Annotated in this window: 52 protein-coding genes and 2 riboswitches (1 of these 54 running past the window's edge); of the genes, 27 read left to right on the forward strand and 25 right to left on the reverse strand. The window is 71.4% G+C overall.

The features are described 5' to 3' along the window. The first annotated feature begins 14 nt into the window (after positions 1 to 14). Both pyk and tesB read left to right on the forward strand, forming a co-directional pair. Positions 15 to 1,436: a pyruvate kinase gene (pyk, locus tag F1721_RS21000; RefSeq protein ID WP_150068574.1), complete on the forward strand. Its 1,422-nt coding sequence runs from the start codon at positions 15 to 17 to the stop codon at positions 1,434 to 1,436. 72 nt (positions 1,437 to 1,508) lie between these two features. Then, complete coding sequence (gene tesB / locus F1721_RS21005; RefSeq protein ID WP_150068435.1) at positions 1,509 to 2,447, forward strand: acyl-CoA thioesterase II; 939 nt, start codon at positions 1,509 to 1,511, stop codon at positions 2,445 to 2,447. A 6-nt stretch (positions 2,448 to 2,453) separates the two neighbouring features. On the opposite strand, the gene F1721_RS21010 is transcribed toward tesB, so the two are convergent. Together F1721_RS21010 and F1721_RS21015 are read right to left on the reverse strand one after the other, a co-directional pair. Then, positions 2,454 to 3,542: a 5,10-methylene-tetrahydrofolate dehydrogenase gene (locus F1721_RS21010; RefSeq protein WP_246155214.1), complete on the reverse strand. Its 1,089-nt coding sequence runs from the start codon at positions 3,540 to 3,542 to the stop codon at positions 2,454 to 2,456. A 44-nt stretch (positions 3,543 to 3,586) separates the two neighbouring features. Continuing rightward, positions 3,587 to 4,090: an Lrp/AsnC family transcriptional regulator gene (locus F1721_RS21015; protein WP_150068436.1), complete on the reverse strand. Its 504-nt coding sequence runs from the start codon at positions 4,088 to 4,090 to the stop codon at positions 3,587 to 3,589. A 91-nt stretch (positions 4,091 to 4,181) separates the two neighbouring features. Here F1721_RS21015 and F1721_RS21020 point away from each other — a divergent pair, with 91 nt between their 5' ends. From F1721_RS21020 to F1721_RS21030, 3 genes are all read left to right on the forward strand, one after another. After that, positions 4,182 to 4,793, forward strand: a complete 612-nt coding sequence (locus tag F1721_RS21020) for a LysE family translocator (RefSeq protein WP_150068437.1) — start codon at positions 4,182 to 4,184, stop codon at positions 4,791 to 4,793. A 377-nt stretch (positions 4,794 to 5,170) separates the two neighbouring features. Next, positions 5,171 to 6,751: a D-alanyl-D-alanine carboxypeptidase/D-alanyl-D-alanine endopeptidase gene (gene dacB, locus F1721_RS21025; RefSeq protein WP_150068438.1), complete on the forward strand. Its 1,581-nt coding sequence runs from the start codon at positions 5,171 to 5,173 to the stop codon at positions 6,749 to 6,751. Positions 6,752 to 7,032: 281 nt separating this feature from the next. After that, positions 7,033 to 7,698: a DedA family protein gene (locus F1721_RS21030; protein WP_150068439.1), complete on the forward strand. Its 666-nt coding sequence runs from the start codon at positions 7,033 to 7,035 to the stop codon at positions 7,696 to 7,698. Here F1721_RS21030 and F1721_RS21035 read toward each other — a convergent pair whose 3' ends face one another. The 3 genes from F1721_RS21035 to F1721_RS21045 all read right to left on the reverse strand — a co-directional run bounded on the left by F1721_RS21035 (position 7,699) and on the right by F1721_RS21045 (position 9,284). Further along, positions 7,699 to 7,968 carry a DUF6191 domain-containing protein gene (locus tag F1721_RS21035; protein ID WP_150068440.1) on the reverse strand — a complete coding sequence of 90 codons (270 nt, stop codon included), beginning with the start codon at positions 7,966 to 7,968 and terminating at the stop codon, positions 7,699 to 7,701. It abuts the gene before it with no gap. 58 nt (positions 7,969 to 8,026) lie between these two features. After that, positions 8,027 to 8,341, reverse strand: a complete 315-nt coding sequence (locus F1721_RS21040; protein ID WP_150068441.1) for a bifunctional 3-phenylpropionate/cinnamic acid dioxygenase ferredoxin subunit — start codon at positions 8,339 to 8,341, stop codon at positions 8,027 to 8,029. Positions 8,342 to 8,639: 298 nt separating this feature from the next. After that, a complete protein-coding gene (locus F1721_RS21045) occupies positions 8,640 to 9,284 on the reverse strand; it encodes a DedA family protein (protein WP_150068442.1) in 645 nt (214 codons plus the stop codon). A gap of 123 nt (positions 9,285 to 9,407) precedes the next feature. On the opposite strand from F1721_RS21045, the gene F1721_RS21050 reads away from it, so the two are divergent. After that, positions 9,408 to 10,535, forward strand: coding sequence for a sensor histidine kinase (locus F1721_RS21050; RefSeq protein WP_150068443.1), 1,128 nt, complete (start codon positions 9,408 to 9,410; stop codon positions 10,533 to 10,535). Then, a complete protein-coding gene (locus F1721_RS21055) occupies positions 10,526 to 11,179 on the forward strand; it encodes a response regulator (protein ID WP_150068444.1) in 654 nt (217 codons plus the stop codon). Before F1721_RS21050 ends, F1721_RS21055 begins: the two co-directional genes overlap by 10 nt. Positions 11,180 to 11,238: 59 nt before the next feature. On the opposite strand, the gene F1721_RS21060 is transcribed toward F1721_RS21055, so the two are convergent. From F1721_RS21060 to F1721_RS21075, 4 genes are all read right to left on the reverse strand, one after another. Beyond that, a complete protein-coding gene (locus F1721_RS21060) occupies positions 11,239 to 12,621 on the reverse strand; it encodes an amino acid permease (RefSeq protein WP_150068445.1) in 1,383 nt (460 codons plus the stop codon). 355 nt (positions 12,622 to 12,976) lie between these two features. Continuing rightward, positions 12,977 to 14,257 (reverse strand): serine hydroxymethyltransferase, encoded by a 1,281-nt coding sequence (gene glyA, locus F1721_RS21065; protein WP_150068446.1) that lies wholly within the window; start codon positions 14,255 to 14,257, stop codon positions 12,977 to 12,979. Between the two features lie 245 nt (positions 14,258 to 14,502). Then, on the reverse strand, positions 14,503 to 15,606 hold the full coding sequence (gcvT, locus tag F1721_RS21070) for a glycine cleavage system aminomethyltransferase GcvT (protein WP_150068447.1): 1,104 nt from the start codon (positions 15,604 to 15,606) through the stop codon (positions 14,503 to 14,505). A 117-nt stretch (positions 15,607 to 15,723) separates the two neighbouring features. Then, positions 15,724 to 15,823: riboswitch (glycine riboswitch) on the reverse strand. Beyond that, positions 15,824 to 15,921, reverse strand: a riboswitch (glycine riboswitch). It abuts the riboswitch before it with no gap. 207 nt (positions 15,922 to 16,128) lie between these two features. Continuing rightward, positions 16,129 to 16,788 carry a TetR/AcrR family transcriptional regulator gene (locus F1721_RS21075; RefSeq protein WP_150068448.1) on the reverse strand — a complete coding sequence of 220 codons (660 nt, stop codon included), beginning with the start codon at positions 16,786 to 16,788 and terminating at the stop codon, positions 16,129 to 16,131. 101 nt (positions 16,789 to 16,889) lie between these two features. Between F1721_RS21075 and F1721_RS21080 the strand changes: the two genes are divergently transcribed. From F1721_RS21080 to F1721_RS21085, 3 genes are all read left to right on the forward strand, one after another. Continuing rightward, entirely contained in the window at positions 16,890 to 18,068 is a 1,179-nt protein-coding gene (locus tag F1721_RS21080; protein ID WP_150068576.1) for an acyl-CoA dehydrogenase family protein, read from the forward strand. Between the two features lie 57 nt (positions 18,069 to 18,125). Continuing rightward, the gene (locus F1721_RS34500) at positions 18,126 to 18,284 is read left to right on the forward strand and encodes a hypothetical protein (RefSeq protein ID WP_170301551.1); all 159 of its coding nucleotides are present in this window, start codon (positions 18,126 to 18,128) and stop codon (positions 18,282 to 18,284) included. Positions 18,285 to 18,603: 319 nt separating this feature from the next. Further along, positions 18,604 to 19,044, forward strand: a complete 441-nt coding sequence (locus tag F1721_RS21085) for a hypothetical protein (protein ID WP_170301552.1) — start codon at positions 18,604 to 18,606, stop codon at positions 19,042 to 19,044. 21 nt (positions 19,045 to 19,065) lie between these two features. Here F1721_RS21085 and F1721_RS21090 read toward each other — a convergent pair whose 3' ends face one another. Next, the gene (locus F1721_RS21090; protein ID WP_150068450.1) at positions 19,066 to 19,515 is read right to left on the reverse strand and encodes a GtrA family protein; all 450 of its coding nucleotides are present in this window, start codon (positions 19,513 to 19,515) and stop codon (positions 19,066 to 19,068) included. A gap of 426 nt (positions 19,516 to 19,941) precedes the next feature. Further along, a complete protein-coding gene (locus tag F1721_RS21095; protein ID WP_150068451.1) occupies positions 19,942 to 20,847 on the reverse strand; it encodes a sulfite exporter TauE/SafE family protein in 906 nt (301 codons plus the stop codon). Positions 20,848 to 21,593: 746 nt separating this feature from the next. Here F1721_RS21095 and F1721_RS21100 point away from each other — a divergent pair. The 3 genes from F1721_RS21100 to F1721_RS21110 all read left to right on the forward strand — a co-directional run bounded on the left by F1721_RS21100 (position 21,594) and on the right by F1721_RS21110 (position 26,008). Further along, positions 21,594 to 22,385 (forward strand): M23 family metallopeptidase, encoded by a 792-nt coding sequence (locus F1721_RS21100; RefSeq protein ID WP_150068452.1) that lies wholly within the window; start codon positions 21,594 to 21,596, stop codon positions 22,383 to 22,385. Between the two features lie 113 nt (positions 22,386 to 22,498). After that, entirely contained in the window at positions 22,499 to 24,421 is a 1,923-nt protein-coding gene (locus F1721_RS21105) for a WD40 repeat domain-containing protein (protein WP_150068453.1), read from the forward strand. 291 nt (positions 24,422 to 24,712) lie between these two features. Next, positions 24,713 to 26,008: a phytase gene (locus F1721_RS21110; protein WP_150068454.1), complete on the forward strand. Its 1,296-nt coding sequence runs from the start codon at positions 24,713 to 24,715 to the stop codon at positions 26,006 to 26,008. Positions 26,009 to 26,042: 34 nt separating this feature from the next. Here F1721_RS21110 and F1721_RS21115 read toward each other — a convergent pair whose 3' ends face one another. The 4 genes from F1721_RS21115 to F1721_RS21130 all read right to left on the reverse strand — a co-directional run bounded on the left by F1721_RS21115 (position 26,043) and on the right by F1721_RS21130 (position 28,776). After that, a complete protein-coding gene (locus F1721_RS21115) occupies positions 26,043 to 26,861 on the reverse strand; it encodes an RNA polymerase sigma factor SigF (RefSeq protein WP_150068455.1) in 819 nt (272 codons plus the stop codon). Further along, on the reverse strand, positions 26,858 to 27,301 hold the full coding sequence (locus F1721_RS21120) for an ATP-binding protein (RefSeq protein WP_150068456.1): 444 nt from the start codon (positions 27,299 to 27,301) through the stop codon (positions 26,858 to 26,860). The genes F1721_RS21115 and F1721_RS21120 overlap by 4 nt, the downstream gene beginning before the upstream one ends. A gap of 93 nt (positions 27,302 to 27,394) precedes the next feature. Further along, positions 27,395 to 28,024 carry a vitamin K epoxide reductase family protein gene (locus F1721_RS21125; protein ID WP_150068457.1) on the reverse strand — a complete coding sequence of 210 codons (630 nt, stop codon included), beginning with the start codon at positions 28,022 to 28,024 and terminating at the stop codon, positions 27,395 to 27,397. Further along, positions 28,021 to 28,776 (reverse strand): DsbA family protein, encoded by a 756-nt coding sequence (locus F1721_RS21130; RefSeq protein WP_150068458.1) that lies wholly within the window; start codon positions 28,774 to 28,776, stop codon positions 28,021 to 28,023. The genes F1721_RS21125 and F1721_RS21130 overlap by 4 nt, the downstream gene beginning before the upstream one ends. A gap of 159 nt (positions 28,777 to 28,935) precedes the next feature. On the opposite strand from F1721_RS21130, the gene ligD reads away from it, so the two are divergent. Then, positions 28,936 to 29,931, forward strand: coding sequence for a non-homologous end-joining DNA ligase (ligD, locus tag F1721_RS21135; protein WP_150068459.1), 996 nt, complete (start codon positions 28,936 to 28,938; stop codon positions 29,929 to 29,931). A gap of 98 nt (positions 29,932 to 30,029) precedes the next feature. On the opposite strand, the gene F1721_RS34505 is transcribed toward ligD, so the two are convergent. Beyond that, positions 30,030 to 30,185, reverse strand: a complete 156-nt coding sequence (locus F1721_RS34505) for a hypothetical protein (protein ID WP_170301553.1) — start codon at positions 30,183 to 30,185, stop codon at positions 30,030 to 30,032. A gap of 100 nt (positions 30,186 to 30,285) precedes the next feature. Next, entirely contained in the window at positions 30,286 to 31,005 is a 720-nt protein-coding gene (locus F1721_RS21140) for a GntR family transcriptional regulator (RefSeq protein WP_150068460.1), read from the reverse strand. A 110-nt stretch (positions 31,006 to 31,115) separates the two neighbouring features. Here F1721_RS21140 and F1721_RS21145 point away from each other — a divergent pair, with 110 nt between their 5' ends. Both F1721_RS21145 and F1721_RS21150 read left to right on the forward strand, forming a co-directional pair. Then, positions 31,116 to 31,964, forward strand: a complete 849-nt coding sequence (locus tag F1721_RS21145) for an acyl-CoA thioesterase (RefSeq protein ID WP_150068461.1) — start codon at positions 31,116 to 31,118, stop codon at positions 31,962 to 31,964. 178 nt (positions 31,965 to 32,142) lie between these two features. Next, the gene (locus F1721_RS21150) at positions 32,143 to 33,351 is read left to right on the forward strand and encodes a PucR family transcriptional regulator (RefSeq protein ID WP_150068462.1); all 1,209 of its coding nucleotides are present in this window, start codon (positions 32,143 to 32,145) and stop codon (positions 33,349 to 33,351) included. 21 nt (positions 33,352 to 33,372) lie between these two features. Here F1721_RS21150 and F1721_RS21155 read toward each other — a convergent pair whose 3' ends face one another. After that, positions 33,373 to 34,374, reverse strand: a complete 1,002-nt coding sequence (locus F1721_RS21155; protein ID WP_170301554.1) for an Lrp/AsnC family transcriptional regulator — start codon at positions 34,372 to 34,374, stop codon at positions 33,373 to 33,375. 130 nt (positions 34,375 to 34,504) lie between these two features. Here F1721_RS21155 and F1721_RS21160 point away from each other — a divergent pair, with 130 nt between their 5' ends. The 6 genes from F1721_RS21160 to F1721_RS21185 all read left to right on the forward strand — a co-directional run bounded on the left by F1721_RS21160 (position 34,505) and on the right by F1721_RS21185 (position 42,625). Then, entirely contained in the window at positions 34,505 to 35,773 is a 1,269-nt protein-coding gene (locus tag F1721_RS21160; RefSeq protein ID WP_150068464.1) for an MFS transporter, read from the forward strand. A gap of 19 nt (positions 35,774 to 35,792) precedes the next feature. Then, entirely contained in the window at positions 35,793 to 36,989 is a 1,197-nt protein-coding gene (locus tag F1721_RS21165; protein WP_150068465.1) for a M20 metallopeptidase family protein, read from the forward strand. A 414-nt stretch (positions 36,990 to 37,403) separates the two neighbouring features. Then, on the forward strand, positions 37,404 to 38,864 hold the full coding sequence (lpdA, locus tag F1721_RS21170; RefSeq protein ID WP_150068466.1) for a dihydrolipoyl dehydrogenase: 1,461 nt from the start codon (positions 37,404 to 37,406) through the stop codon (positions 38,862 to 38,864). Positions 38,865 to 38,895: 31 nt separating this feature from the next. Continuing rightward, the gene (pdhA, locus tag F1721_RS21175) at positions 38,896 to 40,002 is read left to right on the forward strand and encodes a pyruvate dehydrogenase (acetyl-transferring) E1 component subunit alpha (protein ID WP_150068467.1); all 1,107 of its coding nucleotides are present in this window, start codon (positions 38,896 to 38,898) and stop codon (positions 40,000 to 40,002) included. A gap of 131 nt (positions 40,003 to 40,133) precedes the next feature. Then, positions 40,134 to 41,129: an alpha-ketoacid dehydrogenase subunit beta gene (locus F1721_RS21180; protein WP_150068468.1), complete on the forward strand. Its 996-nt coding sequence runs from the start codon at positions 40,134 to 40,136 to the stop codon at positions 41,127 to 41,129. 248 nt (positions 41,130 to 41,377) lie between these two features. After that, positions 41,378 to 42,625, forward strand: coding sequence for a dihydrolipoamide acetyltransferase family protein (locus tag F1721_RS21185; protein WP_246155215.1), 1,248 nt, complete (start codon positions 41,378 to 41,380; stop codon positions 42,623 to 42,625). A 69-nt stretch (positions 42,626 to 42,694) separates the two neighbouring features. Here F1721_RS21185 and F1721_RS21190 read toward each other — a convergent pair whose 3' ends face one another. Next, positions 42,695 to 43,525, reverse strand: coding sequence for a hypothetical protein (locus tag F1721_RS21190; protein ID WP_150068469.1), 831 nt, complete (start codon positions 43,523 to 43,525; stop codon positions 42,695 to 42,697). A 60-nt stretch (positions 43,526 to 43,585) separates the two neighbouring features. Here F1721_RS21190 and F1721_RS21195 point away from each other — a divergent pair, with 60 nt between their 5' ends. After that, positions 43,586 to 44,782, forward strand: coding sequence for a class I SAM-dependent methyltransferase (locus F1721_RS21195; RefSeq protein WP_246155216.1), 1,197 nt, complete (start codon positions 43,586 to 43,588; stop codon positions 44,780 to 44,782). A 134-nt stretch (positions 44,783 to 44,916) separates the two neighbouring features. On the opposite strand, the gene F1721_RS21200 is transcribed toward F1721_RS21195, so the two are convergent. Continuing rightward, on the reverse strand, positions 44,917 to 45,936 hold the full coding sequence (locus tag F1721_RS21200; RefSeq protein ID WP_150068470.1) for an iron-siderophore ABC transporter substrate-binding protein: 1,020 nt from the start codon (positions 45,934 to 45,936) through the stop codon (positions 44,917 to 44,919). A 170-nt stretch (positions 45,937 to 46,106) separates the two neighbouring features. On the opposite strand from F1721_RS21200, the gene F1721_RS21205 reads away from it, so the two are divergent. From F1721_RS21205 to F1721_RS21215, 3 genes are all read left to right on the forward strand, one after another. Continuing rightward, a complete protein-coding gene (locus F1721_RS21205; protein WP_150068471.1) occupies positions 46,107 to 46,316 on the forward strand; it encodes a hypothetical protein in 210 nt (69 codons plus the stop codon). Positions 46,317 to 46,394: 78 nt separating this feature from the next. Continuing rightward, on the forward strand, positions 46,395 to 47,156 hold the full coding sequence (locus tag F1721_RS21210) for an EI24 domain-containing protein (RefSeq protein ID WP_150068472.1): 762 nt from the start codon (positions 46,395 to 46,397) through the stop codon (positions 47,154 to 47,156). Positions 47,157 to 47,309: 153 nt separating this feature from the next. Next, positions 47,310 to 48,611, forward strand: a complete 1,302-nt coding sequence (locus F1721_RS21215; RefSeq protein ID WP_150068579.1) for a M20 family metallopeptidase — start codon at positions 47,310 to 47,312, stop codon at positions 48,609 to 48,611. Here the strand turns inward: F1721_RS21215 and F1721_RS21220 are convergent. The 5 genes from F1721_RS21220 to F1721_RS21240 form a co-directional block, all read right to left on the reverse strand. Continuing rightward, complete coding sequence (locus F1721_RS21220) at positions 48,599 to 49,267, reverse strand: response regulator (RefSeq protein ID WP_150068473.1); 669 nt, start codon at positions 49,265 to 49,267, stop codon at positions 48,599 to 48,601. The genes F1721_RS21215 and F1721_RS21220 overlap by 13 nt on opposite strands. After that, the gene (locus tag F1721_RS21225; RefSeq protein WP_150068474.1) at positions 49,264 to 50,400 is read right to left on the reverse strand and encodes a sensor histidine kinase; all 1,137 of its coding nucleotides are present in this window, start codon (positions 50,398 to 50,400) and stop codon (positions 49,264 to 49,266) included. The genes F1721_RS21220 and F1721_RS21225 overlap by 4 nt, the downstream gene beginning before the upstream one ends. Positions 50,401 to 50,412: 12 nt before the next feature. Beyond that, positions 50,413 to 52,263: a serine hydrolase domain-containing protein gene (locus tag F1721_RS21230; RefSeq protein ID WP_150068475.1), complete on the reverse strand. Its 1,851-nt coding sequence runs from the start codon at positions 52,261 to 52,263 to the stop codon at positions 50,413 to 50,415. 84 nt (positions 52,264 to 52,347) lie between these two features. Further along, positions 52,348 to 54,288 carry an ABC transporter permease/substrate-binding protein gene (locus tag F1721_RS35525; protein ID WP_150068476.1) on the reverse strand — a complete coding sequence of 647 codons (1,941 nt, stop codon included), beginning with the start codon at positions 54,286 to 54,288 and terminating at the stop codon, positions 52,348 to 52,350. Beyond that, positions 54,281 to 55,792, reverse strand: a complete 1,512-nt coding sequence (locus F1721_RS21240) for a sugar ABC transporter ATP-binding protein (protein WP_150068477.1) — start codon at positions 55,790 to 55,792, stop codon at positions 54,281 to 54,283. Before F1721_RS21240 ends, F1721_RS35525 begins: the two co-directional genes overlap by 8 nt. A gap of 172 nt (positions 55,793 to 55,964) precedes the next feature. Between F1721_RS21240 and F1721_RS21245 the strand changes: the two genes are divergently transcribed. After that, on the forward strand, positions 55,965 to 56,517 hold the 5' portion of the coding sequence (locus F1721_RS21245) for a LacI family DNA-binding transcriptional regulator (RefSeq protein ID WP_150068478.1). Its footprint extends 425 nt past the window's final position; the window shows 553 of its 978 coding nt (coding positions 1-553); the start codon lies at positions 55,965 to 55,967; its stop codon lies beyond the right edge, outside the window.

Here is a 56,517-nt window from a genome sequence, read left to right on the forward strand (position 1 = left end):
TACGCTGGCATGATGTGAGTCGACGAGCCAAGATCGTTTGTACCATGGGCCCTGCCACTGCCACACCGGAGAAGATGGCAGAGCTCGTCAGCAGCGGAATGGACGTCGCCCGGCTGAACTTCAGCCACGGCAGCCACGCCGATCACCAGCAGGTCTACGACATGGTCCGGGCCGCGGCCAAGGAATCCGGTCGCGCCGTGGGCATCCTCGGCGACCTGCAGGGACCGAAGATCCGACTCGGCAAGTTCGCCGCCGGGCCGGTCGAGTGGCGGACCGGCGACATCGTGCGCATCACGGTCGACGACGTCCAGGGCACCCACGACCGGGTGTCCACCACCTACAAGGGCCTCGCCAACGACGCCAAGGTCGGCGACCGACTCCTGGTCGACGACGGCAAGGTGGGGCTGACCGTCACCGGCGTCGAGGACAACGACGTCGTGTGCGAGGTGACCGAAGGCGGTCCGGTTTCGGACCACAAGGGAATCTCGTTGCCGGGCATGGATGTTTCGGTGCCCGCACTGTCCGAGAAGGACGTCGAGGACCTGGAGTTCGCGCTCGAGCTCGGCGTGGACTTCATCGCGCTGTCCTTCGTCCGCAGCCCGGCCGACATCGACCTGGTGCACCAGGTCATGGACCGGGTCGGCCGCCGCGTCCCGGTGATCGCCAAGCTGGAGAAGCCGGAAGCGGTGGACAACCTGGAGGCCATCGTGCTGGCCTTCGACGGCGTCATGGTCGCCCGCGGCGACCTCGGCGTCGAACTCCCGTTGGAGCACGTGCCGCTGGTGCAGAAGAAGGCGATCCGGATCGCGCGCGAGAACGCCAAGCCGGTCATCGTCGCCACCCAGATGCTCGACTCCATGATCAACAACTCGCGCCCGACGCGCGCGGAGACCTCCGACGTCGCCAACGCGGTGCTCGACGGCACCGACGCGGTGATGCTCTCCGGGGAGACCAGCGTCGGCCGCTACCCGGTGGAGACCGTGCAGACGATGGCGCGCATCGTCGAAGCGGTCGAGGCCGGATCGACGGCGCCGCCGCCGCTGAGCCACGTCCCGCGCACCAAGCGCGGCGTGATCTCCTACGCGGCGCGTGACATCGGCGAACGCCTCAACGCCAAGGCCCTGGTGGCCTTCACGCAGTCCGGCGACACCGTGCGCCGGTTGGCCCGGTTGCACACCAGGCTGCCGCTGCTGGCGTTCACCCCCGAGGAGTCGGTGCGGAGTCAGCTGGCTCTCACTTGGGGGACCGAGACGTTCTTGGTGCCTAAAGTCGACACCACGGACCAGATGGTGCGGCAGGTGGACCAGGCGATGCTGTCCCTGGGCCGCTCGCAGCGCGGCGACATGGTCGTCGTGGTGGCGGGGTCACCGCCCGGCACGGTCGGTTCCACCAACCTCATCCGCGTGCACCGGTTGGGCGAGGAAGACCACGTCTGATCCGTTCTCTCGGACGGGAGCCACCCGGCGCTCCCGTCCGGCCGATCCGGCGTACGACCTGAGGAGCGCGCAGTGACCGAAGCGGCCCGAGCCGCCGCCGCAGACCCGGCGGGAACCCGCTTGCCGGGAGACGTCCCGCTGGACGTCAACGGCATGCCGCACGGCCAGCCGGTGCTGGACAGCCTGGTGGCCCTGCTGGACCTGGAGCGCATCGAGGAGAACATCTTCCGCGGGGTCAGCCCCGCGTCCTCGCCGGTGCGCGTGTTCGGCGGTCAGGTCGCCGGTCAGGCGCTCGTCGCGGCCGGTCGCACGGTTCCGCCGGAGCGGCGGGTGCACTCGCTGCACGCCTACTTCATCCGGCCCGGGGACCCGAGCATCCCGATCGTCTACGAGGTCGACCGCACCCGCGACGGGCGCTCGTTCACCACCCGCCGCGTCGTGGCGGTGCAGCGCGGCAAGGCGATCTTCTCGCTGTCGGCGTCGTTCCAGGTGGACGAGGGCGGCATCGACCACGCCGAGCCGATGCCGGAGGTGCCGGACCCCGAGACGCTGCCGACCTTCGGCGAGCAGATCGGCCCGCTGATCGACAAGCTCGGGCGCGCGCAGCCCCGCCCGATCGACGTGCGCTACGTGACCGAGCCGCCGTGGGTGAGCCGGGAGAACGGGCCGCGCGAAGCCCGCAGCCAGGTGTGGATGCGCGCGGACGGCGTGCTGCCGGACGACGACCTGCTGCACGTGTGCATCGCGGCGTTCGCCTCGGACATGACGCTGCTGGACGCGGTGCTCGCCCGGCACGGCGTGTACTGGGGCCTGGACAACGTCAACGGCGCGAGCCTGGACCACGCGATGTGGTTCCACCGCCGCTTCCGCGCCGACGAGTGGCTGCTCTACGACTGCGCCTCGCCCAGCGCCTCCGGCGCCCGCGGCCTGGCCACCGGTCGCTTCTTCTCCCGCGACGGCCAGCTCGTCGCCACGGTCGTCCAGGAAGGCCTGCTGCGAGTCGGCGACTGACCCGGGTCAGTCCTTCGCTTCGGCGTGCTGGGCGCGGCGCTGCTCCTCGCGGTAGCCGTAGGCGGCTTGGCGCACCGCGGCATCGGTTTCCAGGCTCGAACCCAGGGCTCCGGCGATGAGCGCCATCGAGGCGACCATCCACGCCAACCGCGCGTAGGTGGGCCAGTCCGCGGAGTGGCCGAGCATCTTGGCGAGGACGCCCGCGTCGATCAGGGTCAGCGCCCCGGCGAGGCTCACCACGCAGACCACGGCGTAGAGGCAGGCGACGCCCAGCGACAGCGTGGTGATCGTCGAGGCGTTGTAGAGCAGGGCGAGCCGCCGGTCCCGGATCGCGCGGCGCCCGACGCGCTCCCACAACCCGTGCGCGGCGATCAACCACACCGTCATCAGGGCGAGCGCGAAGACGGTGGTGGTCAACGCGCGCAGCGGGCTCAGCACGTCGCCGAGCTGCCAGACCGTCGAGGTGAACAGGCCGAACCCGGCGGCGGCCAGCGCTGCCGCCAACGCGCTGGACAAGCCCCAGACCAGCTGCCACGGCCGGTTCGCCCGGACCATCCCGGACACCAGCCGCACCCAGCCCCGCAGCCGGGCGGTGGTGTACCGGACGTCGACCTGGCCGTCGTGCTGCGCGCGGTGGACCGGGCCGAGCCGCATCGGCGGCGTGCCGTCCGGCAGCAGGTCGTCCAGCAGCTGCGTGAGCAGCCGGTAGGTGCGGTGGTAGGTCCGGATCGCGCCGAGCGCGGGCAGCGACACGAGCGCGACCCGGCGCTGCGTGCTGACGTCGGCCAGCAGCGGCCCCTTCGGCAGCAGCAGCGGCAGGTCGGTCAGGCAGATCGCGAAGTCCCAGCCCTGCTCCTGGCGGTGCCGGTCGACGGAGTCGAGCAGCTCCTCGCTGCTGCTGTGCTCCGCGGCGAGCGGATCCGACCGCACGTCGATGGTCCAGCTGCGCCCGGTGCGGCGGGCCAACCAGTCGGTGACCCGCTCCGCGGTCCGCCGCCCGACCTGCGTGGGCATGTCGGGGTCGGTGACCAACCCCAGCACGTGATCGGCCTGCTCCGCCACCGGCCCCTCCCAACCCGCGATGATCCTGCCCACCGTGGGGGCATCCGGCCCGCGGCGCAACCAAGCGGCCTCCCGGCCTAGTTGCGGCGGCGGCGCTTCGGCCGGAGGTGGCGGGGCGGGGTGAGGGCCTTGGTGTGCAGCTGCTCCAGGACGATCGAGCTGGTGAAGTGGCGGACCTCGGTGCGGGAGGCGAGCTTGTCCACCAGGAAGCCCTGCAGGTGCTTGGTGTCGGCCACCGCGACGTGCAGCAGGAAGTCGGCCTGACCGCTGACGTGCAGCAGCGAGCGGGTCTCCGGCTGCTTCATCACGAACTCGCGGAACTGGTCGACCACCTGCCGGGTGTGCGGGCGGACGTTGATCGCCACCACGGCCTCCAGGGCCAGTCCGGTCGCGGCCGGGTTGACGTCGATGTGCGACCCGGTGATCACGCCCTGTTCGCGCAGGCGGCGGACCCGCTGCAGGCAGCTGGAGGCGGCCAGGCCGACCCGCTCGGCGAGCACCCGGTTCGGCAGCGTCGCGTCGTTCTGCAACTCCTCCAGGATGCGCCAGTCAACCGAATCCAGTTCTACGGAATCCTGCATATCCGAAGATGCTACGGCGCAGGTGGTGGAGCGACGAACGGGAACCCGAAAATGTCGGCACTTCCCAACCACTTCTTTCGAAGGAGGAGTCGTGCACATCGCCTGGGGGCCGTTCCTGCTGGCGCTGCTGGTGATCGTCGTCGTGCCCGGGCCCGATTTCGTGCTGGTCACGCGCAACGCGGCGACCGGGGCGCGGTGGGGCTGGCTGGCCGCGGCGGGGTCCACCTGCGGTCTGCTGGTGCACGCGACGGCGGCGACCCTGGGGCTCTCCGCGCTGGTGGTCGCCGTTCCGGCCGCGCTGCTCGTGGTGAAGGTGATCGGCGTCGCCTACCTGGCCTGGATGGGCTTCCAGATCCTGCGCAAGGCCGGTGCCGCGGCCACCGGTGAACCCGTCGTCGAGGTGCCCAACTCCGGGCGCGCGGTCTTCCTGCGCGGGCTGCTGACCGATGTGCTCAACCCGAAGGTCATGCTGACCTTCCTGACGCTGCTGCCGCAGGCGATGGACCCGGCCGCCGACCCGATGGCGCAGGCCGCCCTGCTCAGCGGAGTCGCGGTGAGCGGATTCGCGGCCTGGTGGCTGATCGTCGTGCCGTCGGTGCGGTGGCTGGCGGCGCTCCTGGCCGACCCGCGCCGCCGCAAGGTCTTCGAGCGCTGCTGCGGCGGAGCCCTCCTGGCCATGGCCACCTCCATCGCGGTCAGCTGACGCATTGAGGTTTTTCCAGGCTCGTTTTGCGTGGCGGTGCGGGTAGCGGAACCTCAGCGCCCGCCTGGCTGTGGGTGCCCTGACTTATGTATGTCCAATACACGGCGTCAGGGCCGTCCTCGCCAGGCGAACGCTGAGAACCCGCGGCGGTGCGAGTTGCGAGGGTGGGTTATGCGCCTGCGGCGCATGCGACACCTGACGGCCGGTGCAGTTCGCCCTTCGCGGCTGCGGTCCACGGGCAGGATGAACAAGTTCAATGGAAGTCGGAGGTCCGATTTCCATTGAAGTTGCGGTTTTCTGCGCGGTTTCGTTGACCGTCCGTGTTGATCTGCTTACGCTGCATGATCTCCGGTCGGACGAGGCGAGGGAGCTGCGCGATGCGGCGACGGTGGGGTCTGGCGTTCGGGTTGGTCGTCGCGGTGGGGGTTCCGTTCGCCTTCGTCGCACCGTCCGGGGCGGCCCCGACCGGGCCGGACGCGCTGCGCGCCGACCTCGACGAGATCCTCTCCGACCCGCGGTTGGCCGGTTCGCACGCGGGCGTGGTGGTCCGCGACCCGGCCACCGACGAGGTCCTCTACAGCAGGCAGGCCGGAGCGCGGGCCACCCCGGCGTCCAACGCGAAGCTGCTCACCTCGGCCGCCGCGCTGGAAGCGCTGGGCCCTGACCACCGGTTCCGCACCGAGGTGCTCACCGGGGCCCGGCAGGTCGGCCCGGTCCTGCTCGGCGACCTGCACCTGCGCGGCACCGGGGACCCGACGCTGCTCGCCGCCGACTACGACCGGCTGGCGGAGCAGGTCGCGGCGGCCGGGATCCGCGTCGTGCAGGGCGGTCTGCGCACCGATGACACCTGGTTCGACGACGTCCCGCTGGGCACGGGGTGGGCCTGGGACGACGAGCCCTACTACTACTCGGCGCCGATCTCGGCGCTGACCGCGGCGCCCAACACCGACTTCGACGCCGGGACCGCGATCGTGCGGGTCAGCCCGACCGCCGAGGGGCAGCCCGCCGAGGTCCGGCTGGAGCCGGAGACCGACGTGGTGCGGATCGACAACCGGACGACCACCTCCGCCGAGGGCGGTGAGCCGGACGTGGTGGTCCAGCGCGACCACGGCGGATCCCGCGTCGTGGTGAGCGGAACGGTGCCAGCCGGTGCCGAGCCGGTCGAGGACTTCACCACGGTGCCGGACCCGTCCGCCTACGCCGCCGACCTGTTCGCCCGGGCGCTCGCCGCGCACGGCGTGCAGGTGCGGTACGCGGGGGAGGGGACGGCGCCGGAGGGAGCTCGGGTGCTGGCGGAGCGTCAGTCGATGCCGCTGCGCGATCTGCTCGTGCCGTTCATGAAGCTGAGCAACAACGGGCACGCCGAGGTGCTGGTCAAGGCGATGGGCCGGGAGGTCCGCGGCGAGGGGAGCTGGGCGGCCGGTCTGGAGGTGCTGACCGAGCAGCTGCGCGGGCTCGGCCTGTCGCCGGAGGTGTTCCGCCTGGTCGACGGCTCCGGTCTGTCCACGATGGACAACGTGACGCCGGAGCAGCTGACCGTGCTGCTGGACAACGCGCAGCAGCGCCCCTGGTTCCGCGCCTGGTACGACTCGCTGCCGGTGGCCGGGGTGGCGGACCGCATGGTCGGCGGCACGCTGCGCAACCGGATGGCCGGGACCGCGGCCGAGAACAACGTCCGCGCCAAGACCGGCTCGCTGACCGGGGTGACCTCGCTGTCCGGCTACGTCACCGCGGCGAACGGCCGCGAGCTGGTGTTCTCGGTGGTGTTCAACGACTTCGTGTCCGACTCCCCGAAGGACCTGGAGGACGCGATCGCGATCCGCCTCGCCGAGTACCGGGGCGCTGACGACCAGCCGCGCGGTCGTCCGCAGGTTCCGCAGCAGCGCGTGCAGCGGGACGATCCGCGCACCCGGGCCGACGAGGGCGCGCTGGAGTGCTCCTGGGTGAAGGCCTGCTGACAGCAAGAAGATCCGGGAACCTAGCGGGAAAACCGTGATCAGGCGCGGGAAATCGCGACGCTGCTCCTGCGGGAACTCCTGGCTCGAACACGCGGAGTGATCGGTCGGTTTCGCGTTGTGGTGCAGGCGATTCGGCGTTTGCACAGGTAGTGGCGCTACACCTGACCGAAAGTGTGACCCCAGTCTCAGGGTTGGCTAAGGGGGATTACGGAGACCTCGCTCCCGTTGCGCCGGTAGCGTGACGGGAGTACGCCGAAGCCCCATGCCGAGGAGCCCGTCCCGTGACCTTCATCAGCGACGTTCTGGCAGCTGTCGGAAGCCTGCCGAAGCCGCTACTGGTATTGGTGACCGGCGCCCTCGTGCTCGGCGAATGCACCATCGGCCTGGGCTTCCTGGTGCCCGGCGAGAGCGGGCTGCTGATCGCCTCCGCCGCGGTCACCGATCTGGGCTTCTTCTTCGTGCTGGCCGGTGTCGTCGCGGTGTGCGCGGCCATCGGGGACAACATCGGGTTCTGGCTGGGGCGCCGGTACCGGCTGAAGATGCGCGAGACCAAGGTCGTCCGCAAGCTCGGCCAGCACAACTGGGACCGTGCCGGGCAGCTGCTGCGGAAGTGGGGGATCGGCGCGGTGCTGCTGGGCCGCTTCCTGCCGGTGGTGCGCACCATGATGCCCGCCGCGGCCGGGACCAGCGGCATGTCCTACCCGAAGTTCGCGGTGTCCTCCCTGATCGGCGCGATCGCGTGGTCCGCGACGCACGTGAGCATCGGCTGGCTGGCCGGTGCTTCGGCCAAGTACATCGAGGACGCGCTGGGGCGGGCGAGCTGGATCCTGGCGGCCGTGGTCGTCGCGATCGTCGTGGGGGTTTGGCTCCTGCGCCGCCGCCGCGGGGCGAAGCAGGTCGAGGTCGAGGCCGCGGAGCCCGCGAAGGACGTCGAGTCCGCGGCCTGATCAGCGGGGCTCCTCCCGGCGCAGGACGATCTTCCCGCGGTCCAGGTCGACGCCGTGCGCTGGTGCGCCGTCGGCTTCCTCGTCGCGCATCATCGACGTCGAATCGCGGTGCTCCAGCTCCATCCGCTTGGTGCCGTGGAACAGTGCGGTGACCTCGTCGACGTAGGTTCCGGCCAGCGGGGTGCCGGAGCGCTTGCCGCGCTTCTTCTGCACCAGCTCGTAGCCGCCGACCGCGACCAGCAGCAAGGTCGTGCCGGGAATCCCCAGCATCAGCGCTGTCTCCACGTGGTCCGAACGATCGGGGGCCGCTCGGGGTTCCCCGTCGTCCTCACGCGACTTCCGCCGCTTCGGTCTCGACGTAGACCATCCCGTCGGCGACCTGCACCGGGTAGGTCCGCACCGGCCGCTTGGCCGGCAGGCCGCACGGCAGCCCGGTGCGCAGGTCGAACGCCGCGGCGTGCAGCGGGCACTCGACCCGGCAGTCCTCCACCCAGCCGTCCGCCAGCGAGGCGTCCTGGTGGGTGCAGGTGTCGTCGATCGCGAACAGCTCGCCGTCGACGTTGAACACCGCGATCGGCACGTGCGCCTCGACGCGGACGGATTCGCCGGGTGGCAGGTCGGACATCGGGCAGGCTTCGAGCATCAGGACCTCCGTTGCGCTATCCGGAACACGGAGTGCGATGCGCAACAATGTGCGGTCTGCGGCGGGGCCGCGTCAAGAGGCTCCGCCGTTTCTTCGCGGATGGCCTCCATCCGTGTTACACAGCGGAAAAACGTGGCTCGCGCACTTGACGGCGGCGGGTGTCTCCAGCGACCGTGTTGCTCGTAACGGAACTTGACGCGGATGGCGCAACAGCTTCGACGAGTTCTGGAGGCACCCATGTGGCACCCGCGGATCGTGAGCGGCGATGGCCGCTCATGCGACCACCGCCGCTCACGAGTCAGGCCCGGGCCCGGCGGGTGCGGAGGACGCGGGTCACGACGAACCAGGCGACCGCGGCCAGCACCGCGACGATGACGACCTTCTGGAAGATCCCGACGTAGGACTCGACCAACCACCAGCTCCGCCCGAGCAGGTACCCGGCCAGGACCAGCGCGGTGTTCCAGATCAGGCTGCCGAGCGCGGTCAGCACCAGGAACGGCAGCAGCGCCATCCGCTCCACCCCGGCGGGCAGCGAGATGAAGCTGCGGAAGATCGGCACCATCCGACCGAGGAGCACCGCCTTGGTCCCGTGCCGCGCGAACCACGCCTCGGTCCGGTCGACATCGGCCACCTTCACCAGCGGCAACCTGACCGCGATGGCGCGCGTCCGGTCCCGCCCGAGCCAGGCCCCGAGGTAGTACAGCACCACTGCCCCGACCACCGAACCCAGCGTGGTCCACAGGATCGCGCCGACCAGGCTCATCGAACCCCGAGCGGCGGCGAACCCGGCCAGCGGCAGGATCACCTCGCTGGGGATGGGCGGGAACAGGTTCTCCAACGCCACCGCCAACCCGGCGCCGGGACCGCCGATCGTCTCCATGAGCCCGGTGACCCACCCGACCAACCCATCGGTCGAGATCTCGTGCTGCGCGAGGAAGTTCATGCCCAGAACGCTAGAAATCCCGCCCCCCGCGCGGAATGCGGTCAACCGGCGACTCGGCTGCGGTCGTCCGGACCGGGCGGGGTGCGGAAAACCGCAGGTTGTCGGAGTCCTTAAGCTCGGGCCATGCGTCGGTGGCCCTGGGGGCTCGTCGGATTGGCGCTCGGTGCCTGCACCGCGCTCCTCGAACTCGGATACGTGCTGTGCTCCGCCGTGGTGCTGCCCTGGCCCCGGTTGCGGCCGTGGGCCCTCCGCGGCGCCCGCGCGCTGGTCGAGCTCGAACGTCGGCGTCTCGCAAGGTATTTCGCCAGTTCGCACGCAGACCAACCGGACGGTGCCCGGGCGCTGCAATACCTCGCGCTGCGCGGCCTGGTGGGGCTGCTCGGCGGCGTCCTCCTGCTGCTGATCGGCTACGGCGCGGTGGGGGCCGCGATCGAGTTCCGGGAGCTGTGGGCATCGACGAATCCGCTCGAAGGCCGCACCCCGACCGAGAAGTTCTGGCTCACGGTGTACCTGGCCGTCTTCTGCGCGGTGATGGCGTACCTGGCGCTGGCCGGTCTCTTCGGCGTCGCGGCACTCGACCGGGCCCTCGCGCGGCGGTTCCTGGAACCGGACCGGGCGCAGCGGTTGCAGCGCCGGGTGGAAGAACTGGCGGTCACCAGGGCCGACGTCGTCGCCGCGATCCGGGAGGAGCGGCGCCGCATCGAACGCGACTTGCACGACGGCGTGCAGCAGCGGCTGGTGGCGCTGGGGGTGCTGATCGGCCGGGCTCGGCGCGCGGGCGACGGTGATCGGGCGGCCGAGCTGTTGGCGCAGGCGCACCAGGAGTCCCAGGAAGTGCTGCGGGATCTCCGGGACGTCGCGTGGCGGGTGTACCCGGCGGCGCTGGACGCGGGCGGCCTGCAGCCCGCGCTGGAGGCGTTGGCGGAGCGCGCCGGGATGCGCGTGGAGCTGCACTACGAGGTGGAGCCGCGCCCGGAGGTGGAGGTCGAGGCGGTGGCGTACTTCGTGGTTTCGGAGGCGGTGACCAACGCGGCCAAGCACGCCGACGCGCGTATCGTGACCGTCCGGGTGCGACGAGGAGCGGGGTGGCTGGTGGTTCGGGTCGAGGACGACGGCGCCGGGGGCGCTTCCGCGGCGGGCGCCGGGCTCTCCGGCCTGGCGCGGCGGGTCGCCGCGCTGGACGGGAGGTTCGAAGTGGACAGTCCGGTCGGCGGGCCGACGGTGATCACCGCGGAGCTGCCGTGCGGGTGATCCTGACCGACGACGCCACACTGCTCCGGGAGGGCTTGGTGCGCCTGCTGGCCGAGGAGGGCCACGAGGTCCTCGCCGCGGTCGGCGACGCGCCGAGCCTGCTGGCCGAAGTGGACCGGCACCGCCCCGACGTCGCGGTGGTCGACGTGCGGATGCCGCCCACCCACACCGACGACGGTCTGCGCGCCGCGCTGGAGATCCGCGAGCGGTTCCCCGAGGTCGGGGTGCTGGTGCTCTCCCAGTACGTCGAGAAGCGCTACGCGGTCGAGCTGCTCACCGGGGATTCGGCCCGGGTGGGCTACCTGCTCAAGGACCGGGTGGTGCAGGTCGACGAGTTCCTCGACGCGCTCCAGCGGGTGGCCGGGGGAGGGGTGGCCTTCGACCCGGAGGTGGTCCGCCGCCTGCTGTCGACCGGCGGCCGCGACCCGCTGGCCGACCTGACGCCGCGCGAGCGCGACGTCCTAGAGCAGATGGCCCAGGGCCGCACCAACGCCGGGGTCGCGGCCAACCTGCACATCTCCCAGAGCGCGGTGGAGAAGCACGCGAACGCGATCTTCGACAAGCTCGCCCTGCCCCGCACCACCGGCTACAGTCGCCGAGTCCTCGCCGTCCTGCACTACCTGGAGTCCAGCAACGGCGCATGAGGCCCGAACAGACGTCGGCCCGGCACGCCAGGGGCGCGCCGGGCCGAGGTCCGTTCAGGTCACTTGCTGACGGGGGTGCGCTCCGGTTGGCGGTTGCGGACCGCCAGGTAGCCGATCACCACCGCGATCACCAGGACCGGCGTGATGTACAGGGCGATGCGGGTCTCCTCGTCGAAGGCCAGCAGCACCACGACCAGCGCCAGGAACGCCAGCACCACGTAGTTCGACCACGGGGCCAGCGGCATCCGGAACGGTCCGGCCGGGATCTCGCCGCGCGCCACCTTGCGGCGGTAGCCCAGGTGCGCGATCAGGATCATGCCCCAGGTGAAGATGGCGCCGACCGTGCTGGCGCTGGTGATGTAGGTGAACGCCTGCTCCGGGACGAAGTAGTTGAGCAGCACGCCGATCAGCATCACGCAGAACGTCACGGCGATCGCCCGCGCGGGCACCGCCCGGCCGCTGAGCCGTCCCACCGCGCGCGGGGCCTGGCCGTCCTGGGCCAGCGTGCGGATCATCCGGCCGGTGGAGTAGATGCCGCTGTTGCACGACGACAGCGCCGCCGTGGTCACCACGAAGTTGACCACGCCCGCCGCGGCCGGGATGCCGATCAGGGTGAAGGCGTGCACGAACGGGCTGCCGTCCGCCGGGAACTGGAACCACGGCACCAGCGCGGTGAGCGCGACCAGCGCGCCGACGTAGAAGATCAGGATCCGCCACATCACGGCGTTGATGGCCCGCGGCAGCACCTTCTTCGGGTTGCTGCTCTCGCTGGCGGTCTGCCCGACCATCTCCACGCCGATGAAGGCGAACATGACGATCTGGAAGGCCAGCAGGGCGGAGGCGCCGCCGTTGGGGAACAGGCCGCCGTGCGACCAGATGTTGCTCAGCGATGCGGTCGGCCCGACGTCGCTGAACCCGAAGACCAGGATCAGCGCGGCCAGCACGATCAGCCCGATGATGGCCAGCACCTTGATCAGCGCGAACCAGAACTCGAACTCGCCGAACAGCTTCACCGCGATCAGGTTCACCCCGCTGAGCACGATCAGCGCGCCCAACGCCGGGATCCACTGCGGCACCTGCGGGAACCAGAACTGGAAGTACTTGCCGACCGCGGTGATCTCGGCCATGCCGGTGACGATCCAGACCAGCCAGTAGCCCCAGCCGACCGCGAACTTCGCCCACGGGCCGACGAACTCGCCCGCGTACTCGGCGAAGGACCCGCTCACCGGGCGGTACATCAGCAGCTCGCCGAGCGCCCGCATGACGAAGAAGATCATCACGCCGGCGATCGCGTAGTTCAGGATCAGGCCGGGGCCGACCTGGTTCAGGGCCTTTCCGGAACCGAGGAACAGCCCGACACCGATCGCGCCGCCGATGGCGATCATGTTGATGTGCCGGGTGCTCAGATCCTTCCGGTACTCCTCGGCCGCTGGTTGGCTCATCGAAGTGGACTCCTCCAATAACGGGTGCGGGTTTTCGGTGGTCAACCGCGTGGGCCGCCTTCCCGCAACGCGTTGCTCAGCAGCGTGTTTCGCTGGAGCTGCGCAGATACTCCGGCATCCGGTCGGCGCTGGCAAGGGATTCGGAGGAGTTGAGATCCAGCCTTTTCGCAGGCGATCAAATCGATACCGGGACTCGCGAACCGGAAAAGCGCATTTCGGTCATTGGGGGAGGAATTGTGATGAGTCCTGAATCACATTCAGCCTCTCGTTCGATCGGGCGCGGACGGGCGCACCGAAAAACGGCCGGTGCGCGCGAATCGGATTCGCGCACACCGGCCGTGGAGTGCCGGAACCGTCAGAGGTTCGGGTACAGCGGGTGCTTGGCGGCCAGCGCCTCGACGCGGGCCCGCAGCTTGGCGCTGGTGGCTTCGTCGAAGCTCGGCTTGAGCGCCTCGGCGATGATGTCGGCGACCTCGGTGAACTCGGTCCTGCCGAAGCCGCGGGTGGCCAGCGCCGGGGTGCCGATGCGCAGCCCGGAGGTCACCATCGGCGGCCGCGGGTCGTTGGGCACCGCGTTGCGGTTGACCGTGATGCCGATCTCGTGCAGCCGGTCCTCGGCCTGCTTGCCGTCCAGCTCGGAGTTGCGCAGGTCGACCAGCACCAGGTGCACGTCGGTGCCGCCGGAGACCAGCTGCACCCCGGCCTCCTTGGCGTCGGCGGCGAGCAGCCGCTCGGCCAGGATCTGCGCGCCCTCGACGGTCCGGCGCTGCCGGTCCTTGAACTCCTCGCCGGCGGCGACCTTGAACGCGACCGCCTTGCCCGCGATCACGTGCTCCAGCGGCCCGCCCTGCTGGCCGGGGAACACCGCCGAGTTGAACTTCTTGGTGAACTCCTCGTCGGAGGACAGGATCACGCCACCGCGCGGACCGCCCAGGGTCTTGTGCGTGGTGGTGGTGACGACGTGGGCGTGCGGCACCGGGTTCGGGTGCAGGCCCGCGGCGACCAGACCGGCGAAGTGCGCCATGTCCACCATCAGGTAGGCGCCGACCTCGTCGGCGATCTCCCGGAACCGCTTGAAGTCCAGCTGCCGCGGGTAGGCCGACCAGCCCGCGATGATCAGCTGCGGCTTGTTCTCCCGCGCCAGCCGGGCGACCTCGTCCATGTCGACGCGGTGGTCGTCGGCGCTCACGTGGTAGGGCACCACGTTGTAGAGCTTGCCGGAGAAGTTGATCCGCATCCCGTGGGTCAGGTGGCCGCCGTGCGCCAGGTCCAGGCCCATGATGGTGTCGCCCGGCTTGAGCAGCGCGAACATCGCCGCCGCGTTGGCCTGCGCGCCGGAGTGCGGCTGCACGTTGGCGAACGAGGCGCCGAAGAGCTCCTTGATCCGGTCGATGGCCAGCTGCTCGACGACGTCGACGTGCTCGCAGCCGCCGTAGTAGCGGCGGCCCGGGTAGCCCTCGGCGTACTTGTTGGTCAGCACCGAGCCCTGCGCCTCAAGCACGGCCTGCGGCGCGAAGTTCTCCGAGGCGATCATCTCCAGCGTGGTCTGCTGGCGGTTGAGCTCGGCGCCGACCGCCGCCGCCACCTCTGGGTCCACCGCGGCCAGCTTGTCGTTGAACAGGTCCGGTGTCGACATGGTGTTGCCTCCTGTTGTTTCTCTCAGCGCCTGCCCGAGCACTGTCTTCGATCTTTGTCTTTGAAGCGGCGAAGCCGCTTAGCCCACCCTCGCAGCTTGCACCGCTGCGGGTTCTCCGCGTTCGCCTGGCGAGGACGGCCCAACTGCCGTGTATTGGCATACATAAAGTTGGGCACCCGGAGTCCAGGCGGGCGCTGAGGTTCCGCTACCGGCACCGCCACGCAAAATGAGCTCAAGACAGGCCTTCAGGCGTTGCGGCGGTAGAACGGCAGGGCGACGACCTTCGCGGGGACGGCCTTGCCGCGGATGTCCACCTGCAGCTCGGTGCCGGGTTCGCCGTGGTCGCGGTCCACGTAGGCCATCCCGATCGGGTGGCCCAAGGTCGGGGACGGGGCGCCGCTGGTCACCACGCCGATCTCGGCGCCGTCGGCGTCCAGCACGCGGTAGCCGTGGCGGGGCGCGCGGCGCTGGTCGGTGCTCAGCCCGACCAGGGTGCGCTCGGTGGGCTTCTCCGCGGCGGCGGCCAGCGCCTCCTTGCCGACGAAGTCGCCGGGCTTGTCGAGCTTGACCACCCGGCCGAGGTTCGCGTGGTACGGCGTGAGGTCGGCGGAGAGCTCGTTGCCGTACAGCGGCATACCGGCCTCCAGGCGCAGCGTGTCGCGGCAGGACAGCCCGGTGGGCTGCAGGCCGTGCTCCGCGCCCGACTCGGTCAGCGCCTGCCACACGGCCTCGGCGTCGCCCGGCGCGGTGAACAGCTCGAAGCCGTCCTCGCCGGTGTACCCGGTGCGCGCCAGCAGCACGTCCTTGCCCGCGACCTGCGCCCGGTAGCCCGCGTAGTACTTGACGCCGGAGAGGTCGGTGTCGGTCAGCGGCGCGAGGATCGCCACCGCGTTCGGGCCCTGCACCGCGATCAGCGCGTAGTCGTCGGAGACGTCCTCGTGCTGGGCGTCGAAGCCGCTGACCCGCTCGGCCAGCTCGGCGGAGACCACGGCGGCGTTCGCGGCGTTGGCCACCACCAGGAACTCCTGCTCGCCGAGGCGGTAGACGATCAGGTCGTCCAGCACGCCACCGGCCGCGTTGCAGATCATGGTGTAGCGGGCGCGGCCGGGGGTGATCGCGGAGGCGTTGGCGACCAGCGCGTAGTCCAGCGCCTCGGCGGCCTGCGGGCCGCTGATCCGGATCTCGCCCATGTGGGTCAGGTCGAACAGGCCCGCGGCGGTGCGCACCGCGTTGTGCTCGGCGGTGTCACCGGAGTAGCGCAGCGGCATCTGCCAACCGGCGAACTCGGTGAAGGTGGCTCCGAGTGCTTCGTGCACGTGGTGCAAGGGCGTCCGTCGTGGCGACGACATGGTGTGGGACTCCTCCTGGTGGGCGCCGGTCGGCAGTCGAGGGCCGGTCAGCTCACTGCGCCCAACCTTATCGGGGGCACCTCGACCCCGACCTGCGCGGGCTTGCGCTGGTCGGGCGGTCTCCCCGGAGTCATTGGCCTGAGAGTTTCGCCACCTCGGGAGGCGGCTTGCACCGTGGGCGAGAAGCGGGGTGCTTCTGCTTTTCTCCGTGATCGCCTGGTGCCGTGCGGTGCCGGTGCCTGAGAGTTTGCTGGGGAGTATTGCTCCTTCGGCGCCCCGGTCCCGGTGGGCCGGAGTCTCTCCCGCACGACGTCGTAGGCGCTGTATTCGGTTTGCGCCAAGGACGCTACGAACCTCCGGTGACCCACGTCAACCGGAAGGATGAGTGATCTCGAACCGTCCCGGTGAACAGCACCGACTACGGGGCGGTGCCTCCGCCGCCGCGCCCCGATGCGTGACGGAAGTTCGTCACCAGGGGGCCGAAAGGCCGAGGACTCGCTTCAGCGCAACTCCGCGAACCATTTATGGTCGGCTCTTCGGTGTCGCGATCGAACCGGCTTCGGTGAGCTCCCGGTGCTGCTTGGTGAGGCCGTCGATGAGGGCCTCCAGGGCCAGTTCGAAGCTGGCCTCGTCGATCTCCGCCGCGTGCTCGCGGAGCAGGTGGGCCTTGTTCAGGTGGGGGAAGCGGTCGTCGTAGAGGTCCGCGTCGTCCGGGAAGCCGCCGCTGAACGAGCCCATCGCCGAGCCCACCACCAGGTACTTCGTCGAGGCGCCGATCATCGTGGCGTAGCGCTCCGGCCAGCCCGCGCGGGTCAGGCCGCCGTGCACCGCGTCCGCCCGGCGCAGGGCGTTCTCGCGGCGGGCCGGGCCGTAGGCCAGGAACGGCACCAGGTTGGGGTGGGCGACCAGCGCCGCGCGGTAGGAGCGGGCCCAGGTGCGCAGGCCGGTCGTCCAGTCCTGCTCGAAACCGGCGACGTCCACCGCGGCCATCACGTCGTCGGCGATCTCGTGCAGCAGGTCCTCCTTGGTCGAGACGTGGTTGTACAGCGAGGCCGCGCGCACCCCGAGGCGTTCGGCGAGGCGGCGCATGGACAGCGCCTCCAGGCCGTCGGCGTCGATGATCTCCAGCCCGACGCGGCGGATGCGTTCCGGCGACAGCCGGGGAGTGGTCGGTCTGGGCACGTCTTCTCCTCGTCGGATCCCTTGCGGCGTTCGCCGGGGCCGTCTTAGGCTGCCACAAAACTAACGACGTTAGTTAGATGGCCGCAGGAAGGGATCCGGCGATGGTCGACTTCTCGCTCTCCGACACCGAGCGCGACATCAGGGACTGGGTGCGCAACTTCGTCCAGCGCGAGCTGGTGCCGCTGGAACCGGAGGTGCTGCGGCGGGAGCGGGCGGGCGAGCGCGGCCTGACCAAGGACGAGCAGCACGAGCTGCAGCAGAAGGCGAAGGACGCCGGGTTCTGGGGCGTGCAGACGCCCGAGGAGTACGGCGGCATGGGCCTGTCGGCGGTGATGTCCGCGCTGATCGAGATCGAGCTCGGCCGCACCTACGTGCCGTTCCGGTTCGGCGGCTACGCCGACAACATCCTCTACTACGCCAACGAGGAGCAGAAGCAGCGCTACCTGCTGCCGACCATCGAGGGCACCCGCAAGTCCTGCTTCGCGATCACCGAGCCGGGCGCCGGGTCGGACGCCAAGGACCTGCGCACCACGGCGGTCAAGGACGGCGCGGAGTGGGTGATCAACGGCGAGAAGACGTTCATCACCGGCGGCATCGACGCGGACTTCGTGATGGTCTTCGCGGTCACCGACAAGGAGAAGGGCGCCGACGGCGGCGTCACCTGCTTCCTGGTCGACCGCGACATGGGCTGGAAGTCCGAGCCGATCGACATCATGGGCCCGTGGGAGCGCCAGCCCGCCGCGCTGGTCTTCGACAACGTGCGGGTGCCCGAGGGCAACGTCCTCGGCGAGGTCGGCCACGGCTTCAAGCTCGCCATGCAGTGGATCGGCCGCGGCCGCTACATGCTGCCCGCGCGGGCGCTGGGCGCCTGCGAGCGGCTGGTCGAGATGGGCATGGAGTACGCCAAGCAGCGCGAGACCTTCGGCAAGCCGATCGCCGAGCGCCAGGCGATCCAGTGGATGGTGGCGGACTCGGCGGTGGAGATCGAGGCGCTGCGCTGGCTGGTGCTGCAGGCGGCGTGGCAGATCGACCAGGGCATGGACTCCCGGCACGCGCAGTCGATCGCCAAGCTCTACGGCGCCACCCGCGCCAACGAGATCGTCGACCGGGTGCTGCAGATCCACGGCGGCATGGGCTACACCAAGGAGCTGCCGATCGAGCGCTGGTACCGCGACCTGCGCCTGCTGCGGATCTTCGAGGGCACCGACGAGATCCAGCGCCGCACGCTGGCCCGCAACCTGCTGAAGGGGCACGCCTCGGTGCGCGGAGTGCTCGGCTGAGCCCGTTTTGTCGGTAGTCTGGTGGCAAACCGTGGCACCGACGTGGTGGGAGCAACGATGTCGCTGTTCAAGAAGGTCGCCGATTTCGCCAGCAGCCCGCAGGGCAAGAAGGTGATCGACCAGGCCAAGAAGTACGCCTCCGACCCGAAGAACAAGGAGAAGCTCGACCAGGTCAAGGACAAGTTCTTCGGCGGCAAGGGCGACAAGAAGAGCTGACCCGGCAACCGAACGGCCCCCGGCGACGGGGGCCGTTCGTCGTTCCCGGCGCAGCGTTCCCCGATCCGGCCTTCCCGGATGATCTGGTCCGCTAGTATTCGCGCGCATCGCAGACGTTCGGCAGGAGCGGGCCATGTCGCAACCACCTTGGCCGGGTAACCAGCAGGGGCCGGGCGGAGCCGTGCCGCCGCACGGCCAGTTCCCCTCACCGCATCCGCGGCAGGTCCCACCTGGGCAGATGCCGCCGCAGGTTCCCCAGGGCCCGCCCGGTGGTCCGCAGCAGGCTCCGCCGCCAGGCGGTCCGCAGCGGCCTGGTGCGGTGCTCGCCGCCGTTGCGCTCGGCGGGATCGTCGCGCTGGTCGTGCTCGGGGTCGCCGTTTACACGTTGGTCGCGGGCTTCGCCGGGGCCAGCGGGGGCGGGGAGATCGTGGTGGTGCTGCTGGCCTTCATCGTCGGGGCGGTCGGCGCCATGCACGCGCTCGGCGTCTACCAGCTGCTGCACCCGCGGTTCCCGAACACCGCGATGATGGCCATGGCCGGGTGGATCACGGTGGCCGTCACCGGGTTCGGCGTGTTCCGCTCGATCCGCGGGCGCGGGGACGGCCCGGACCTCACCACGATGCTGGTGTGGATCGGGTTGGCCGCCGTCGTGATCACGCTGATGGTGCTGATCACCCGCCCGTCCGTCACGCGGTGGGTGCAGGCCGTCCACGCGCGCTCCCGCCAGCTCGGCCACGTCCCCAAGCAGCGTCGCCGCTGACCGCGAGCGAAACCGCCGCGGTCAGCGGCGGTCGGGGAAGACCAGGCGGTCGACCAGGAAGAACTTGAGCACGAACATCACCGCGTAGGTGCCCAGGAACGCGCCCCACACGACCGCGACCTGCGCGCTGCGGGCGTCCGGGAACAGGGCCTGCGCCAGGGCTTCGGCGTTGTGCGTGGCCAGGGCCGCCAGCAGGGCGGTGGTCACCGAGATGACCGCGTAGCGCAGGATCTCGCCGCGCAGACCGGCTCGGCCGGTGCTGCCCCAGGTGCGCCGGTTGAGCGTGAAGTTCGGGATCGCACCGGCCAGCCACGCCGTGATCGTCGCCGCCACCGGGGCCGCGCCCAGGGCGTAGACGACGAGGAAGACGACCTGGCTGATCGCGGTGGCCACCGCCGACGCGGCGGCGAACCGGCTGAGCAGCCGCCAGTAGCGCTTCGCACCGGTCGTCTCGGGGGCCTGCGGCGCCATCTCGCCTCCGTGGGATCCGCGTTCGGCCGGAACGATACCGAGCCGGGTCGCCCGAGTTCGGGGACGTCGTGAACAGCGCAGATCCGCTGGTCTGGTGGCGATGTGGAGATTGGGCCGCGTGGCGGCTTGGAATATACCAACCAGCCGGTGCACACTTGATCTCGAAACGTTTGCGGTCGCGTCGAAAGGCCGTGGTACGGGGAGCGGTGCCCCGGGCGCGGAGTCGGAGAACTCCCCACCCGGGGCACCTACCGTGTGTCGGGGGGCTTCCACACGGTCTACCGAACAGTAACTCGTTCGGTTGATCTCAGCGATACGGCACGTGGGTACATCTTCGCTCAGAGTCAGCGTCGTGCGGGCGCCTCGATGGTTGCGGTGAATTCTCGAGGGGATGGCGGCTTGAGTGAAGCCGCCATCCCGGGGACGTCAGCTCCGCACCGCCTCCGCGGCCTCGGCGGTGTCGGGGTCCGGCTGGCGGCGCTCGGCGCGGATCACCCGGACCGTGTAGGCGATGGCCGCCACCCAGGCGACGACGATGACCGAGTAGATGATCGTGTGCGACGCCCCGGGCAGCTCGAAGTCCTTGATCAGGGTCCGCGCGTTGGTGAGCACGATCAGCCCGCCGGCGCCGACGCCGATCAGCCGCATCGGCACGATGCGCACCAGGTAGGCCGCCAGCGGTGCGGCGATCACGCCGCCCAGCAGCAGGCCGCCCACGGTCAGCCAGGACAGGTTCTGGTCCGACAGGGCGAACAGGAAGCCGATGCTCGCCGCGGCTGCGATCAGGAACTCGCTGGTGTCGACCGAGCCGATGACCTTGCGCGGTTCGACCCGGCCGGTGCTCAGCAGCGTCGGGGTCGCCACCGGGCCCCAGCCGCCACCGCCGGTGGCGTCCACGAACCCGGCGACCAGGCCGAGCGGGGCGAGCAGCTTGCCGCTGACGCCGGTGAGCTGGCGGCGGCGCAGCGGGCGGAAGGCGAACCGCGCCAGCACGTAGATGCCGAGCACGAGCAGGATCGTGGACATCCACGGCTCGGCGGCCTCGGTGGAGAGGTTGCTCAGCGCGGTGGCGCCGAGGAACGCGCCGATCGCGCCGGGCACGCCGAGCGTGAGCACGACGCGCCAGTCGACGTTGCCGAACTTCCAGTGCGACAGCCCGGAGGCCAGCGAGGTGCCCAGCTCGGCGAGGTGCACCGAGGCGGAGGCCAGGGCCGGGCTCATCCCGGCCGCGAGCAGGATGGTCGTGGACGTGACGCCGTAGGCCATGCCGAGGGAGCCGTCGACCAGCTGCGCGACGAATCCACCGATCGCGAAGATCAGGAACGCTTGCACGATGTCTCCGAGGGTGCGAGGGGTGCCGGGACCGGCGCGCGTGCGGACGCGCGCTGCGAGGACCGGGAGCGGGAGGAGCGGGCAGTGCGGGCGGGGCTACCGCGCGCACCGACACCCTGCGGAGGTGACGCGTCGGAGGTCCACGTGGAGGCGCTGCACGAGCAGCCGCCACTGATCACCAGGCGTCATGGGGGACAGTGAAGCAGATCCCGCGATCGAGTGGCACCGCCTCTCAGAGTGCGGGAGGCCGGGTTGCCGGGACGGCCGGGTTCTGTGCGCAAGGCCACTTCCGGCGGTGGACGATCTTCGAAAGCCGGTCTCCCGTGCGGTGCTCCGGCCTCCCGCCCGAAGTGTCCTCTGTGGACCCGTGCGACTCCGGCCGCGGTCGGCGGGGTCTTGCGCCCTCTCTCGTGGTCCGGGTGCGGACCTGCGGAAACCGACGTTCCGCTGATCGTCGTCGCGGCTCGCTGATCTCGGGTCTCGCGTTGCGGTTCCGGGGCTCGCGGCGGGACTTCGCCGTTATCCGATGGTCATCTTCGGCGGGCACTCAGAGTGATTATCTGCATGGCATCCGTAGCACGAAGTTCAGGTGAACGGACCAATGCTTGCGTCTATTGATAACCCTCAGCTACTTTCCCCGCTCGTACGTCACGGTTCGGTCACGGCAATGTCTCGCTCCCCCGAGAGGCATTCCCCGCACCCCCCGAGCGGGAAGTGGCCGGATCCCCCCGAGACGGAAGGTGAAGATGGGCAAGCACCGCAAGGAGGGCGGCCATACCCCGAGGGCCGCCCTCCCGCTACGGAACAAGTTCGTCGCCGCAGTGGTGGCCGGTGGCGCTTTCGCCGCCGTGGGCCAGCCGCTGGCCGCGGCCGGCGAGCAGACCGACGTCCCCGAACGCAGCACAGCGGTGCACCCGCTCGCCGCCAGCAAGCAGCTGAGCCTGGCGCTCACCGGGACGGCCACCAGTCCCGCCGCGGTCCAGCTGCTCGCTCCCGAGACCGAGACCGACTCGGTCGAGGAGTCCGGTCAGATCGACAAGGCCGAGGCCATCGAGCAGGCCCGCGCGGAAGCCGAGCGGGCCCGCCAGGAGGCCGAGCGCGCCGCGGCCGAGGCCAAGCGCGCCGAGGAGGAAGCGGCCCGCAAGGCCGCCAGCGGCTTCGTCAAGCCCGCGGAGGGCACCTTCACCTCCGGCTTCGGCGCCCGCTGGGGCACCAGCCACAACGGGATCGACATCGCCAACAGCATCGGCACCCCGATCCGCGCGGTGGCCGCCGGCACCGTGATCGACGCCGGTCCGGCCAGCGGCTTCGGGCAGTGGATCCGGCTGCAGCACGAGGACGGCACGATCACCGTCTACGGCCACATCAACACCATCGACGTCAGCGAGGGTGAGAAGGTCGGCGCCGGTGAGCAGATCGCCACGATGGGCAACCGCGGGCAGTCCACCGGCCCGCACCTGCACTTCGAGGTGATCGTGGGCGGCAAGAAGATCAACCCGCTGCCGTGGCTGAGCGCCCGCGGCATCGAGGTGCAGTAAGCACCTCCCCCCCCCCCGAGCGACCGCCCGGGACCCGAATTTCCCCCGACGGGTCCCGGGCGGTTCCCCATCTCCGGGGCCGCTGTCGGCCGGTTCGGCTACCGTCCCGTCGCATGATCGTCAAAGGCAGTGCGGTCGTGCTGGCGGGGCGCTTCACCGAGGTGTCCCGGGCCGAGGCGAAACGCGGTCTGGAAGCGCTGGGTGCTGAGGTGATCGGATCGGTCTCCGCCCGGACCGACCTGGTGTTCGCGGGTGCGGACGCCGGGGCGATGGCGGAGTTGGCCGCCGCGCAGGACGTTCCGGTCCACGACGAGGCCGCCTTGCTGGCCGTGCTCTCCAGCGAGCCCGCGGAGTTCGCCGGGATCCCCGATCCGTCAGCCGGGCCGGACGCGGCGCTGGAGCGGCTGCGCGGTGCCGACTGGTCCGCGTTCGCCCCCGTGCGCGACACCGTGCCGCTGCGCGAAGCGCTCGAAGCACTGGAGCAGATGGACGGGATCACCGAGGCGCACCGGTTGGCCACCCAGCGGATGAGGGAGGCCGGGGCGGTGCTGCGCCACCCGGACGTGCACCGCGGCGACGTGGTCACGCACGCGCTGAGCCCGTGCGGCCGCTACCTCGCGATCGGCAGCTGGTGCGGCGGCGACTACGACCGGGGCGGCGCCGTGCAGATCTGGGAAGTCGCCACCGCCCGGTGCGTCAACGTGATCGACGGGATCCGCGGCGGTGCGGGCTGGCCGGGAACGGCCCGCAACCTCCAGTGGTCGTCGGACGGTTCGCGCATCGCCGCTGAGTTCGACACCAATCTCACGGGCGTGTGGGATCCGCACCGCGCCGAAGCCGCCCCGATCGCCGAGGCGTTCTTCTTCGCCAGCGCCAAGCCGACCGGGTTCGCCCTCGCCCCGGACGGCGAGCGCGCCTGCGTCTTCCAGGAAACGCCGCACGCCTTCCAGAGCAGCATCGTGTCGATGCTCCAGGGCCGGGTGTCGGGGCCGCCGGACGGCGAGGAGCTCGGTCCGGAGCCGATCCGGTTCAGCACACCGCTGTCCGCGGAAGCGCGGGCGGTCTTCGGGGCGGACGAGGAAGCGGGGATCCTCTTCGACCGCGCGTTCTGGTCCCGGGACGGTGCGCGGATCTACGGCGACATCGGGCAGGGCCGGTGGGCGGTGTCGCTCGACGTCGAGCAGCGGGGGCTCGCCTGGTTCCGGGAAACCGGCAGCGCGGACGGGCCGCCGCCGGAGTGGAGCCTGGACGAGCGCCTGCTCGCCCACCAGGACGGCGGTCGGCTGGTCATCTCCGATGCCCTGACCGGGGAGCCGACGGCCGACCTCGCCGGGTACCCGGGAGCGAGCTTCCTGTCCTGGGGGCCGGGCGGCCGACTGGCCGTGGTGGTGTCCCCCGACCCCGACGTGGCTGCCGATCCGGTCGTGGGGATCGTCGACGGAACGACCGGCGTGCACCGCTACGACCTGCCGGTCGACGTGGATTCCAGCGACCCGCACCGCTCCGACGGGCTGACGTGGGCGTGGTCGCCGGACGGGGAGCGCGCGGCGTGCGCCACCGCCACCGGCCGGATCGAGGTCTGGGCTCTCGGCGAGCAGCCCGAACGGCTGCACGAGCTCGACGGGCTCCGGCGCGAGGTGGACGGGTACACCTCCACGTTCGACCTGGTGTGGGCGTCGCACGACGTGCTCATCGCGATCGGACGGCGCGCACTGCGCTTCTTCCGCGCCACGACCGGCGAGATCATCGGCGACTTCGCCTTCGACCGCGCGCCGCGCGCCCCGCGCCCGCTCGACCTCGGCTCGGACCTGCTGCCCGACCCCGTGTTCGCCCTGGACGGCGAGACCTGGGCCGCCGCGTTCGAGAGCGGTGCGGTGATCGTCGAGCCCGGCCGGGAGGACGCCCTGCCCGACCTGCTCGCCTGGTCGGTCGCGAACCGCTTCGCCTGGCCCGTTCGCTGGGGCGACCTCGACATCTTCCCGGACGCCCGCGCCGCGGCTCGTGCGGAACCGCGCCTGGCCCCGTTCGTCGGATGAGAAAGCGCCCCGCACGGTCGGGGAAGGGCCGTCTCCGCGCTCGGCGATCTGATCCTGGCGGCCCGGGCCGGGTTCGCCGAAGCCGCGGAAGGTGTGCTGCAGTGGCCGGTGCGTTCGGCCCGCGGCGACGTGGTTCGCGCGGGCCAGGGCGGTTTCGGCGAGCGGGGGAACCGTTTCCGGCGATCGCCGGGTTCCCGGGGGCGCGTCGCCCGTCGTTCACGTGCGCGTCCGGTTTCCGTCGCCGGTGATCGTTACCGTCACCCGCGTTCACCAGTCCGACTTAGGAGCGACGTGAGCGCTACTCAGTTGACCTCGTTGGTCGCGGCGATCGTGATGTCGGCGGGAACCCCGCCGCCGGTGCCCGTCACCGCGCACGTCGAAACACCGGTGGTCCACGACGACGAAGCGGGCGGCAACGCCGACGCCGACGACCCGGCCGTGTGGGTCGATCCCCAGGACCCCGGGCGCAGCATCGTCATCGGCACCTTGAAGGAGGCCGGGCTCGACGTCTACGACCTCGACGGTCGGCGCCTGCAGCACGTGGCCGCACCCGAAGCGCCGGGGGAGCAGTCCGCGCCCGGCCGGTTCAACAACGTCGACGTCGTCTACGGCTTCGACCTGGGCGGTGTGCCGACCGATCTGGCCCTGGTCAGCGACCGGGGCCGGGACCGGATCCGGGCCTTCGCCATCGATCCCGCGGCGGTGGCGGCGGGCAAGCCCCCGCTGGTGGACGTGACCGCGCCCGATGTCGCGCCGGTGTTCGCCGCCGACGAGGCCGAGGTGGACGAGCAGCGCACCGCGTACGGGCTGACCGCCTTCCGGGACGACGATGACGCCTACGTGCTCGCCTCCCAGCGCGAGAAGACCTCGGTTCGGCTCCTGAAGCTGGAGGACCGCGGCGGGCGCATCGGCTACCGGACCGAGAGCACGCTCGACCTGCCCGACCAGTTCACCCTGCCCAACGGCACCTCCTGGACGCCGTGCGCCGATCCCGGCGAGCGCCCGCAGGTGGAGGGCATGGCCGTCGACCTGGAGGAGCACGTGCTCTACGCCGCGCAGGAGGCGGTGGGGGTGTGGCGCGTCGAGCTCGAGGACGGGCGCTTCGAGGAGCCGAAGCTGATCGACCGGGTCCGCGAGTACGGCACCCCGTGGACCTACGACCCCGCTGCGGAGGAGTGCGTCCTCGACGAGGCCAACGACCCCGGCTTCGGCGGTGATCACCTCTCCGCCGACGCCGAGGGCATCACGATCTACCACGCCGGGAACGGCGCCGGGTACGTGCTCGCCTCCAGCCAGGGGGACAACACCTTCGCCGTGTACGAGCGATCCGGCGGCAACGCCTTCGTCGGTTCCTTCGCCATCGCCGACGGCGCGACCGACGGGGTTCAGCACTCCGACGGCTCGACCGTGGTCAACGTCCCGCTGGGCGGTGCCTTCCCGCAGGGCCTGCTGGTCACCCACGACGGGGAGGAGACCCCGGCGGACCGGGAGGGCACCAACTTCAAGCTGACGCGGTGGGACGAGCTGGCCGCCGCGTTCCCGGAGCCGCTGGTGGTCGACACCGAGTCGTTCGACCCGCGGCGCTGACCTGCGCGCGACCGGCGCGGCGCCGCTGCGCCGGTCACCCCTCGGCGCCGCTCCTGGCGGGTTTGTCCTCCTCGATCCGGTGGCGGAGCCAGCCGAGGGTGCGGGAGAGGAGCCGGGAGACGTGCATCTGGGAGATGCCGATCTGCTCGGCGATCTGGGTCTGGGTCATGCCGCGGAAGAAGCGCATCACCAGGATGCGGCGCTCCCGGTCCGGCAGCTCCTGCAGCAGCGGCCGCACCATCTCGCGGTTCTCCACCTCGGCGAGCTCGGCGTCGTCGGAACCGATCGCATCGCCCAGCGGGATCTCGTCGGTGTCGGTGAGCAGCTCGTCCAGCGAAGCGCTGCGGTAGGCGTTGCCCGCCTCCAGCCCGCGGTACACGTCGTCGGTGCTGATGCCCAGGTGCTTGGCCAGCTCGCTGGGGGTCGGGGCGCGCCCCAGCTCCTGGGACAGGCGGGCGATGGCCGCCGACACCGACAGGTGCAGCTCCTGCAGGCGGCGCGGCATCCGCACCGCCCAGCCGGTGTCGCGGAAGTGCCGCCGCACCTCGCCCATGATCGTCGGCACCGCGTAGGACAGGAAGTCCACGCCGCGGTCGGGGTCGAACCGGTCCACCGCGTTGATCAGCCCGAGGGTGGCCACCTGGGTCAGGTCCTCCTGGGACTCGCCGCGGTGGCTGAAGCGGCGGGCGATGTGCTCGGCCACCGGCAGGTGCTCGGTGACCAGCTTGTCCCGGAGCTCGGCGTGGCGGGGGTCCTCCTTGCTCAACTTCGCGAGCTCGCCGAAGAGCGGCGCCAGCCGGTCGTAGCGCTCGTTGCGCGAATGCGCCGTCGGCTTGGAGTCCGCCCGTTTCACACGTGTGCCGTCCGTCCCTTGGTCAACTCGATCCGCACCAGGTGGCTGCCGTTGGCGGCAGCGGGATCCGACTCGACCGAGGTTGACACAACGTCCGCAAGAGCGCTCAGCACGCGCCAGCTGAAAGTATCCTTGCGCGGTCCGAAGGCGTCGTCGCTGATCACCTCGGCGGTGACCGACAGCGCGTCGTCCGCGGTGCGGAACCGGCACACCAGGGTGGCCTCCGGTGCGGCCAGCCGGACCAGCGAGGAGCAGGCCTCGTCGACCGCCAGCCGGAGGTCGGCGATCGAGTCGACGTCGTAGTCGGCGCGCATCGCGAGGTCGCCGACCACCGCCCGCATCACCGCCAGCTGGGCGGGCTCGGCCGCGATCCGGACCTCGACCACGTTCGCCGCGGATGTCATCGGCTCGCCCCTCGCGACCTCGCGTTCCACGCTCATCCCGGGCCACCTCGTCTCGGTCGGTGCGGCGCGACCATCACTCGCAGTCACCTGGTACCCGAGCCCCGCACCGAACAAACGGGCGCTCGGAGGCTACAGGAGGCTGCTCCAGTAGTCCCAGAAGCGCACCAGGATCAGGACCACGATGACCAGATACCACAGAACGAGCACCGTGCTGTGGAACCGGGCCAGCGCCACGCCGACGGACCGGCCGCCGCCGAAGTTGCCCGCGGCGAGGTTGTGCAGCGTCGTGTACCAGAACAGCGGGATGGTCACCGCCCACACGACCATGCAGTACGGGCACAGCGCGCCGATCTCGTACAGGCTCTGCACCACCAGCCAGTGGATGAAGCCCACCGCGAGGGTGGTGCCGACCTGCATGCCCAGCCAGAACCAGCGCGGCGGGCGGAAGCCGACCAGCAGCGCGACGCCGGTGGTGACCACCACCGGGAACGCGGCCACCCCGATCAGCGGGTTCGGGAAGCCCAGGACCGCGGCCTGGGCGCTGTCCATCACCGAACCGCAGGAGATGATCGGGCTGATGCTGCAGGTCGGCACGTAGCCGGGGTTGGCCAGCTTCTCGAACTTCTCGACGATCAGCGCGAACGAACCGGCCAGCCCGACGAGGCCGCCCACGACGTAGAGCCAGCCCAGGCCGCGGGGCTGCCGGGGCGCGCTCGGCCCGTCGGCCGCGGCCCGTTCGACGACGTGGGCGGCGGTCACTTGGCCAGCTCCGCGTCCAGCTTGCTGCGGAAGGCCTGGTTGAGCTGGTCCCAGCTCTGCACGTCCTGGCCGGGCTTGAACTGGCGGCCGTTGATGAACAGGGTCGGGGTGCCGCTGACCCCGGCCTTCTCGCCGTCCGCGGCGTCGGCGTCGATCTTGGCGATGACCTGCGGGGAGTTCACGTCCGCGCGGTACTTCTCCAGGTCGAGGCCGATCTGCCCGGCGTACTGCTCGAACAGCCCGCGGGCCTTGGCCGCGTCGTCGCTGACCTTGCCGTCCGGGGTGGCCGCCCACGCCTCGTAGTTGTCGTAGATGGCGTGGTACATCTCCTTGAACTTGCCCTGCAGCGCGGCGGCCTCGGCGGCCTGCGCGGCGGGCCGGGCCAGCGGGTGCATCTTGTCCAGCGGGAAGTTCCGGGCCACGAAGTTGATCCGGCCCTCGTAGTCCTTCTCGATCTGCTTGGTCATGTTCGAGTAGTAGCCCCAGCAGGCGGGGCACTGGTAGTCGAGGAACTCGACGACGGTGACCTTGCTGTCCGGCGACTCGACGAGCATGTTGCTGTCGGGCTTGCGCAGCAGCTCGGCCGCCACGGGGGGACCGGCGGGCTCCTCGGTGGTGCCGCCGCTGCCGTCGCGGTTGAACCACAGGACGCCGCCGATCACCACCACGGCGACGACCACCACGATGGCGGTGAGGACGACGTTGGTGGACAGCCGGGGCTGCTTGGTCAACGGGTTCTTGTTCTTCGACATCGGGTGCTTTCACCTTCGACCAGGTCCAGGGGGTACGTCCAGTTTCCCGCATTCACCCGTTCGTGAAGGCGCGCGGGGTGGAACTCACAGGCGGCTCACAGGCCGTTCTCAGCTTCGGGTCGGTTTGCCGTGCGCCCGGGATCGGGTAGGCATGGTTCGATGAGCGATCCGCTGCGCTTGGTCGACCAGGCAGAGCAGGGCAGGCTCCGGGCCTGGCGCGGTGGCACCTGGCACGATCCGGCGCTGGCCACCCTCACCCACCACCGGTTCTCCGACTCCGGCTGGATCTTCGAGCGCAAGCTCGACGGGGTCCGGGTCATCGCCGGTTGCGACGGCGACCGCCCGGTGCTGTGGTCGCGCAACCGCAAGCGGGTCGACGCGGCCTACCCCGAGGTCGTCGACGCGCTGGCCGCCCAGGGCGCGGACCGGTTCGTGCTCGACGGCGAGGCGGTCGCCTTCGAGGGAGACCGGACCAGCTTCGCCAGGCTGCAGAAGCGGATCCACCTCACCGACCCGGAGGTCGCCCGGCGCACCGGGGTGGCGGTCTACTACTACGTGTTCGACCTGATCGCCTTCGGCGGCGTGGACCTGACCGGGCTGTCGCTGCGCACCCGCAAGCGGCTGCTGCGCGAGTGCTTCGAGTTCACCGACCCGCTGCGGTTCAGCGCGCACCGGGTGGGCACCGGCGAGGAGTTCTTCCGCGAGGCGTGCGCGCGCGGGTGGGAGGGGCTGATCGCCAAGCGCGCGGACCGGCCCTACCGGGGTGGTCGCAGCCGGGACTGGCTGAAGTTCAAGTGCGTCGCCGACCAGGAGTTCGTCATCGGCGGGTTCACCGACCCCAAGGGCTCCCGGCTCGGCTTCGGCGCCCTGCTGGTCGGCTACTACCGGGGCGGGCGCCTGCGCTACGCGGGCAAGGTCGGCACCGGCTACGACGAGCGGACGCTGCGGGAGCTGCGGGCCCGGCTGGACGAGCTGTCCCGGGACAGCTCGCCCTTCGCCGACGAGGTGGCCGAGCCGGGCGCGCACTGGGTGTCGCCGGAGCTGGTGGCGCAGATCGGGTTCACCGAGTGGACCGAGGACGGCAAGCTCCGCCACCCGAGGTACTCCGGGCTGCGCAACGACAAGCGCCCCGAGGACGTCGTGCGGGAGGGCTGACGTCCCGGCCGGTTCGTGAGCGCTTTCCGGTGCTGTAGCGCCAGAAAGCGCTCACGGGCTACGACGTGCAGAACCGGGCCCCAGGCCGGAGCAGGTCCTCAGCGGCCGATCTCGATCGGGGCGTCGCTGGCGGCCGGGTGCACCGGGAGCTGGGTTTCCGCAGGACTGGGACTCCACGTCGCGAGCAGGACGGTCGTGACGACCATCATCACCGTTCCGACAACCGACACGATCGTGCGGCTGTTGCTCTGCATGGCGTGGGCCCCCGAATTTCTCGCGTAGGGATAGGGCGGAGTGAGCGGCGACGCCTCGAACGGCGTCCCACCATGGGTGTCGCCACCGGGGCCAACAACGTTAGCGACCGCGGTCGTTGTTCCCGGTGTGATGCGGAACTCCCTGGTGGGAGGGGCTTTCCGCGGGCTGCGACCACAAGCCCAGTTGCTGCAGGTGATGGATCAGCAACTCTCCGGTGCGGGTCACGTGCTCGTGCATCGCGGTGCGCGCGCCGACCGGGTCGTGCCGCCGCAGCGCGGTCAGCAGCGCTTCGTGGTCGGTGACCGCCATCTCGCGCCAGCCGGGCACCGCCGCGGCGACGTGCTGCGGTGCGTAGCGCACCGCGATGCCCAGGAACCACGACAGCTTCGGGGATTCCGCGATCCGCCACAGCACCGCTTGGAAGCGGCCCACCAGACCGCCCATGTCGGCCAGCACGAACTGCGCCGCCAGCCGCATCTCGTCCACCAGCGGGGCGAGCTCGGCGAGGTGCTCGGCGTCGATCCGCTGCGCGGCGCGGGCGGCCAGCTCGCCGGCGATGCTGGCCTGCAGGCGGTGGGCGTCGGCGAAGTCGTGGCGGCTCAGCGGGGCCACCGTGAACCCGCGCCGGGGCGCCAGGTTCACGAACCCCTCGCCGCGCAGCGCCAGCAGCGCCTCGCGGACCGGGGTGACGCTGACGCCGAGGTGCTCGGCGAGCCGTTCCAGGTGCAGGTGATCGCCCGCCCGGAGCCGACCGGTCATGATCCACTCGCGCAGCCGTCCGGCCAGTTCGTCGGGCAGCCGCGGGGACTGTGCGCGCATCGCCGCGTCGATCACCGCTCGGACGCCTCCCGGGGCGTGCCGGTGGGGGACTGTGTGTCGCCTGTCACGAGCAACTTGATACCACCTGTCGCGAGTAGTTGGTTCTGCTCATGGACGTTCCTCGCCTGCAGGACCTGCTCGACCTCGCCCGGCGGGGTGCGGACCGGTTCCTCGGCGGCACCCAGCCGCTGCCGGAGCACCGCACCTTCGGCGGCCTGCTGCTGGCCCAGTCGATCGCCGCGGCGGGTCGCACGGTGCCCGCGGACCGGCCGGTGCACTCGATGCACGCGCTGTTCGTCCGGGCCGCCGACCCGACCCGCCCGGTCGAGTACACAGTGGACAGGGTCCGGGACGGCGGGGCCACCTCGGCGCGCCGGGTGATCGCCGGTCAGGACGGGGTGGAGGTGTTCACCGCGCTGGTGTCGTTCCAGCGCGACCGCGACGGGCTGCGGCACCAGGCGGAGTTCCCGCCCGCCACCGCGCCGGAGGACCTGCTGCCGCTGCACGAGCGCTTCGCCGACTCCGACGTGCCGATCCCGGACTGGTGGCGGCTGCCGCGGGCGATCGAGCTGCGCCACGTCGACCGCGTCCCGTACCCGCCGCCGGTCGAGCCCGGCGGCGACTCCCGGCACCTGGTGTGGATGCGCGCCCCCGAGAAGCTGCCGGACGAGCCGCTGATGCACGCCTGCGCGCTGGCCTACGCCTCGGACATGACCTTGCTGGAGCCGGTGTTCCTGCTGCACGGCGTCGACCGGCACGCCAAGGGGGTGCAGCTGGCCAGCCTGGATCACGCGATGTGGTTCCACGAAGACCTCCGAGCCGACGAGTGGTTGCTCTACGACCAGGACTGCCCGGTGGCGGCGGGCGGCCGGGTGCTTGGACGCGGCAACGTCTTCGACCGTTCCGGCCGCCACGTCGCCACGGTCGCCCAGGAAGGCCTGCTGCGCCTCCAGCGCTGAGATCGGTCCGGCATACATAAGTCAGGGCACCCGCAGTCCAGGCGGGCGCTGAGGTTCCGCCACCGGCGCCGCCACGCAGAACGAGGTTGGAAAAACCTCAGTGAAATCGCGGTGCATCGGCCCGGCGTCGTCTCGGCGAGCGGCCGTGCGGCGGGCTCCGGCCGGTATCGTTCCAGGTGTGGTAGCTGATCCTGCCGACAACGCCGCTGATGTCACGCACGCGCTGGCCGAGGCCCGGCTCCAGGACGTGCCGACCCTGACCGAGCGGCTGATGGCCGCCATCTTCACCGACAACCCCGAGTGGACCGACTACAGCCCGGTCCCGAAGGAAGACCTGTGGGAGGGCTGTCGGCAGTACCTGGAGCGGATCCTGCAGATCCTCAGCGGTGCGGTGGCCGGGCCGGACGGCGACGACGTGGCCGCCGCGATCGGCCGCCGCCGCGCCGAGCAGGGCGTGCCGCTGGAGGTGATGCTGCGGACCTTCCGGCTCGGCGGCCGGGTCGTCTGGGAGGCGCTGGTCGACCAGGCGCACCAGGACGGCGCGGACCCCGACGCGGTGCTGGGGGTGGCGACCTCGATCTGGACGGTGATCGACGGGCTGTCCTCGACGCTGTCCACGTCCTACCGCAACACCGAGCTGGAGCGGGTGCGCCGCGACGACCAGCGGCGGCACGCGCTGGTGGAGGACCTGCTGGCCGGTCGCGCGCGCGACATCGCCTTCGCGCAGCGCACCGCCAAGGAGCTGGACCTGCCCACCGGCGGCGCCTACCTGGTGATCGTGGCGGAGATGAACGACGACGGCGGGTTCGCGCTGCGCGGGCAGCAGGACGCGCTGAGCGCGCTGCACGTCCGGTCGGTGTGGCAGGTGCGCGCCGATTCGCTGGTCGGCCTGGTGGCGCTGGAGCAGCGGCACAAGAACCTGGTGCTGGACGCGCTGCGCCCGCTGGCGCGCGGCCGGGTGGCGGTGTCGCCGACGGTGCGGGGGCTCGCCGAGGTGGGCCTGGCCCACCAGCTCGCGCTGACCACGCTGGGCACCTCCTCGTACGGCTCGTCGGAGCTGGTGACCTTGGAGGAGCGGTTCCCGGAAGCGCTGCTGGTGCAGTCGCCGGACCTGGCGCAGCGCCTGCTGGAGTCGCAGCTCGGCCCGGTCCTGGAGCTGCCGGTGCGCGAGCGGGACATGCTGCTGGAGACGCTGGCGGCGTGGCTGGAGGAGAACTGCTCGACGGCGAACGCGGCGGTGCGCCTGCACTGCCACCGCAACACCGTCCTGAACCGCCTGCACCGGATCACGTCCCTGATCGGCCAGTCCCTGCACGGCCGCACGGCCTACGTCTCGCTCTCCCTAGCCCTGTCGGCCCTGCGCCTCCGCGACGGCCTGCGCGACTGAACGCCGGGAGCCGTCGAGGCGTCACGCCCCGGGCGGGAGCCACGGGTTGATCGGGACGGTGCCGGTGGCGCGGCCGCGCTCGTCGAGGAGCTTGCCCATCAGCTTCACCAGGCGCAGCGTCACCGCCCGGTCCACCAGCTGGAGCTGGGGGAGCCGGTCGGCGAGCAGGGTCTCCAGCCGGGCCAGGTCGGCCACGGACTTCAGCCACAGCGTGAACAGCAGGTTGTGCGGGCCGGTGACCGAGGAGCACATCCGCAGCTCGGGCAGCGCGCTCAGGCCCTGCGCGACCTTGTCGATCTCGCCGGGCGGAACGCTGGCCCAGAGGGTGGCGGCCACCGGCCACTCGGTGAGGTCGCGGGCGATCTCGCAGCGGAGCACGGCGTCCCCGCGGTGCATCAGCCCGGCGATGCGGCGGCGGACGTTCGGTGCGCTCAGCCCGGTCTCCCGGGCGAGCTCGACGGCCGGGGCCCGGGCGTCGCGGGACAGCGCGGTGATCAGCCGGTGGTCGTGCTCGTCGAGCTCGGTGCGCGGTTGGTCGGTGGCGGGGCGGGTCAGCTGCCGCTGCTGGGCGGGGGTGAGGCTGCGCAGCCGCCACCGGGAGCCCTCGGAGAAGACCCGGGTGGCCAGCGCCGCGCGGGTCCGGGCGACCCCGGGCAGCGCCGAGATGTGCTCGGTGATCAGCTCCGACAGCGCGCCGAGGTCCTGGACCAGCACCATGACCAGCAGATCGCGACCGCCCGCCAGGTGCTCGACGGTCACCACCTGGGGGTGGGCCGCCAGCGCCCGGGCCACGTCCATCGCCCGCCCGGACTGCACGTCGATCTCGACGTAGGCGGTGAAGCTGGCACCGATGAGGCGGACCCCGGGGTAGCAGGTCGTCCAGGCGCGGCCGGTGCTGCGCAGCCGGTCCCAGCGGCGCGCCGCGGTGACCGCGTCCACGCCGAGCACCCGGCCCACCGCGGTCCACGACGCGCGCGGTGAGATCTGCAGCGCGTGCAGGATCGAGCGGTCCAAGTCGTCCAACGCCGTTTTCTGCATCTGAACCCGATCATCGCGCTTTTTCCTGCATTGTCGCGCAGGTTCCTTTCGCGGTACGGCACCGGCTCGCAGTCTGCTGCGCACGAGCACACCCCGGAGGTGAGTGTTGGCGCAGGTGGATGGCGCCCTGGCAGCGCGGCCAGGGCGAGCAGCGGTCTCGGCGGCGGGACGTCGCGAGCTGGTCGCGGGCGCGGTCGGCGGCATCGTCGAGTCGTTCGACTGGACGATCTACGCGGTGCTGGCCCCGTTCTTCGCATCGCAGATGTTCGCCGGCGACGACGGGCTGACCAAGCTGCTGGCGGCGTACGCGGGCTTCGCGGTCGGTTTCGTGGTCCGCCCGCTGGGCAGCTATCTGCTCGGCCGGGTCGCCGATGTGCGCGGTCGGCGGTTCGCGCTGGTCGTCAGCATGGGCACGATCTGCCTCGGCAGCCTGCTGATCGCGGCGCTGCCGACGGCGGCGACCATCGGGGTCGCGGCCCCGGTCCTGCTGGTGCTGCTGCGCGCCCTGCAGGGCGTCGCGATGGGCGGGGAGAACCCCAGCGTGGCCGCCTACATCACCGAAACCGCGCCGCCCGGCCGCAGGTTCCTCTACAGCGGCCTGTCCTACTGCGGCGCTTTCGTCGGCAACGTCCTGTGCTTCGCGGTGGTCGGTGCGCTGCTGCTGGTGATGGGCGAGCAGGGCGTCGTCGACGGCGGTTGGCGGATCGGTTTCGTCGTCGCGGCGGTGTTCGGGATCCTCGCGTTCTGGGTGCGCAGCGGGGCCGCCGAGAGCGGGGAGTTCGAGGCGGGCAGGCGCGCAGCGGGGCCGCGGCCGAAGGTGCTCGCGCACGCCCGGAACATGCTCGCGGTGTTCCTCATGACCACCGGCACCACGGTCGGGGTCTACTTCGGCACGGTGTACCTGCCGGAGTACGCCGCGCAGGTCGGGGTCGTGCACTCGGTCGCGACGAACCTGGAGATGATCCCGGGCCTGCTGGCGCTGATCGCCGCGATGGCGGTGTCCGGGCTGCTGGCGGACCGGTTCGGCGGCATGCGGGTGTTCCGCGTCGGCGCGCTGCTGCTGGCCGCGGGCACGGTGCCGCTGATGACCGCGCTCGCCCAGGGCTGGTTGCCGGTGTGGGCGGTGGCGACCGGCTACCTCGTCCTCGGTGTCGCCCCGACCACCGCCGTGGCGAACGTGCTCTACAGCGAGGTCTTCCCCGTCGAGGTGCGCGTGGTGGCGATGGGGGTGCCGTTCACGCTCGCGGTCGCGCTGTTCGGCGGCACGTTCCCGCTGCTCGCCGGATCGCTGGCGGCGCTCGGGGGCCTGACCGCCGTGCCGTGGGTGGCTGCTGCGACCGCCGTTGTCACGTTGCTGGGCACGTTGCTGTTCAAGCGCGGCTGAACTGCAGGAGGAATCGAAGATGGCCGACTTGTCGGCGCTGTTGGACGACGCCCGCGCGCTGCACCCGGACCTGGTGCGGATCCGCCGCGATCTGCACCGAATCCCGGAGCTGGGGCTGGAGCTGCCGCGCACCCAGGAGCGCGTGCTGTCCGAATTGGACGGTCTGGGGCTGGAGGTGACCACCGGCGCGGAGCTCAGCTCGGTGACGGCGGTGCTGCGCGGGTCCCGGCCGGGGCCGACCGTGCTGCTGCGCGGGGACATGGATGCGCTTCCGGTGGTGGAGGAGACCGGGCTCGGCTTCGCCGCCGACAACGGCCGGATGCACGCCTGCGGGCACGACCTGCACGCGACGATGCTGCTGGGCGCGGCGAAGCTGGTGGCGGCGCGGCGGGAGCAGCTCGGCGGGGACGTGGTGTTCGCGTTCCAGCCGGGCGAGGAGGGGTACGACGGAGCCGGGCGGATGCTCGGCGAAGGTCTGCTGTCGGCGTCGGGGCGCAAGCCCGACGCGGCCTACGCGCTGCACGTGATCTCCGGGCTGGAGCGCGGTCTGTTCACCACGCGGGGCGGGCCGATGCTGGCGGCGTCCAACCGGCTGGCGGTGACCGTCCGGGGGCGCGGCGGGCACGGTTCCGCGCCGTTCCGGGCGGTGGACCCGGTTCCGGTGGCCTGCGAGATGGTGCTGGCGCTGCAGTCGTTCGTGACCCGCCGGTTCGACGTGTTCGACCCGGTGGTGCTGACCGTCGGCACCATCCGCGGCGGCACCCGGGAGAACGTCATCCCCGACGAGGTCACCTTCACCGCCACGGTCCGGACCTTCTCCCACCGGGCGCAGTCGGTGGTCAAGGACGGTTCGGTCCGGGTGTGCGAGGGCGTCGCGGCGGCGCACGGTGCGGAGGTGCGGGCGGAGTTCGTCGAGCAGTACCCGGTCACGGTCAACGACGAGTCGGAGGCGGAGTTCGTCGCGGGCGCGTTGCGCGAGCTGCACGGCGAGCACCGCTTCGCCCCCGCTCCCAAGCCGCTCAGCGCCTCGGAGGACTTCTCCCGCATGCTGGCCGAGGTCCCCGGGGCGATGATCTCCCTCGGCGCCTGCCCGCCGGACCGCGACCCGGCCCGGGCCCCGGACAACCACTCGCCGCAAGCCGTCTTCGACGACGAGGTCCTGGCCGACGGCGCCGCCGCCTACGCGGCTCTGGCGGTGCAGCGCCAGACCTCGTGAGCGGCGATCGCCGCTCTTGCCACCATCGCCGCTCACGACTGGTTCGTGAGCGGCGATGGTCGTTCTTGCGCCCATCGCCGAGCACGAGGGCTGTGCAGCGGTGACATCCGGACCAATCCGGCTTTTCCGGCCACCGGTGTCCAGGTCGTGGTCGGGTCGGCGCGGCGCCTGCGATTTCGCGCCTGGGGCTCCGCGCGGGCTGTGGCGGCGATCTCAGCCACGCAGGGTAGTGTTCGCGTTACATGTTGTGTGCGTCACGCTGGGGAATGTGCGGTGTGCACAGTTGCGCCGGAAGAAGTCTGGGCGAGCGGGCATAGCGCTCAAGTGGTCGCGCTCACGACACTCTGAGTGAGAATTGCCCGCTCGATCCGGGCTTTCCGTAACCGGCGCGTGCGTTCAAAGGAGCACAGCGAAGTGCAGGAGTTCGACCTTCTCGTGGTGGGTGGCGGCCCCGGTGGGTACGTCGCCGCGATCCGGGCCGCGCAGCGCGGTCTCTCGGTCGGCGTGGTGGAAAAGGAGCGGCCCGGCGGGGTCTGCTTGAACTGGGGCTGCATCCCGACCAAGGCGATGCTGCGTTCGGCCGAGGTCTACGAGACCGTGCTGCACGCGTCCGACTTCGGGATCAACGCCGAGAACGTCAGCGTCGACTACGACGCCATCCGCCGTCGCAAGAGCAGCGTCGTCAAGGGCCTCACCGACGGCGTCGCGGGGCTGCTGAAGAGCAACGGCGTCACCGTCATCAACGGCCACGCCCGGTTCACCGGGCCGACCACCGTGGACGTCTACGCCACCGGTGAGTCGCCGCTGGGCGCCGAGGGCCCGCGCTACGCCGCCGAGCCGACCGGCTCCCAGCCGATCGAGCAGGTCAAGGCGCGCGACGTCATCATCGCCACCGGCTCGGTCCCCGTGCAGCTGCCGCTGCCCGGCGCGGACCTGCCCGGCGTGATCACCTCCGACGGCGCCTTCGGCCTGGCCGAGGTGCCCAAGCGCATCGCCATCATCGGCGGCAGCGCGGTCGGCGCCGAGTGGGCGACGCTGTTCGCCACCCTCGGCAGCGAGGTCAGCATCATCGAGATGCAGAAGACCCTGGTGCCCGCCGAGGACGCCGAGGTCGGGAAGGCCCTGGGCCGCTCGTTCACCAAGCGCGGCATCAAGGTCCTCACCGAGGCCACCGTGTCCCGCGTCGACCAGGCCGCCGACGGCCTGAAGGTCACCGTGGACGGCGCCAAGCCGCAGCAGATCGACGCCGACGTGGTGCTGGTCGGGGTCGGCCGCAAGCCCAACACCGCCAGCCTGGACCTGGACAAGACCGGCGTGGCCACCAGCGAGCGCGGTTTCATCACCGTCGACGACAAGCTGCGCACCAACGTCGAGCACGTCTACGCGATCGGCGACGTCACCGGCAAGGCGCTGCTCGCGCACGTCGCCTCGCACCAGGGCATCGTCGCGGCCGAGACGATCGCCGGGCAGCACGCCGCCATCGACTACAACGTCATCCCGGCGGCGACCTTCACCCACCCGGAGATCGCCAGCGTCGGCCTCACCGAGGCGCAGGCCAAGGAGGCCGGTCACGACGTCGTCGCCGCGAAGTTCCCGTTCGCCGCGCTGGGCCGCGCGCAGAGCTACGGCGACACCGAGGGCTTCATGAAGATCGTCGCCGGCAAGAAGTACGGCGAGGTCCTGGGCGTGCACATCATCGGTCACTCCGCGAGCGACCTGATCACCGAGGGCGCGCTGGCCATGGCGCTGGAGGCCACCCTCGACGAGCTCGCCGAGACCATCCACGCGCACCCGACCCTCGGCGAGATCGGCATGGAGGCCGCGATGGCCGCCATGGGTCTGCCGGTCCACGTCGCACCGCCGAAGAAGCGCTGACAACGAGGCCTTTTTCCGAAAGGGGACCGTGATGGCAACGACAGCCACGCGCAGCAAGCCGTCCACCCGCAGCACCGCCAAGTCGCGGCGCGGCAGCGGTGCGGTACGGGGCTCCGGCGGCGGAAGCTTCGCCGGGGAGTCGCCGGAGCTGCTCCAGGACTACTTCCACGAGATGACCCTGATCCGGCGCTTCGAGGAGCGCGCGGCCCAGGGCTACACCCAGGCCAAGATCGGCGGGTACTGCCACCTCAACCTCGGTGAGGAGGCCACCGTCGTCGGCCTGATGCGCGCCCTGCGCAAGACCGACCTGCTGTTCACCAACTACCGCGAGCACGGCTACGCGATCGCCAAGGGCATCGAGCCCGGCCGCGTGATGGCCGAGCTCTACGGCCGCACCACCGGCACCTCCAAGGGCTGGGGCGGCTCGATGCACATGTTCGACGTGGAGTCCGGGCTGCTCGGCGGCTACGGCATCGTCGGCGGCCAGATCCCGCTGGCCACCGGTGCCGCGCTGGCCATCGACTACCGCTCCGGCGACCAGGTCGTGATGTGCCAGATGGGCGACGGCACCACCAACATCGGCGCCTTCCACGAGTCGCTGAACATCGCGGCGCTGTGGAACCTGCCGGTGGTGTTCGTGGTGATCAACAACCAGCTCGGCATGGGCACCACGGTGGACAAGTCCTCCGCGGAGCCGGAGCTGTTCAAGCGCGCCTCGGCCTACAAGATGCCGGGCGAGCGGGTGGACGGCAACGACGTCCTGGCCGTCCGCGACGCCGCGACCCGCCTGGTCGAGCAGGCCCGCAACGGCGGTGGCCCGGCGCTGCTGGAGTGCGTCAGCGAGCGGCTGAAGGGCCACTCGGTGGTCGACCCGGCCAAGTACCGCAGCGAGGAGTCGGTGGAGCGGGCCAAGCAGGCCGACCCGATCGCCAACTTCCGCGCCCAGCTGATCGAGGCCGGTGTGCTGGACGAGGACACCGCCGCCGAGATCGAGCGCAAGGCGCAGGCCGAGGCCGACGCGGCGGTCGCGTTCGCCGACGACAGCCCGCACCCCGACCCGTCGACGCTGTTCGACTACACCTACGCCACCCCGGTGGCCAACGATTCGCGACGGCTCCCCGCCGACCCGGTCTTCTGACGCCACTCCGGGTCTTCCGCGAACCGTCGCGGTATTTGCGACACCCCGCCACTTGATCCGTGAGTGCTTTTGCGGCACATCGCCGCAAAAGCGCTCACGGTCCCCATTGCTCTTCTCCAGGAGAAACACCCTTGGCCGTCATCACGTACCGCCAAGCGTTGCACGACACGCTTCGCGAGGAAATGCTGCGCGATGAGGACGTCTTCCTCATCGGCGAGGAAATCGGGGTCTTCGAGGGCTCCTACAAGATCACCGCTGGCCTGCTGAAGGAGTTCGGCGAGAAGCGGGTGCGCGACACCCCGATCGCCGAGGAGGGCTTCGTCGGCGCCGCGGTCGGCGCGGCGATGCTGGGCCTGCGCCCGGTCGTCGAGCTGATGACGATCAACTTCTCGCTGATCGCGCTGGACCAGATCGTCAACCACGCGGCCAAGATCTACGGCATGTTCGGCGGCCAGACCAGCGTGCCGATGGTGATGCGCACGCCGGGCGGCGGCGGCCAGCAGCTGGGCGCCACCCACTCGCAGAACATCGAGCTGTACTACGCCTTCGTGCCGGGCCTGAAGGTCGTCGCGCCGAGCACGCCCGCCGACGCCAAGGCGCTGCTGCTGGCCTCGATCCGGGACAACGACCCGGTGCTGTTCCTGGAGAACCTGGCGCTCTACAACACCAAGGGCGAGGTTCCCGACGTCGTCGAGCCGGCTGAGATCGGCAAGGCGAAGGTGACCCGCGAGGGCACCGACATCACCATCATCGGCTACTCCCGGATGGCGCTGGTGGCCCACCAGGTCGCCGAGAAGCTGCACGCCGAGGAGGGCATCAACGCCGAGGTCGTGGACCTGCGCAGCTTGCGGCCGCTGGACCGGCAGACCATTGTGGACTCCGTGCGCAAGACCGGCTGCGCCGTCGTCGCGGAGGACGACTGGCTGACCTACGGCATCGGCGCGGAGATCGCCGCGTCCATCTCGGACGGTGCGTTCGACTACCTGGACGCCCCGGTCCGCCGCGTCGCGGCGGCGGAGGTGCCGCTGCCCTACGCCAAGCCGCTGGAGCGCGCCGCGCTCCCGTCCGCCGAGTCCCTCACGACCGCGATCCACCAGACCCTGGACGCAGTCGGTCGCCGCCGCTAGGAGAGTTATTGGTTGCTTTGCGTAGCGGTGCGGGTAGCGGAACCTCAGATGCCGCCTCGACTGCGGGATCCCCGTCTCATGTATGACCTATACACCACGTCGGGGCTGTCCTCGCGAGGCGACATCTGAGAACCCGCGGCGGTGCCGGTTGCATGCGTGGTGGAAAGCGGCTCGCGCCGCTTGCCTGACGTCCGGCGCGGCAACGCGCGTAGAGCTTTCTGATCCACAAGTTTCTGCTGAGGAAGACGATGACCGAGATTCAGATGCCGAGGCTCTCCGACACCATGGAGGAGGGCGTCATCTCGACCTGGCGCAAGAAGGTCGGCGACCAGGTCAGCCGTGGCGAAGTGGTGGCCGAGATCGAGACCGACAAGGCCCTCATGGAGCTGGAGGCCTACGACGACGGGGTGCTGGAGAAGATCCTCGTCGACGAGGGCGCGACGGTGCCGATCGGCACCCCGATCGCGGTCCTCGGCGACGGCTCCGGCGCGGCGGCGGAAGCCGCTTCCGCCCCGGCCCCCGCCGCTGAGGCCCCGGCCCCGGCTGCCGAGCCCGCGGCCGCCCCCGCTCCGGCTGCGCCCGCCGCCCCGGCGGCTCCGGCCGAGCCGGGCAGCAAGCCGAAGGCGTCGCCGCTGGCCAAGGCGGTCGCCAAGGAGAAGGGCGTCGACCTCGCCACGGTGCAGGGCACCGGCCCGGGCGGCCGGATCATCCGCGCCGACATCGAGGCCGCTGCCGCCGCTGCCCCGAGCGCCCCGGCCGCGCCCGCTGCCGCTCCGAGCGCCCCGGCCGCCGCGGTGGCCAGCGAGGACGTCGAGGAGGTGGAGCTCACCAAGATCCAGAAGGTGAGCGCCAAGCGCCTGACGGAGAGCAAGCAGCAGGTCCCGCACTACTACCTGACCAGCGCCGTCGACGTCACCGAGCTGATGTCGTTCCGCGGCACGCTCAACGAGCGGCTGCAGGCCGCGGGTGGCCCGAAGGTCAGCGTCAACGACCTGATCGTCAAGGCGGTGGCCACCGCGCTGCGCGCGAACCCGTCGATGAACGTCTCGTTCGCCGGCGACAAGCTGCTGCAGCACAAGCGGATCAACCTCGGCGTCGCGGTGGCGATCGAGGGCGGTCTGGTGGTGCCGGTGGTCAAGGACGCCGACCGCAAGAGCGTCTCGCAGATCGCCGCGGAGAGCCGGGAGCTGGCCGGGCGGGCCCGCGAGGGCAAGCTGAAGCTGGACGAGATGTCCGGCGGCACGTTCTCCATCTCCAACCTGGGCATGTTCGGCGTCGAGCAGTTCAGCGCGGTGATCAACCCGCCGGAGGCGGGGATCCTGGCCGTGGGCGCGGCCCGCGACGAGGTGCAGGTCCGCGACGGCGAGTTCGTGGCCCGCAAGATCCTGCGCGTGACGCTGTCGGCGGACCACCGGGCGGTGGACGGCGCGGTGGGCGCGGCCTTCCTCCAGCAGCTGACCGCGCTGCTCGAGGACCCGCTCCGCATCATCGCCTGACGGCGAGCAGACCGAGGCCCCTTCCGCGATGACCCCCGATCTCGCGGAAGGGGCCTTCTTCACGCGCGTTCAGCCCTGGCCGGTTTCCTCCTGGTAGGCGCGGGTGAGTTCCGGGGCGTAGGCCAGGAGGAGCTGGAGGGTGCTGACCGGGGCTCCGACCGGGCTGGGCAGGGCGAGGTCGTGCGCCACGTGGGCGCCGCGGTAGGTGGGGACCGGGGTGGTCACGTCGGTGAACCAGCGCAGGAAGTCGGCCGGGACCAGGGGGATTCCCGTCGCCCGGCCCAAGTGCTCGTTGAGCAGCAGCAGGGCCGTCTGCGGGTTGCGGAGCATCCAGCGGTACAGCTCGCTGAACTGGTAGATCTGCCAGTCGATGCGGCTGGGGCGGGCACCGTGGGCCTCGGCGAGGCGCACCCCGTGCTCGGTGGCGGCCTGCTCGGCGTTGCCCCAGGCCGGGTCGTGGGTCCAGCGGTCGGTCAGCTCGCCGCGCTGCAGGCGGCGGAGGTAGTCGGCCCACCGGCGGGAGCCCGGGTTGCCGCCGTCGTCCGCGGAGACGCCGAGGGCCATCGCGGTGCCGCGCTCGATCCCCTCCAGGATTCCGGCGTCGACGTGCGAGACCCAGGAACCGCGTTCGCCGGAGCCGTTCTCGACGAAGAACCGGATGATCCCCTCGATGTTGCGCCAGTGCCGGAACCCGGGGATGTACTCCGCCGACACCCGGTCCTGCACCGCGCGGACGAACACCAGCCGCTCGGTGAGCGGCATCGCCTCCAGCTCGGCCGCCGTGCAGTCCAGAGTGGACGCGCACGACCGGCCGGTGCGCTCCTGCGCGTGCGCCGGGACCGGCAGCGCGGTCAGGGCGACGGTGAGCAGCAAGGTCACTAGGCGGGCGCCAGCGGCCACGGAGAACCTCCTCGATCTGGACGTCGAGGAGGGAGTGAACCACCAGGACGATCACCCGAGGTGGCAAGCCGCCGCGCCACCCCGGGCATTCACCGGATCGGGCAAGGCGAGGACCGCGCCGCGCGGAAACCGCAGCGTCAGCTGAAACTGCGGTCCACCGGTGTGCCGGGACCCGACGTGCTGGCGGGCGTGCCCGGATGGTGCGCTGCTTCCAGGGCTTCAGCGGAGATCGGGCGCCTGGATTCAGCTCGGCGGAAGACGGATATCAGATTGTCATTGTTTGTTGTCGGGAAAAAAATCATTGTCGAGTATGATGGTTGGTGCCGAATGGAATGGATATCTACATTCGGCGGTATGGCATCGTCTGAATCGGCGCTCGGCAAATCTCCCAGCGCCACCGCGGTGATGGCAGCGGCTGCCCGAGCTGCCCACCTGATCGTCGACCGTCCGCCCACCGTCTTCCGCGACGCGCTCGCCGAACGCCTGCTGGGCGAACAGGCCGGGGAACTCATCGGCTACCACCGCTCCCACGGCGACCTCCAGATCCTGGCCGATGCCCGCACCCAGGCGGTCTGCCGGAGCCGGTACACCGAGGACGCCTTGGTCGAAGCGGCCGCAGCGGGGATCGGCCAGTACGTGATCCTCGGGGCAGGACTCGACTCCTTCGCATACCGCGACGAGACGCACGAGGTACCGCGGATCCGGGTCTTCGAGGTCGACCACCCGGTGTCCCAGCAGGACAAGCGGTGCCGCCTGGCCGCAGCGGGAATCGCCGTTCCGCGTCATGTCGCCCACGTGCCGGTGGACTTCGAGCGGGACGACCTCGCCGACCGCCTCGTCGCGGCGGGCTTCGACCGCGCCCGGCCCGCCGTGGTGGCCTGGCTCGGTGTCAGCATGTACCTCGCGGTCGACGTCCTCTCCGAAACCCTCGCCGTGATCGGGCAGTTCGCACCGGGGACGGAGCTCATCGCCGACTACATGCTTCCCGAGGGGCTGCGCGACGAGGCCGGGCAGCGCTACGTCGCCCTCGTCTCCTCGGCGGTCTCCGGTCTTGGTGAGCGGTGGCGGACCTTTCTCTCCCCGCCGGACGTCGATCGACTCCTGAACGAGGCGGGCCTCAGCACCGTCGAGCACGTTCGCCAGCACGAGATGATCCCCGCCGCCGAGTGGAACCGATCGGACGCCCTGGCACCGTCCGATCTCTGCCGCATCGTCAGGGCACGGGTGCCCGCGCACCGCACGACGTTTCCAGGCTGAAACCGACGAGCGCGCACCTCGTCCACGTGCACGGGCTCTCGCGTCGGAGCTCGACCTGGTCCGGCCGGGCTGCACCCTGACCGGCCGGTGACGGGCCGGGGTCCCAGGTCGCGCCCGACCTGGGACCCCGGGTGTCAGCTCAGCGCGTCGACGAGCTTCGGCGTGAGGTGGTCCAGGGTGAACGGGATGCTCGAGACCGTGGCCGAGCCCAGCGACATGGTCAGGTCGTAGTCGTCGAGCAGGACCAGCGAGCCCCGCTTGGCCGCCGGGAGGTTGTTCAGCAGCGGGTCGTTGCGGACCGCGTCCACGTCGGTCGCCTTCGCCGTGGTGACGATGACGACGTCGGCGTCGAGCAGCGAGACCTGCTCCTTGCTGATCTTGACGTTGAACTTGCCGCCGCTGTCGAGCCCCTCGATGGCCGGGGACAGCCGCAGGCCCAGCTGCTCCAGCAGCGCGGTCCGGGCGTCCTGCTTGGTGTAGGCCGCGTAGGTGCCCGCCGAGTCGGTGCGGACCGTGACGTGCGTCTTGCCCTGGAACAGCGGGTTGGCCTCGCGGGTCTGGTCGATGCGGGCCTGGGTGTCGGCGATGAGCTTGGCGACCTCGGCCTGCTTGCCCAGCGCCTGACCGATCGTCTCGGCCTGCACCCGCCAGTTCACCCCGTAGTCGATCGCGTTCGGCGGCTGCGCGACCACCGGGTTGAAGCTGCTCAGCCGGTTGTACTGCTCCTGGGTCAGCGCGCTCTGCAGCGCGAGCATGACGTCGGGGGCCAGGGCGATGACGCCTTCCGCATCGACCTCGCTGCCGAAGATCTTCGGCTTCTCGCCGCGCAGCATCGGCTCCACCCACGGGCCGACGCCGCTCTCCCACGGGCCCCACTTGGTCAGCCCGACCGGGATGACGCCCAGCGGCAGCAGCACGTCGTGGTCGGTGATGCCGAGGCTGACGACGCGCTGCGGGGCGGCCTTGATCTCCGCGGTCCCGTACCGGTTCGGGATGCTCGTCGGGAAGCCCGGCCCGGCCTGCGCGTCGCCCGACCCGCCCGGGGTCTCGCTGGTGCCGCAGGCGGCCAGGCCCGCGGCGGCGAGCACACCGGTCGCGCCGATCAGGAAGCCCCGTCGGCCGATGCTGCGGGCAGCTGCTGGGGGAGGAGTCATCTCCGCGTCCTTCAGTAGTCCGACGTCTCGTTGGAAGCAAGGCTAACCTAACCTGAACGGCGGAAGATCTGCGTGGTGAGCCGGATCACCGGGGTGCGCCCGAGGCGTATCGTGGGTGGGGGAGCGATCGCACGCGCTGGCGTGCGCCATCAACCGGCGTTGGAGTCGCGATGAGTGGCGATGACGTTTTCGACCGCCGTTGGGTGCTCGCCGAGGACGAGCTGCTGCGGATGCTGTGGCGGTGCCACGCCGGGGAGAACCCCGACGTCCTGCTGGTGGAGCTGCACGCCAACCGCCGCACCGACCGGCGGAACCCGGGACCGTTCGGCGCGCGCACGCCCAAGTCCCCGCGCCACAAGCGCCACCGCGCGGTGCGCTGATCGTCCGTTTCGCCCCGGGGTGCACGTGGCTGCCGGTACGGTGTCGGTCGATCGACACCGCACTGGAGACACGCCCTGATGAGTTCGTTCCTCGCCGGATTCCGCGCCCTGGGCACCGGGTTCGGCATCATCGCCCGCCGCCCGAAGCTGCTGCTCCTCGGCGCCCTGCCCGCACTGATCAGCGCCGTGCTGCTGCTGGGTTGCCTCGGCGCGCTCCTCTACTTCGGCGGTGACCTGGTCACCTGGATGACGCCGTTCGCCGACGGCTGGGGCGACGTCGGGCGCCGGGCGCTGCGCATCCTGGTGGGCGTGGCGCTGGTCGGTTCGGCCGCGCTGCTGGCCTCGGTGTCGTTCATCGCGATCACGCTGCTGGTCGGCGGACCGTTCTACGAGCACATCGCGGAGAAGGCGGAGGAGGAGCTGGGGCTCGACACCTCCGACGACGGGGCGGGCGTCCTGCGGCAGGTGGGGCGCGGGATCCAGGACTCGGTGAAGCTGGTGCTGATCGCGCTGGTCGGCGCGATCGTGCTGTTCGCGATCGGGTTCATCCCGGTGGCCGGGCAGATCGCGGCGCTGGTGCTGGGTGCGCTGTTCGGGGCGTGGCTGGTGACCGTGGAGATGGTCGGCATGGTCTTCGCGCGGCGCGGGCTGAAGCTCGTCGACCGGCGCCGGGCGCTGCGCGGGCACCGGGCCGCGACCTTCGGCTTCGGCCTCCCGACCTACCTGCTGTGCCTGATCCCGGTCCTGCAGCTGGTGGTGATCCCCTCGGCGGTGGTCGGCGGAACCCTCCTGGCCCACCGCGTGCTCGGCCCGACACCCCGGACCGCTCCGCAGCACTGACGGTCCGTGAGCGCTTTGTGGTGCCATAGCGCCAGTAAGTGCTCACGGGGTGCGACGAGGGCCTCCGCGGCTGTGGGGCCGTGCCCGCAGGCGTCATGCGCGAGTCATCGCGGCGCAGCACAGGGGCCTTAGAGTCGGGGTGTGACGAAGCCTGTGCAGCCGGACGACTCCTACCTCCGCGCCGTCTCCGCCGCCACAGAGCGGGCGGTGGCCGCCGCCGAGCCGATCCGCTCCGACCACGCCGGGGCCGACGAGGCGCTGCGCGCCGAGGTCGAGCGGTGGGTGGACGGCCACGCGGACGACCTCGTCGCGCTGAGCCGCGACCTGCACGCGAACCCGGAGGAGGCGTTCGCCGAGCACCGCTCCGCCGCGCAGGCCGCTGAGCTGCTGCGCCGCCACGGGCACGACGTGGAGGTGGGCGTCGGCGGGTTGGACACCGCGCTGCGCGCTTCGGTGGGCAGCGGCGGTCCGCACGTCGCGGTTCTGGCGGAGTACGACGCGCTGCCGGGCATCGGGCACGGGTGCGGGCACAACATCATCTGCTCGGCGGCGGTGGGCGGGTTCCTCGCCGTCGCATCGGCCGTGGCCGCGACCGGGAGCCGGGTGAGCCTGTTCGGCACCCCGGCCGAGGAGGGCGGTGGCGGCAAGGAGCACCTGGCGCGGGCGGGCCTGTTCGACGACGTCGACGCCGTGGTGATGCTGCACCCGTTCTCGCACGACATCGCCACCCACCCGTTCCTGGGGCGGCGGCAGGTCGAGGTGGTGTTCCACGGCGTGGCCGCGCACGCCGCCGCGCAGCCGTTCATGGGCCGCAACGCCCTCGACGCGGTGGTGGCGACCTACCAGGGCGTCGCGGCGATGCGCCAGCACATGCCGTCCACGGACCGGGTGCACGGGATCATCACCGACGGCGGCAAGCGGCCCAACGTGGTGCCGGACCGCGCCGCCGCGCTGTTCTACGTGCGCTCCGCCGAACCCGGCTCGCTGCGCGACCTGGCGTCCCGGATCGAGGCCATCGCGCACGGCGCGGCGTCGATGACGGGCTGCGGCGTGGAGCTGAACTGGGACAACAACCCGGCCTACCTGCCGATCCGGCACAACGACGCGCTGGCCGCCCGCTGGGCCGAGCACCAGGCCCGCCGCGGCCGGACGGCGTTGCCGCGCGGCGTGGTCCCGGAGTACCTGACGGGCTCGACGGACCTCGGCAACATCAGCTACCGCCTCCCGGCGATCCACCCGATGATCGGCCTCGGCGACCCGAACCTCGCGCTGCACACGGAGGAATTCGCCGCCGCGGCGGGCAGCCCGGCCGGGGACCGAGCGGTCCTCGACGGTGCGGTCGGCCTGGCGCTGACCACTGTGGACTACCTGGTCGACGCCGCGCTGCGCGAAGCGGTGCACGCCGAGTTCCAGGCCGCGGGCGGCCCGCTCGACGTGCCTTCCTACTTCGACTGAGCGGAGCCGGGCCTGATGAGCCCCGATTCGTAGGCGCAGATGACCGCTTGGACGCGATCGCGCAGCCCGAGCTTGCTGAGCACATTGCTGACGTGGGTCTTCACCGTGTGCCCGCTGACGACCAGCGCGGCGGCGATCTCCGAGTTGGGCAGCCCGCGGCCGAGCAGCACCAGGACCTCCCGCTCCCGGGCGGTCAGCTCGCCGAGCCCGGCGGGTGGGGCGGGCGGGTGGACGCCGCGCCGCACGACGTCGTCGATCAGGCGCCGGGTGACGATCGGGGCGAGCAGGGACTCCCCGGCGCGGGCGACCCGGACGGCGTGCACCAGGTCGTCGCGCCGGACGTCCTTGAGCAGGAAACCGCTGGCTCCCGCGTGCAGGGCGCTGTAGACGTAGTCGTCCCGGTCGAAGGTGGTCAGGATGACGACCTTGGTCCCGGTGTCCGCGCAGATGGCCCTGGTCGCCGCGATGCCGTCGAGCCCGGGCATCTGGATGTCGAGCAGCGCGACGTCGGGCCGGTGCGCCCGGACCGCCTCGACCGCCGCCGCACCGTCACCGGCCTCGGCCACCACGGTGATGTCCGGCTGGGCGTCCAGGATCATCGCGAAGCCGGAGCGCACGAGTTCCTGGTCGTCGGCGAGCACGACGGAGATGGTCACGGCGCCACCACCGGAAGCCGCACCGACACCGAGCAGCCGCGCCCGCCCGGCCCGGGGCCGAAGTCCGCTGAGCCGCCGCAGGCCCGCGCGCGTTCCCGGATTCCGTTCAGCCCGTGGCCGTTCTGCCCGCCGGTGTCGCCGCGCCCGTCGTCGGTGACTGCGATGTGCAAGACGTCCACCTCCCAGTCCAGGGCAACCGAGATCTTCGCGGCGCGGGCGTGCTTGATGGCGTTGGTGAGCGACTCCTGCACCGCGCGGTAGGCGGCCAGGTCCGCGTCCGGTGGCAACGGGCGGGGCGTGCCCGACACCTCCAGCGAGGTCTTCGGCCCCGCCCGTGCCACACCTTCGACCAGCGCCGGGATCTGGTCGGCGGTGGGCGCGTCGCCGTCGGTGGGCCGGTCCAGCAGCCCGAGCAGCCAGCGCACCTGGGTCATCGCGTTGCGCCCGGCCGAGGCGATGTCGTCGAACGCCTGCTCGGCGCGGTCCGGTTTGCTGCGCACGACCACCGGACCGGCTTCGGCCTGCACGATCATGAGGGTGATCGCGTGCCCGAGGATGTCGTGCATGTCCCGGGCGATCGCCGCGCGCTCCCGCGCCGCCGCGCGCTGCGCCTCCAGCTCCTTCTCCCGCTCCAGCTGGCGCGCGTGAGCTTGGCGGTGCGCTGTCGCCCGGCCCGCGGCCCAGGCCGCGGCGTACATCACGGTGCCGTGCACAACGGTCTCCGCGCCCGCGTGCAGCACCACTCCGCCGAACTCCAGAGCAGCGCCGACGGCCAGCAGTGCCAGTCCCCAGGCGCGGTGCTGGCGGGAACCCGCGGCGGCCAGCGTGTAGGTGGCGACGAGCGCGGCGTAGGCGACCGGCTGCCGCGCGGTGTCCGGGTCGTTCAGCGTGTAGACGGCGGTGGCGAGGACGACCACGGCGAAGACCGGCAGCGGCGCCCGCCGTCGCCACAGCAGCGGCAGCGCTTGGCCCAGCACCGGCAGGTACTGGGCCAGCGTCCAGCCCGTCGCCGGGTCGGCGGGCCTGGTGGTGACCAGGAACGGGGCGGAGTGGGCGGCGAGCACGACCAGCGCGATACCGGCGTCCACAAGGGACGGTGGGATTCGGCGGAGTCGCCCGGTGAGCTGTGGCATGGCGGCACCAATCTAGTGGAAGGGCGGGCCGACGAAGTTGTAGAGCAGCGCGGCGGCGGCGAAGGACAGCGCGCCGAGGGTCAGCGCGGTGTAGGCGATCCGGCCGGTCAACCGCCACCAGCGCCGCGACCACGCGCCGAGCGTGCCGAACACCATCAGCACGGCCAGCGGGACGGTCGCCGAAGCGAGCAGCAGCAGCGCGATCAGCGTGGGCGTGCCTTCCACGACGGCGGTCGTCGCAGCGGGCTCGTCGAGCATGAGAGAACCGAACCCGACGGCGAAGACGACCGCGGCCGCGCCGGTGATCCACCCGATGACGCGCGCGATCCGAGCGCCGCGCGGATGCGCCGGGCGTCGGCGCGCGCGGCGGATCGCGGCCAGCAGGGGGAATCCGGCCACCGCGAGAAGGCCGGTGGCGGTTCCGAATCCGAACATCGCCAGGTGCAGCTGCGGGTGACCACCGATGCTGATCCGGTCGAAGACGTTGGTGCTGCCGTCGACGGCGAGCTGCCCCGGCTCCGGGAAGGCGATCATCCGCCACCCGCCGCGCTCGGCGAACACGCCCGGCCCGACCTGGTCCCAGTCCTTCGGCCCGCCGGACAGGCCCGTGGTGCGGATGCTGCCGTCGCCGTTCGCGGTGACGTGCGCGGGCGCGCGCCACAGCGCCTTGACCTTGTACATGCTGAACCGGCTGGTCCGGCCCGCCTGGTACCAGCCGGTGTACTGCTCGACGTCGGCCCGGATCCGGGTGCGCGGCGGGGGTGCGAGCTCGGGGAGGAACTCGTCGACGAGCTCCTCCACGAGCTTGATGCCGTCGATTCCCTCACCGCTCCGGCCGTCGCCGTTGGAGACGACGTTGATGCCGAGGTCGAGCTCCGGCACGAACAGCATGTAGGAGTTCATGCCGGGCATCTCGCCGCCCTTGAACAGCAGCGGATGACCGTTGTGCTGGATGTGCTCGAAGATGTACCCGACACCGCGCAGCGCCGGGTGCTCGGTGTGCTGCTGGCGCTGCATCTCCGCGGCGATGCCCGGGCCGAGCCGGGGATCGTGGTTGAGCTGGGCCAGCATGTAGCGGCCCATGTCGGCCGGGGTCGACGCCGGGCCGGTACCGCTGGGGATCAGGTAGCCGCAGTTCGCCTCGGTGGGAGTGCCGTCGCCGAGGTAGGCGACGGTGTCGCCCTGGCCGCCGCAGCGGGCATCGGAGTCGTTCATGCCGAGCGGCCGGAACACGTGCTGCTCGACGTAGTCGGCGTAGGGCATGCCGGACGCGATCTCGACCAGGTACCCGGCCAGCGCGATGCCGTAGTTGTCGTAGACCACGCCCGATCCTGGCGGCCGGACCCGGGCGGGCTGGTACTTCGCCAGGCCCTCCGCGAGCGGTTCCTGGTGGGTCAGCCAGCCGACCATGTGGTCCTCGTCGAACCCGGCCGTGTAGGTGAGCAGGTGCCGCAGCGTGATGGGCTGCCCGGGGAAGGTGTCCGCGATCTGGAACGTGCGCAGGTACTCGTTGACGTCGGTGTCGAGGTCCAGCTCGCCCTCGTGCACCAGCTGCAGCGCGGCTTGCGCGGTGAACAGCTTGGCCTGCGAGCCGACGAGGAACCGGCTGCGGTCCGGGTCGACCGGGATGCCCTTCTCGACGTCGGCCAGCCCGTAGCCCTTGTTGAGGATCTGCTCGCCGCCCGCGATCGCGGTGACGGCGGCGCCGGGTATCTCCTCCTCGGCCATGGCGGCGGCCATGTGGTCGTCGATCCACCTCTCGACGCCGGAGAGGTCGGGTTCCGGTTGTGCGGTGGCCAGCACCGGGGTCGCCGTCAGCGCGGCGGTCGCGGTCAGCAGGCCGACCAGCAGTTGTCCGATCACGCCGATCAGGCTCGGGCACGCACCTGCCCCGGCACATCGCCGACGCGACCGATTCCGCACCGGTCGCGTCGGCGATGTCGGCGGTCACTGGCCGCGGAGGAAGGCCTCCACGGTGTCCTTCGTGACGACCTGGACCGGGATGTTGGTCGGGGCTCCCGGGCCGAGGTCGTGGGCGCGGGCCGCGCGGACCGCCTGCTCCACCGCCGCCTTGCCGAGCAGCTTCGGCTGCTGCGCCACGTCGGCGCTCTCGGTGCCCGCCCGGACCGCCGCCAGGCCCTCCGGGGTCCCGTCGAAGCCGACGACCTCGACGTCGGTGCCCGCGCGGGCGCCGAGGGCCTTGATCGCGCCCAGCGCCATCTCGTCGTTGGCCGCGAACACACCGCGGATCTCCGGGTGCGCCTGGACGATGTTCTGCATGACGTCCAGGGCCTTGGTGCGGTCGAAGTCGGCCGGTTGCGAGGCCACCACCTGGATCCCCGGGTGGTTGCGGATCTCCTCGGTGAAGCCCTGGCCGCGCTCCCGCGCCGCCGATGTGCCCGGCTGGCCCTCCAGCACCGCGACCGGACCGGAGCCGACCAGCTGCGCCAGCTGCTGCGCGGCCAGCCGACCACCGGCGACGTTGTCGGAGGCGACGGTGGTGACCACGGTGCCGTCGCTGGGCGCGCGGTCCACGCCGATCACCGGGATCTCCGCGGCGTTGGCCGCCTTCACCGAGGGCACCACGGCGTCGGAGTCCACCGGGTTGACCACGATCGCGTCCACGTTCTGCGCGATCGCGTTCTGCACCGCGTTCGCCTGCTGCGAGGCGTCCTCGGAGGCGTCGGTGACCCGCAGCTCGACGCCGAGCCGGTCGGCCTCCTCCTGCGCGCCCTCGCGCAGGTCGACGAAGAACGGGTTGTTCAAAGTGGACACCGACAGCGCGATCTGCAGCCGTCCGTCGTCGGCGGCGTTCTGCCGCTGGTAGACCGCCCATCCGGCAGCGACCAGCAGGAGCGCGGTCACGGCCGCCGTCGCGCGGCGGACCGCCGGTGTGCGCATCAGACCCGGACCGCGGCGGCCGCTGCGGCGGCGCTGGCGCACGGTGTCGAACAGCACGGCGGCGGCGATCACCGCACCGATGACGACCTGCTGCCAGAACGCCGAGACGTCCAGCAGGTTCAGGCCGTTGCGCAGCACTGCGAGGATCAGCGCACCGACGAAGGTGCCCAGCGCGGAACCGACACCACCGGCCAGGCTCGCGCCACCGATCACCACTGCGGCGATCGCGTCCAGCTCGTAGCCGGTGCCCGCCTCGGGCTGCGCGGAAGCCAGCCGCGCTGCGAGCAGGATGCCCGCCACCGCGGCGAAAAGCCCGGACAGCGCGTAGATCAGCAGCCGCTGGCGGGTGACCTTGATGCCGGACAGCCGGGCCGCCTCGGCGTTGCCGCCGATCGCGTACATCGCGCGCCCGGCGTAGGTGCGCCGCAGCACGAACGCCGTGACCAGCCCGATCGCCAGCATCACCAGCACCGGGTAGGGGAGCACCCCGAACAGCTCGCCGCTGCCGACCTCGGTCAGCCAGCCCTCCAGGCCGATCGGTCGGCCGTCGGAGATGACCAGCGCCAACCCGCGCGCCACGCTGAGCATCGCCAGCGTCGCGATGAACGGCGGCACCCGCCCGGCGGTGATCAGCACACCGCTGGCCAGCCCGGCCAGCGCGCCCGCGGCCAGGCCGATCGGGACGGCCAGCCACAGCGGGAGACCGGCCGAGCTCACCGCCCACCCGGCGACGATCCCGGCCAGCCCGGCGACGCTGCCCACCGACAGGTCGATGCCGCCGCTGACGATCACGAACGTCATGCCGAACGCCAGCACCGCCACCACGGACGCCTGCACGCCCACGTTGAGCAGGTTGTTCGCGGTCAGGAAGTCCGGTGACAACAGCGCCAGCAGGACCACCAGCACGACCAGCCCGCCCAGCGGACCGCCCGCGCGGCCCAGCGCGGCCCGCCAGCGCGGGGTGGTGCCGACCTCGTTGTCAGGCATCGCTCTCTCCTCCGGTGTGCTCCGCCGAGACGGCGAGCGCCAGCACGCGCTCCTGGGTCGCCTCGGCACCGTTCAGCTCGCCGCGCAGCCGTCCGTCGGCCAGCACCAGCACCCGGTCGCTGAGGCCGAGCAGCTCCGGCAGGTCGCTGGAGACGACGAGCACCGTGGTGCCCGCGCGGGCGAGTTCGTTGATGAGTTCGTAGATCTCGGCGCGGGCGCCGACGTCGATGCCGCGGGTGGGCTCGTCGAGGATGAGCACCCGCGGCTCGGCCAGCAGCCACTTGCCGATGACGATCTTCTGCTGGTTGCCGCCGGAGAGGGTCAGCGCGGGCTGGTCCAGCCCGGCGGTGCGGATCCGCAGCCGCTGCACCGACTCGGCGGCTTCGCGCCGCTGCCCGGCCAGGTCGACCAGACCGGCCTTGGTGCGGTCGGAAAGCGTTGCCAGACCGAGGTTCTCGGCCACCGACGCGCCCAGCACCAGGCCCTGCCCGGCGCGGTCCTCGGGGACCAGCGCGAGCCCGGCGGCGCGGGCCGCGGCGATGTCGCCGGGCGGGATCGGTCGCCCGCCGACGAGCACCTCGCCCTCGTCGTAGCGGTCGGCGCCGAACAGCGCGCGCACCAGCTCGGTGCGCCCCGCGCCGACCAGGCCGCCGATGCCCACCACCTCGCCGGCCCGCGCGGTGAAGCTGATGTCGGCCAGCACACCGCGGCTGGTCAGGCCGCGGACCTCCAGCTGCACGTCGCCGATCTCGGCCTCGCGCGGCGGGTACTGCTGGTCGACGGTGCGGCCGACCATGAGCCGGACCAGCTCGTCCTGGTCGGTGTCGGCGGGCACCTCGGCCACCTTGGCGCCGTCGCGCAGCACGCTGACCCGGTCGCCGATCTCGGCGACCTCGTCGAGCAGGTGCGAGATGAACACCACGCCGACGCCCTGCGCGGTCAGGTCGCGCACGATGCCGAACAGCCGGTCCACCTCCGACCGGCTGAGCACCGCGGTCGGCTCGTCCATGATCAGGAACCGGGTGTCCAGGCTGAGCGCCTTGGCGATCTCCACCAGCTGCCGGTGCGCCACGCCGAGCTCGCCGACCACCGCGTCGGTGTCCAGGTCCAGGCCCATCCGCTCGATCAGCTCACCGGCCCGGCGGCGCATCGCGCGGCGGTCGATCACCCCGAAGCGGCGCGGCGGTCGGCCCAGGTAGATGTTCTCGGCCACGGTCAGCTGCGGGACCAGCGCCATCTCCTGGTGGATGGTGGCGATGCCCAGCCGCTCGGCGTCCTCGGGGCCGTGGAAGCGCACCGGGCGGCCGTCCACCCGGATCTCGCCGGTGTCCGGCCGGTGCGCACCGGCGATCATCTTGATCAGCGTGCTCTTGCCCGCGCCGTTCTCGCCGAGCAGCACGTGGACCTCGCCCGGGCGCAGGTCGAAGTCCACCGCGTCCAGGGCGCGCACACCGGGGTAGGTCTTGGAGACCCCGATCAGCTCCAGGTGCCCGTCGTCGGCCATCACCGTCAGCTCTCCACTCGTCGTTGAGCGCGGAAACTGTAATCGGTTTCCGTAGCTGGGTCACCATGAACCATGGCGGATCGACTGTCAAGCGGCGAAACGGTTGCGAAACCGATTACACTCCGATCGGTCGGGGCGCGACGGTGCGCCCGACCCGAGCGGAGGAGGTGGCGTGGGCGTCACGATCCACGATGTGGCGGCGCGGGCCGGGGTCTCGGTGGCCACCGCGTCCCGCGCGCTGTCCGGTCAGCGCGGGGTGCGGGCGGAGAACCGGGACAAGGTGCTCGCGGCGGCGCGCGAGCTCGACTACGAGCCCAACGTCGTGGCGGCGTCGCTGCGCAGCCGCACCACGCACACCATCGGCATGGTCGTGCCCCGCATCGCCAACCCGTTCTTCGCCACCCTCGTCGAGTCGGTCGAGAAGCAGCTGCACGACGGCCAGCGCAGCCTGCTGCTGGCCAACTCGCACTACGAACCCGAGGTCGAGCAGCGCCAGGTCCGCGCCCTGCTGGACCGCCGCGTCGACGCGCTGATCATGATCCCGTGCCACCGCGAGCGCAGCTGCGAGGCGCTGACCACGGCGGCGGCGCGGATCCCGGTGCTCCAGCTCGACCTGCGGGTGGACGGCTTCGCGGGCAGCTGGGTCGGCGTGGACAACGAGGCCGGGGTCTGGCAGGTCGTGCGGCACCTCGCCGAGCGCGGCGCGCGGAGCCTGGTGTTCGTGG

Origin of the sequence: Saccharopolyspora hirsuta (genome assembly GCF_008630535.1) — a bacterium.
Lineage (GTDB): Bacteria > Actinomycetota > Actinomycetes > Mycobacteriales > Pseudonocardiaceae > Saccharopolyspora > Saccharopolyspora hirsuta.

What these genes read in the sequence shown, in the direction of transcription:
- F1721_RS21015 (WP_150068436.1), bottom strand. Translation starts at nt 4,090, where the DNA reads ATGCAGGATTCCGTAGAACTGGATTCGGTTGACTGGCGCATCCTGGAG.
- dacB (WP_150068438.1), top strand. Translation starts at nt 5,171, where the DNA reads ATGCGGCGACGGTGGGGTCTGGCGTTCGGGTTGGTCGTCGCGGTGGGG.
- F1721_RS21035 (WP_150068440.1), bottom strand. Translation starts at nt 7,968, where the DNA reads ATGCTGGGGATTCCCGGCACGACCTTGCTGCTGGTCGCGGTCGGCGGC.
- F1721_RS21040 (WP_150068441.1), bottom strand. Translation starts at nt 8,341, where the DNA reads ATGCTCGAAGCCTGCCCGATGTCCGACCTGCCACCCGGCGAATCCGTC.
- F1721_RS21045 (WP_150068442.1), bottom strand. Translation starts at nt 9,284, where the DNA reads ATGAACTTCCTCGCGCAGCACGAGATCTCGACCGATGGGTTGGTCGGG.
- F1721_RS21050 (WP_150068443.1), top strand. Translation starts at nt 9,408, where the DNA reads ATGCGTCGGTGGCCCTGGGGGCTCGTCGGATTGGCGCTCGGTGCCTGC.
- F1721_RS21060 (WP_150068445.1), bottom strand. Translation starts at nt 12,621, where the DNA reads ATGAGCCAACCAGCGGCCGAGGAGTACCGGAAGGATCTGAGCACCCGG.
- glyA (WP_150068446.1), bottom strand. Translation starts at nt 14,257, where the DNA reads ATGTCGACACCGGACCTGTTCAACGACAAGCTGGCCGCGGTGGACCCA.
- gcvT (WP_150068447.1), bottom strand. Translation starts at nt 15,606, where the DNA reads ATGTCGTCGCCACGACGGACGCCCTTGCACCACGTGCACGAAGCACTC.
- F1721_RS21080 (WP_150068576.1), top strand. Translation starts at nt 16,890, where the DNA reads ATGGTCGACTTCTCGCTCTCCGACACCGAGCGCGACATCAGGGACTGG.
- F1721_RS34500 (WP_170301551.1), top strand. Translation starts at nt 18,126, where the DNA reads ATGTCGCTGTTCAAGAAGGTCGCCGATTTCGCCAGCAGCCCGCAGGGC.
- F1721_RS21090 (WP_150068450.1), bottom strand. Translation starts at nt 19,515, where the DNA reads ATGGCGCCGCAGGCCCCCGAGACGACCGGTGCGAAGCGCTACTGGCGG.
- F1721_RS21100 (WP_150068452.1), top strand. Translation starts at nt 21,594, where the DNA reads ATGGGCAAGCACCGCAAGGAGGGCGGCCATACCCCGAGGGCCGCCCTC.
- F1721_RS21105 (WP_150068453.1), top strand. Translation starts at nt 22,499, where the DNA reads ATGATCGTCAAAGGCAGTGCGGTCGTGCTGGCGGGGCGCTTCACCGAG.
- F1721_RS21120 (WP_150068456.1), bottom strand. Translation starts at nt 27,301, where the DNA reads ATGAGCGTGGAACGCGAGGTCGCGAGGGGCGAGCCGATGACATCCGCG.
- F1721_RS21130 (WP_150068458.1), bottom strand. Translation starts at nt 28,776, where the DNA reads ATGTCGAAGAACAAGAACCCGTTGACCAAGCAGCCCCGGCTGTCCACC.
- ligD (WP_150068459.1), top strand. Translation starts at nt 28,936, where the DNA reads ATGAGCGATCCGCTGCGCTTGGTCGACCAGGCAGAGCAGGGCAGGCTC.
- F1721_RS34505 (WP_170301553.1), bottom strand. Translation starts at nt 30,185, where the DNA reads ATGCAGAGCAACAGCCGCACGATCGTGTCGGTTGTCGGAACGGTGATG.
- F1721_RS21140 (WP_150068460.1), bottom strand. Translation starts at nt 31,005, where the DNA reads ATGCGCGCACAGTCCCCGCGGCTGCCCGACGAACTGGCCGGACGGCTG.
- F1721_RS21145 (WP_150068461.1), top strand. Translation starts at nt 31,116, where the DNA reads ATGGACGTTCCTCGCCTGCAGGACCTGCTCGACCTCGCCCGGCGGGGT.
- F1721_RS21165 (WP_150068465.1), top strand. Translation starts at nt 35,793, where the DNA reads ATGGCCGACTTGTCGGCGCTGTTGGACGACGCCCGCGCGCTGCACCCG.
- pdhA (WP_150068467.1), top strand. Translation starts at nt 38,896, where the DNA reads ATGGCAACGACAGCCACGCGCAGCAAGCCGTCCACCCGCAGCACCGCC.
- F1721_RS21185 (WP_246155215.1), top strand. Translation starts at nt 41,378, where the DNA reads ATGACCGAGATTCAGATGCCGAGGCTCTCCGACACCATGGAGGAGGGC.
- F1721_RS21200 (WP_150068470.1), bottom strand. Translation starts at nt 45,936, where the DNA reads ATGACTCCTCCCCCAGCAGCTGCCCGCAGCATCGGCCGACGGGGCTTC.
- F1721_RS21205 (WP_150068471.1), top strand. Translation starts at nt 46,107, where the DNA reads ATGAGTGGCGATGACGTTTTCGACCGCCGTTGGGTGCTCGCCGAGGAC.
- F1721_RS21210 (WP_150068472.1), top strand. Translation starts at nt 46,395, where the DNA reads ATGAGTTCGTTCCTCGCCGGATTCCGCGCCCTGGGCACCGGGTTCGGC.
- F1721_RS21225 (WP_150068474.1), bottom strand. Translation starts at nt 50,400, where the DNA reads ATGCCACAGCTCACCGGGCGACTCCGCCGAATCCCACCGTCCCTTGTG.
- F1721_RS35525 (WP_150068476.1), bottom strand. Translation starts at nt 54,288, where the DNA reads ATGCCTGACAACGAGGTCGGCACCACCCCGCGCTGGCGGGCCGCGCTG.
- F1721_RS21240 (WP_150068477.1), bottom strand. Translation starts at nt 55,792, where the DNA reads ATGGCCGACGACGGGCACCTGGAGCTGATCGGGGTCTCCAAGACCTAC.